Source organism: Paenibacillus sp. TCA20 (assembly GCF_000732325.1).
Taxonomy (GTDB): Bacteria; Bacillota; Bacilli; order Paenibacillales; family Paenibacillaceae; genus Paenibacillus; species Paenibacillus urinalis.
In genome coordinates this window covers 288358-332879 of sequence record NZ_BBIW01000006.1, presented here as the reverse complement: position 1 = coordinate 332879, position 44522 = coordinate 288358, and the positions used below count along the sequence as shown (strand labels likewise).

Genomic DNA, 44522 nt, shown 5'->3' with positions numbered 1-44522 from the left:
CCTTTCGCTATCGAAGCGGAACAGCCAGCTAACACGAATTTCATAAAAAAAGGTCCGACATCTGCTTCTGCAGTATCGGACCTATTTCATAATCCCCCCCACATCAGTTAATAAGAAGTGTGGGGGATGCTCTTAACGGAGGTTGGCTGATAAGCGAAGAGAGCGAAGGGGTACAGAGAGAAGCGCCAGCGCTCGTATTTGGTTTGGAGAGATAACCTTAGATAATCCAATCAGAGCTCTCCAAACCAAGAACGATCGAACGTACCTTTCGCTATCGAAGCGGCGCAGCAGCCAACCTCCTGCTTTTTCCCAACTAACTCAATATCCCCGATACTTCTTAATAAACTGAACCGCCTTCTTAATATCTTCCTCCGGTGTACTGCCAACCTCGCGCTCAATCGTCAGATAGCCTTTATAGCCAATCTCCTGTAAAGCGGCAAAGTAAGCATCAAAATCCACCTGACCTTCACCAAGAGGCACTTCTAAAAAGGCCGCTCCCGAGGAGGCCATCTCCGCAATCTTCTCATGCGTCATCCCTTCATAGCCGAGGTAGCCATATACTTCCTTAGGATCAATAGGTCGGGTCTGCCTGCCGTCCTTCACATGCGTATGAACGATGTAATCCTTGAGCAGCTTTACACCTTCGACGGGATCATCGCCAGTCACCATGACCATATTGGCAGGATCGAAGTTGACCGACACTCCGTTTGTACTGAGAGAATCAAGGAAGCTCTTCAGATGGGCGGCGCGTTCAGGGCCGGTCTCGATTGCAAAATAGGCATTCATGCTCTTCGCATAGACGCCAAGCTCTTCACAGGCTTCCTGCATTGTGCTGTAAATAGAGCTGTTTACATCATCAGGGACGATGCCAATATGTGTGGTAACCACATCGGTGCCCAGCTCCACAGCGAGGTCTAGAATGCGCTTCGAGCGTTCGATCTTCTCACGGTTTGCTGCCGCATCCTGAAAGCCATGTCCGCCTAAATCCCCGCATAGTGCCGAGATTTCAAGCTCTAAGTCAGCAATATAGCTGCGCAGCTGCTTACGGTCTGTGCTTGTTAAGTTCTCAGGAGCCATTTCTCCAGAGACCGCATAGATTTGCACACCCTCTGCACCAACCTCTTTGGCCTTTACGAGACCACCCTTGAGTCCTGCTTGGAAACTATCCGATATGACGCCGATCTTATTTGTAAAAGACATACAGTACCTCCTTATCTACCTTCGTTCTAAAATTAAGTTTAGGGTTGGGGATTCAGTCCGCTAGATTTCAGACTTCGTCCCATATTCTTCTTACGTTGGCGAGTCCTGCTCTCGAACCCAATTCGCAGTCTTCCAATCCTTCGAATTCGAGGCTCAGATAGCCGTCATAACCAGAGGATTTGATCATCTTGATAATATCACGCATCGGAAGATCTCCTTGACCGGCGACTGCACCGCGTAAATATTGGCCTGCTGTAGAGGTGAAGAAGCCTTCCCCTGGATACTGCCCTGCCGGACGGACATAGAAGTCCTTGATATGCACAATGGAAGCATAAGGGAGGTTGTTCTTCACAGCAGCAATGGGCTGCTCGTCGGCACACAGGAAGTTTCCGATGTCCAGTGTTGTTTTGAAATTAGGCAGCCCTACAGCATGAATCAGCGCCTGTACACGGTCGCTTTGCTGGATGAAGAACCCATGATTCTCCACACTCGTCGTGATTCCATATGAAGCTGCATATTCTGCAATACGGCGGCAAGCATTCGCCAGCTGCTCCAAATGAGCATTGAAATTAGCGATGGATACATCCGGGGATGAGGCGACATCATGACGCATTAATTTGACGCCAAGCCGGTGTGCGATATCTACCTCTCGCTGCACTCTGGCGATCTCCTGTTCATAAGCATCCTGGTCATTCAGCAGAAAATTAGCACCGATCGCATAGTTAGATATTTCGAGTCCACGGGCAGCGGCTTTGGATACGATGGTATCAATCAGCTCAGGCTGCTCTGTGAGATTATAGCCGAGCGGAACAATCTCCACATGTTCTCCGCCATGATCCGCAGTGAAGTCAATGACATCTTCGACCGTCATTTTACCGCTGTTCAGTGCCTGATACAGGCTGTAAGTGCTGAGTCCGAGCTTCATAAGTACACTTCCTTCCCTGTGCTGGCAGATTCGTAAATGCCGCGAAGGATCTTCATAATCTCTACGCCGTCCTCAACTGGGCTGATCGGCTGCTTGCCCGTCTGTACACACTCTACAAAATGGTCAATCTCGCTCTGGAACGCTTTCTCAAACTGGAAGCCCTTGCTGTCGGTCTGAGGCTTGATGTTTATAATCGTATCGTTTTTCTCTGTAACAATGACGACTTCCGGATCGATTTCGAATCCACCCTTGTCACCATAGAGCTTAACAACACCTTCATTTTCTTTGGCATGCAGTGTGAAGCTCACATCTACAAGCAATGTAGCACCATTTTCAAACCGAATCAGTGCATTGGCCAAATCCTCGACATCATTACTCTCCGCACTGTAGTCTGCTGCTTTATAAGAGGATAGATTTTTGATATTGGATCGGTTGCCTAATTTGCGGTAGGTGTTGCCGCTGACGGATTTTACTTTGGGTCTGCCCATCATGTACCAGCAGAGATCAATGACATGGACGCCGATATCAATCAGCGGACCTCCGCCGGAGCGTCTTGAATCTGCGAACCAGCCGCCCGGATTACCGAGTCTGCGGATATAGGAAGCTTTGGCATAATAAATCTCACCGAATTCTCCGTTGTCTGCAAAAGCTCTAAGCATCTGCGCATTCGGATCGTATCTGCGGACAAATCCGACTTGAAGTATTTTGCCGGATTCTTTAACCGCCTGCTGGATCTTTAGAGCTTCTTCCACCGTCCGGCAGAGGGGCTTCTCCACGAGGACATGCTTGCCAGCCTTGAGAGCGGCGATGCTGATCTCGGCATGAGTATCATTCCAGGTACAGATGCTGACAGCATCGATCTCCTCATTGGCCAGCAGCTCGTTATAATCGCTGTAGGCGTGTGGAGCTCCGTATTCTTCGGCTGTTTTTTGTGCTCTGTCCAGATTCATATCACAGACCGCGAGAAGTGTTACATTCGGATTATTTTTATAAGGAGTTAAGTGATATTGAGAGATGCTGCCTGCGCCAATGACGCCAACTTTTAGTGTACTCATATGTAATTTCGTGCTCCCTTCAAGCTCTGTAATAGGATATACTGGATAGAAAGAACCGATCTTCACTGCAGACATTCTAAACGCTGAAATGCTAAGAAGTATGCGCTGTCAGCTTCATGGCTCAATCTATTCATGATTCACAACTATTGTATTTTGGGACCTATGAGAAAGCCATGCAGACGGATGCTGATTATTTGAACAATTGTGCGGTCAATGGAGGGGTGACATGCTTAGAAACGCTGCGTTGCGGGAACCTATGGACATGCCGGATCCACACTTTCCGATCAAGCTTCATCATTGTGAGTACAGAGAGAAGGGGCAGACGCTGTTCCCTCCACATTTTCACGAGCATATGGAGATTTTGTATTTTGTACACGGCGAAGCGGAAATCGAATGCAATTCGCAGGTCACTCATGCCAAGGCTGGAGACTTAATTATTCTGAACAGCAACGATCTGCACTATGGGATCAACTTGTCCGGTGATCTGCTGTATAATGCCCTCATTGCTGATTTTTCGTTGCTGCAGAGTCCATCGCCGGATGCGGTGGAGACCAAATTCATTACGCCGATGACACAGAATAATGTGATGTTCAGGAATCATATTACAGATGATGAGGAGCTGCGAGGTGCGTTTGAGCTGATCAAACACGAGTTCCGCAATAGAGAGCTGGGATATGAGCTTGCCATTAAATCCAGCATGTACCGTATGCTGACGATCCTGTTCCGTAAATATGTTGCTGAATATATGCCGCTGTCGGTGTTTAACAGCCGTACCAAGAATCTGACGCGATTTGCTCCGGTCTTCAAATACATAGAGGAGCATTATTTGGAGGAGCTGTCGGTAGAGCAGCTGGCCCGGATGGCCAATTTGTCGCGGTTTCATTTCAGCCGATTGTTTAGCGAGCTCACGAACAAGACAGTAACCGATTATATTAATCAATTCCGAATCAACAAATCGGAGTATCTGCTCCGTAACACGGAAATGACGATCTCGGAGGTCGCTCTTGCAGCCGGATATAATGATATTTCTTACTTCAGCAGAACGTTTAAGAAGTATAAGCACGTACCGCCCTCCAGCATTCGAGGTCAATAAAAACGAATAAACACTACGAATAGACTTAATATAGTTCGTAAATAACTGTGAACAAATCATGATTTTATTGACATGTCGTGTTAAATTCTTTAGAATACGAAATGCGCATCAGGTTAAAAACATAGATATGTATCCTAATATTTTGGTTTAAAGCTTATAAAATAGAGCTGTTAGATCCTAATGACGAATATAGGAGCGACATTTTAACAATCCTATAAGAGTAGATTAGGATTTTTTGTTTTTAGCACCGTATGCACAACTATGAAGGCTGGAGGCAGGCTATTCCATGGAAAGATGGTTCAAATTAAAAGAAAGAGGCACTAGTGTCTCAACCGAGATTATAGCCGGAATTACGACATTCTTTACGATGGTCTATATCGTGGTCGTCAATCCAGGTATTCTGAGCAGCACAGGAATGGATTTTAACGGTGTGTTTATTGCGACAGTCCTTGCAAGTATTGTGGCCACACTGATTATGGGATTATGGGCTAACTATCCAATTGTTATGGCGCCTGCCATGGGATTAAATGCATTCTTTGCATACAGTGTTGTAGCTGGCAGCGGCGTTTCGTGGCAAATTGCACTGGGTGCGGTATTTGTTGCAGGTATACTATTCATTATTCTATCACTAACTTCATTCCGCTACATGCTGCTTAATGCAATTCCAGAAAGTCTAAAGCATGCGATTACGGCAGGGATTGGCTTGTTTATTACAACGGTTGGACTGCAAAATGCAGGCATCATCGCAGCTTCCGAGTCTACGCTGATTACAATAGGGAATCTGTCCGAGCCTATGGCGTATCTGACAATCATCGGCCTGCTGATTACCGTTGTACTGATGGCTTACAACGTAAAAGGTTATCTATTCATCGGTATGGTGATTACCGCGATTATTGCCTGGATCATGGGACTATTCCAAATGCCGGAATCCATCGTGTCCCTGCCGCAGGGCTTCACGACTACTGCATTCCAGCTGGACATTGCTGGTGTATTCTCAAACGGTTTATATACGGTCATATTTACATTCCTGCTGATTACCCTGTTTGATACAACGGGCACAATGCTCGGTGTTGCTGAACAGGCAGGGCTGATGAAGGATGGGAAATTCCCGCGGTCCCGCGGTGCGCTGTTGGCTGATGCAGTCGGAACGACTTCGGGCGCATTGTTCGGAACAAGCCCGACATCGGCTTATATTGAGTCAAGCACAGGGGTTGCTGCCGGAGGAAGAACAGGACTCACGGCTGTAGTCGTATCCGTTCTGCTTGCATTAACCTTGTTCTTCTCACCTATTATTAGTGTAATCTCAGGTATCCCGGCTATTACATCGCCAGCGCTGATTATCGTCGGTTACTTTATGATCAACATTATTAGTAAGATCAAGTGGAATGATCTTGAGGAGGCCTTCCCGGCATTTCTTATTATCATTCTTACTCCGCTGACACATAGTATTGCAACAGGAATCGGGGTAGGGTTTATCTTCTATCCGGTACTCAAGCTGCTGCGCGGAAAAGGCAAGGATGTTCATCCGATATTCTACATCTTCGCGGTATTGTTCTTCATCCAGCTTGTCTTCCTGGATCATTAATCAATATAGAGATTTTAATAATTAGGAGAGCGCGTGTAATCAGGCTGCTCTCTTTTTTTAATGCTGAGGCAGATTCCTATAATATCTAATTTTTATATGAGTATAGAAAGAATTTACAGGGTATTCTTGGATGGTAAATTATGATAAGTTATTACCGAAAGCGCTTTCAGTATAGTCGAGCACGTTCTGCTGCGCTTGTATCATGACCTAAATTACATAAGGAGAGATGCAAATGGTATTGCACAAAAAGCGTTCGAAGAGCTTACTCGCACTTGCAATGGTTCCAGCACTTGTCATTTCTTTATTCACATCTGTTGCCTTTGCGGACAAGCAGCAGGAAGCAGAGCCAGTGGCCAAAAATAAACTACAGGCTTATGTAGATGACATGCAGCCCGGATGGAATCTGGGGAACTCCCTGGATGCCGTCGGAGCGGATGAAACAGCCTGGGGCAATCCGAAAATTACGAAAGAGCTGATTGAGGAAATTGCAGACCAAGGATATAAGAGTATTCGTATCCCAGTGACCTGGGACAGCCATATCGGTGAAGCTCCGAACTACACCATTGAGCCTGCTTATCTGGAGCGGGTTGAACAAGTTGTAGATTGGGCTTTGGATGAAGATCTGTATGTCATGGTTAACGTCCATCATGATTCCTGGTTATGGATCAGCCACATGGAGACGAAGCATGACGAAGTCCTTGCTCGGTACAACGCGATCTGGACCCAAGTAGCAGACCACTTCAAAGATCATTCCAACAAATTGATGTTTGAAAGCGTTAACGAGCCGCGCTTCTCCGACGGTGGAACGACAGATGAAGAGAAGATGTTCGATATGCTGAAAGAACTGAATTTGTCCTTCCACAGCATTCTGCGTGAATCCGGCGGCAAGAATGCAGAACGACCGCTTGTTCTATCAACCTTAGAGGCTTCGCCTACACAGGAGAGAATGGATGAGCTGTATGCCACAATTACAGAGCTGAATGATCCTAATATTATCGCAACCGTTCATTATTATGGATTTTGGCCGTTTAGTGTGAACATTGCGGGTTATACCCATTTTGAAAAGGATACGAAGAACGATATTATCCAAACCTTTGATAATGTCCACAATACGTTTGTTGCCAAAGGAATTCCGGTCATTCTTGGTGAGTATGGACTTCTTGGCTTTGACCAAAGCACGGCTGTAATCGAGCAGGGTGAGAAGCTGAAATTCTTCGAGTTCCTGACGCATTATCTGAATGAAAAAGATGTAACTCACATGCTATGGGATAACGGCCAGCATATGAATAGAACAACCTACGAATGGTCTGATCTCGACTTCTTCAATATGATGAAGGAAAGCTGGAAGGGACGGTCGGCAACGGCTGAGACTGACCTGATCTTTGTCGAAAAAGATGCGGATGTGAAGGATGCAAACATCCAGCTGGAGCTGAACGGCAATAAGCTGACGAAGCTGAGTGTGGACGGCAAGAATTTGAAGAAATTTAAAGACTATGTGGTAAGTGAGGATGTTCTTACGATCAAAGCAAGCAAGCTTGAAGAACTGACCGCTTCCGGTGAGTATGGTGTGAACAGCGTCATTACAGCTGAATTCAACAAAGGCGCAGACTGGAAATTCAGAGTCATTACGAACAGTACACCTGTGCTGCAGGATGCGGAAGGAACGACAGAGTTCTTCGCTATTCCGGTATCCTTTAACGGAGATCTGCTGGCAACGATGGAAGCGAAATATACGGATGGCACCGTAGCTGGTCCACAGAATTGGACCTCCTTCAAGGAATTCGAGTATACCTTCTCTCCTTCCTATGATAAGGGCGAAATCGTGTTGAAGCCTAACTTCTTCAATGAGACGAAGGATGGTGAGGTGGTTCTTACCTTCCATTTCTGGAGCGGAGAAGTGATCACTTATACGATTACGAAGAATGGCACAAGTGTAACAGGATCGGCTTCCTAAGATCATGAATTGAACATAAGGCCCTGGCATTCGCTTGCCGGGGCCTTATGTTTGTATGATATATGAGATGAGAAATATCCGTAGTCCTTGTCTTGCGTATTGAAGATGAACATTATAAATCTGCGCCTAAGCGGACTAGCGCTTTATCAGCGGCGGGCAACATTTCGTGTATAGGCTTCCGGCGTTTGACCGACAATGGCCTTAAAGTCTTTAATAAAATGGGACTGGTCGTGGTATCCAAGCGCAAGGCTCAGCTCAAGTGTATTCACCGTTTGTCCATGATCGAGCGCTTCCGCTGCATTTTGAAGCCGGTACAGTTTGATTACATTCTTCGGACTAATGCCTACATATTGTTTAAACATGCGCTGCAGTGTTCGTTTGTTCATATTAAACTGTTCGCATACATGATCCACTCTCGTAATTTCATGATGAAGCCGAATATATTCTGTCATTTGCTCTGTCAGATCGGTAAGCTTGTCTTCCGGGGGCAATAGGGACAATAGGGCATCATTCATACGGGAAATAAGCTCTAAGTGGTCAGACGCTGTGTTGAGAAACGTCGATTCCAGCTCTTCGCGGGGCACATTGAATATCTCATCTGCCGGAAGTGGATGATCGATCAGCCTGGATATAGACTGCCCATACCAAGGGAAGAATCCGCCTGGCTTAAATTTGATCCCGAAGACACGTCCTGTGGCACTCAGCTGATAGCTATATTTACGGGTTGCAGGCCCATAGAAAAAAGTGCGTCCTGATTCGATGACCAAATTGACACAAGGATTCGGAATGACCTCCTGAATATGGGTCTTGTCTTCAGCCAGCTCCCATTCCACAACCCAATAGTGCTTGATAAAATGCTGAAGCTCCCTACTGGGCAAAAAGCGTTCCAAGCGAAAATGCTCCTCGCCTTTCTCCAGGTTCATGATACCCATGCTAGGTTTCTGTGAGAACAAAAAGCTCATTTCAGCTTCGCTCCTGTCTGTCGCTTTTTTACAATACGCCTTCATGCTCAAGCTGTAATATCAAGTTATCAGAAGATCGAATGTTGATCTTGTCTTATTTTAACAAATTTTGGACAAAGTGAAGAAGGATATTGTCAAATACTTCGCTGTTCACGAGAAAGAGAGGGACTTAAATGGAAGCACTTCGCTATGAGCTGTATATTGGAGCATCACCCGAGAAGATATGGGACACGCTGTTCAAACCGGAAGGAACAAGGCAGATATTCTTTGGTTCGATCTTTGACTCTTCCTTCAAGGTAGGCGAGGGGTATCGATATGTCGGCCCTGGGAATGAAGGAGATGAAACGGTACACGTGTATGGTGAGGTACTGGCCTGTGAACCTGGCAAGTTGTTCAGCTGCACAGAGCATCCTGGACCAAGCTATGCGGAGAATCATGCGGAGCTCACGACTCGAATGACGTATACTCTTGAGATTGTAGGCGGCTGTACGAAGCTGACATTTGTGAATGATGAGTGGAGTGAAGGGCATCCCTCCTATGAACGAACGAAATCGACCTGGCCGATGGTTCTAAGCAATGTGAAAAGTGTAGCTGAGACAGGGAAGGCGCTGGACTTTGGTTTTTGAGGCGCTGTTTCTAAGTTCTGAGCAGAAATAGCGGCAAGGCGCTGTTCTCAGGTTCTGAACAATAATAGCGGCAAGGCGCTGTTTTCAAGTTATGAACGAGAATAGCGGCATGCAGCATCTCTATGAATGACTTGGAGATGCACATGCCGCTTTTTTTTATACAGCTTACTATTTCATTAGCTTATCAAACAATCGGATCACCTTGGAAGAGAACTCCTCCAGATTCATGACCGATTTATTCCGGCGATGATACCATTTTTTCACGGCATCAATGACCCAGAGCGGAACCTTGATTTCGTTAAACCGGGGATAAACATTATAGTAGGCCCATACTAAGTGATCCCAGCGCTGGTCGTCACCCTCCTTCACATATTCGGAGACATCGAGCACTTTGCCGCGTCCGTTCTGATTAACCACGTTCTTCAGATGGATATCCCGAGGGTTAAGGCCTACGCTTCTTACATACCTGCGAGCCTCTTCTACATCAAGGATAACCTGTTCCGGTACTGGAATTCCGAGGGTTATGCAGTCCTGAAGCGTAGGGCCATCTTCAAAGCTGAGTACCAGGTAATTCACACCGTCCCCATAACAAGCTGCAAAATACGGAGAACCCTTCAGCTTCGCATAAACTTCTTTTTCTATATTCTTCTTGTCTAAGGCCTGCTGTGAATAAATCTTGAAGGCATATTGAGGTAATTCCGGCATTATAAATACGGCGGCATCGGTACCAACACCGATGCATTCTAATCCATCTGTATTTCCTTCAATGCTGACCAGATCATTCTCCGCATTACCTATAATTTCGACCTGTCCAAGTAGGGAGTCGGCCTTGAGCCAATCCTTCCTTACTTCTTCCTGCTCAAATTCAGTACTCATGTCTGTTTGCCCCTTTAACGTGAACAACCCTGCCTTGTCTTCCATTATATGCAGGAGTGGCTTCTCATTGCTTTGTTCTTAGTACGCTCCATAATATGAAATGTTTCGTTAGATTCTGCGGGTTATGATAGAATACAATACAATAAAGCGATGATAGATTGCAAAGAAAGGCGTCTGATGGATCATGATAACAATGTATCCCCCGTGGTCCTATTCAGGATCACGAGCAGGTATGTTTAATGAATGCCTTCGTAAATATTATTACCATTATTACGGTTCACATAACGGTTGGAAGCCGGAGTCCGCAGATCCGGACCAGGTTCAAACCTACCGGCTGAAGCAGCTCAGCAGCCTGTATTTGATATTCGGGAACCTTGCACATCAAATGTGTGAATCGGTCATACGAAGCTGGGAGCGTAACAGAACAGTGCCGGAGGTACCCTTCTTACAGCAACGAATGCGAGACCTGTTGAACAAGGCCTATGTGGAATCCAAAGATATGAATGGATGGCATCTGAACCCCAAGTACCATACCATGCTGTCTGAAATGTACTATGACGAAGATGCCAAGCTTCAGAACCGAATTACCTCGATCAAAGCACGGATGGAGACCGTGGCTGGGAAGCTGTACGAGAGCAGGACGTGGAAGGAGATTCAGTCTGGCATTGCTCATATAATGGAGGTCGAGAAATGGGACCATATGATTCTGCACGATACGAAAGTATACGTGAAGATGGACGTGCTGTATCGCAATGAGAAAGGCCATATCGTTATCGTTGATTGGAAAACAGGGAAGGAAGACAATTTTACAGAGCAGCTATACTTATATGCTGCCTATGTTCACGAGCATTATAATATACCGTACGAGCATATTGAGCTGAGAGTAGAGTATCTGCTAACCGGAATTAGTGAGAGCTATCAGGCATCTCAGGCTGAAATTGATGAGGTCATCGCCAAGGTAGGCAGAGAGATCGAGGAGATGAAATCCTGTCTTGCCGATGATTACTACAACCGGCCGAAGGAAATCGGATATTTTACGCCAATGCCTTCGGAAAGAGTGTGCGGAGAATGCAACTTCAGAGAGATATGCAGCTACAGAGCAATATAAAATAACACGATAAGATTTAATTCTTATCGTGTTATTATTTTATATAGCGAAATAAGATTACTTAGAGATTAATATACAAGAGTATGTTATTATATTTTGAGGTTTGTTATTGTGGTATATTCCTTGGTTAATATGAATAATTAACTATTTTGTTATGATGTTGTTATGATGAATTGAGAGATGAGCTGCTAGTAAGAAGGATCGAGGAGGAAGGATGTATGGAGAAGAGCTTGGACTTGCAAGTCTGGCTGGAAGAGGTTGAATTCGAGCTTAAGAACAATATATTGGGCTTCTGGAAAGCACGGACGGTCGACGATACCCATGGCGGTTTTATCGGGGCGATGAATGCGGACGGTGAGATTGAACATGGAGCGGATAAATCGCTTGTTCTTAATGCGCGAATACTATGGACATTTGCTGCCGGTTACCGAAAATATGGGCAGGACGATGATCTTCATATGGCCGAGCGTGCGCTCGAACAGCTGAAGACCCATTTTGCAGATAAAGAATATGGCGGCTTCTACTGGATGATTCATCCGGACGGGACACCCTCAGAGGATAAGAAGCAGGTATATGGGCAGGCTTTTGTCATCTATGCACTCGCTGAATACATTCGGGCTACGGGCAATCGCGAACCGCTGCAGCTGGCAGAAGAGATCTACCGCCTGCTCGAACGTTATGCCTATGATCCGGTACATACAGGGTATGTGGAAGCCTTATCAAGAGAGTGGGGCGAGACAGACGATCTCAGCCTCAGCGGCAAGGATCTGAATGAACGCAAATCCATGAACACGCATCTGCATGTGCTCGAGGCTTATACGAATCTATACCGGATATGGAAGCCGGAGGGGCTGCGCCTGAAGCTTAAGGAGCTGATCGAAGTCCATTTGAATCTAATACTGGATGCGGAGTCAGGTCACTTCAAGCTGTTCTTTGATGATGAGTGGAATTCACAGTCTGCCGACGTCTCCTATGGACATGATATCGAAGGAAGCTGGCTGCTGTGGGAAGCGGCAGAAGTACTCGGAGACCGGGAGCTGCTGGACAAGGTTCGAGCTGCTGCGATCCAGATGGCTGTGGCGACGCTTGCGGAAGGTACGGACACAGATGGCGCCATATATAATGAGCTTCATGCAGACGGCAGACTGGATGACAGCAAGGACTGGTGGCCGCAGGCAGAAGCAATGGTCGGATATCTTAATGCCTATCAGATCAGTGATGAAATGCAGTACTTGTATGCCGCTCAGAACAGCTGGAGCTTTATTCGGGATTATATTGTTGATCGTACAGGCGGGGAATGGCACTGGCAGGTATTCCGTAGTGGTGAGCCTAACCGCAGACAGCAGAAGGTTGGGGCATGGAAATGTCCGTATCATAACAGCCGGGCTTGTCTGGAAGCGATCGAGCGTTTGGAATCGATTGTTAGATCACGCGCTGTAGTTTAGTGTTCTTTGCATAACAAATAAGCATAACAAATTAGGTGAAAACAGATCTTGGCGATAGCTAAAGATCTGTTTTTTTATGATGCTGTTGTATGGACAAGCCCTCCGCATAGGAAAGACTCTGATTATGATGCTCTCGATACTGCTTAGGCGACATGCCGACAACTCTAGTGAACAGAATAGAGAAATAATTGGGATTCTCGTAGCCGGTAATCTTGGCAATCTCCCATATTTTCATCTCGGACTGAACGAGGAGCCGGGTTGCTTCGCCCATGCGTCTCTGGATCATGTAATTAATTGGTGAAGTACCATAGGTGTTCTTGAAGATATGAGCAAGATAGTAGGAACTGATATTAAACTCGTCAGCAATCTGTTTGAGATTCAGAGCCTGTGTATAGTTCCCGTCGATATATTCCTTGATCTCGGTTGCGAGCTTGTTTTTGGTCAAGCTTTGAGCGGAATTTTGCAGTTTGAGCATGCGGTGTACAAGCACCAGAATGGAGCTCAGTATATGCCCTGCGATTTGTTCATATCCTTCCTCCTGCATGGAGGATTCCTCGAACAGCAGCTCCATGAGCGTCACCATCTCGCTCGAGTATTTGTTAGCACGAATCAGAGGATGGGCGTGGGGCGGAACAATATATTCGCGAGCAGAAGAGAAGCCGCAGTAGCAGATAAACACCGGATGCTCCTTGGAGGATTTCTCGGCGTGCAGAATGCCTTTGTTGTAAATAAGCACATCCCCTTTGGCCGCGTGATAGCTCGTTTCCCCTATAATAAAATCCCCTTCGCCTTCCTTAATAACGAGAATTTCAAACAGATCATCATGCTTGTGGCTTGGGAACTGCCAGTCTGGATTATTGCTTATGCTCCCGGCATATAACAGCTGCTCAGCAGGCGGAACAGTGTTCTTGTTCACCTTGATCCCTTCCTTCTGTGTCGATTGAATCATGGTTCACATCGTAAAGCCAAGTGAAACCTTCTGTCAAATAAAAGAACAAGATATATAACAAGGAAATAAAACCCAGCAACATGTTTAATTGTAGACTCCCTCTAATATCCGTATGCTGATAAAGGCGGATTTCAAACCATACACCGCACTATGAAATTATATAAAGATAGAGGGAGAGAAACATGTCTTACTCCAAGGAAAAAGGACTCGTCTTTTCTTTTACACTAATGGCATTTATCCTCGGTACGACGGAATATGTTATTGTTGGTCTGCTGTCAGATATTGCCCGTGATTTTGGCGTTACGCTCACGGCGGCGGGAATATTAGTATCTGGATTTGCCATGGCCTATGCTGTGGGTACACCAATTGTACTGAGCATCTTCGGTCGTTTCCCCAAGCGGATGCTGATATTAACCGGGATTACACTCATCATCCTGTTGAACATACTTAGCGCATTATCCGGTTCATTTGCATTCCTGATGGGAACAAGAATAGTCACAGCGATTCTGTGCGGTTTGTCCCTATCGCTGGCCATATCGGTAGCAAGTGATTATGTGGCCCCTGAGCGCCGGGGGCGTGCAATCTCTTACATTTTAGGCGGCTTTACCATTGCTAATGTGTTTGGGGTTCCGATCGGCACCTTCGTAGGACAGTTTTTTGATTGGCCTGCTACATTTATTCTTGTCAGCATTTTGGGCGTAGCAGCGCTGTTGTTAAACGCGGTGTATATTCCAAGAGGTATTCCTGTTGTGAAGGTATCCGCCAAAGAACAGTTTGTTCTGCTTGGGAATCCGCGGATCATCCTTGCTTTTCTGATTCCAGCCTGCGGGACGGCAGCTATATTTGTAGTATATACGTATATTGAACCGATTATGGGCGAGGTCATGGGTCTTCCAAAGGCTTGGTTCAGTGTTATTCTGTTCATATATGGACTCGTTACCATCGTAAGTAATTATATTGGGGGCCGAGTCGCGACGGGAGATTACATGGGTAAGCTGAGGATCGTCTTTATGGTTCAGGCGGCACTTTTTGTTCTGTTCGGATTGCTTGCCTCGGTGCCTGTTGCCGGGCTGCTGAGCCTGATTATGATTGCACTGGTCTCTTATGTACTGAATGCATCTACACAGCTGTATCTTATTGATCTCGCTCGCCGATACGTGCCTCGGGCAAAAGATTTTGCGACTTCTCTGATGCCGGTTGCGAATAATACCGGGATCGCAGTAGGCTCCTTTATTGGGGGGCTGGTTGTGCAGAGCAGCGGACTTGCCGCTCTTCCGTGGCTGGCGCTTGCATTCACGGTTGCCGCCTTTGTTATTACAGCATTCTCTTATCAGCTCGACCGGAAGCAAAAGGCAGAAGTGCAGGATGAGCTTGCACCGATTCATACCTGATATTTGAACAAAAGCAAAAGCAGCGCCTGCCTACTCTTGAACTTGAGTAGGCAGGCGCTGTTTTCTTTTTTATATGAATAGAAGTTTAGGTGTTATCAATCATCGCCTTCGAAGGATCTGGGCTGCAGACGAGTTAGTTGGTTACTGCGGTTCTTAATGCTTCGTCTGCTGAGACGAAGGGATACCCGAGATCTCTCGCGACGGCCTCATACGTAACCTGGCCTTTAAATACATTCAGACCTGTAAGAATGGCCTTATCCAGCTTCATCGCTTGGAGAGCACCAAGATTAGCCAGCTTCAGCGCATATGGCAAGGTTGCATTTGTGAGTGCCAGTGTAGAAGTACGCGGCACCGCACCCGGCATATTGGCTACCGCATAATGCACAACGCCATGCTTCACATAAGTTGGATTGTCATGAGTTGTGATATGATCGATCGTCTCTACAATTCCGCCCTGGTCAATGGCAACATCCACGATAACCGAGCCGGGGCTCATATTCTTCACCATGTCTTCGGTTACGAGACGAGGAGCCTTAGCGCCAGGAATCAGCACAGCGCAGATCAACAGATCAGAAGATGCGACCGCTTCTGCAATATTTGCAGGTGTGGATACCAGGGTATGAATGCTGCTGCCGAAGATGTCGTCCAGCTCGCGGAGACGATTCACGCTAAGGTCGATGATCGTCACATCTGCACCAAGACCTGCTGCGATTTTGGCTGCATTCGTACCCACAATTCCTCCACCGATGATCGTAACCTTACCGCGGCTTACACCCGGAACTCCGGATAGCAGAATCCCTTTGCCGCCTTTGTTCTTCTCCAGCAGCTGAGCACCGATCTGAGCAGCCATTCGGCCAGCGACTTCACTCATAGGCGTCAGCAAAGGCAGGGCTCCGTTCACCGTGATCGTCTCGTAAGCGATCGCAATCACTCCGCTGTCCACGAGAGCTTTGGTAAGCTCAGGCTCGGCCGCAAGGTGAAGATACGTAAACAGAATAAGACCATTTCGGAAATATCCGTATTCACTGGACAGTGGCTCTTTGACCTTCATCACCATATCTGCTTTATTCCATACTGAGGCAACATCCGTCAGCTCAGCTCCAGCTGCAGCATATTCAGCGTCGGTAAAATTGCTGCCATTGCCGGCACCGGATTCCACGTATACCTGATGCCCCTTGCGTACAAATTCTGCCGCTCCTGCGGGTGTAAGGGCTACCCGGTTTTCATTGTTTTTAATTTCCTTTGGTACACCAATGATCATGCGAATCACCTCGTCGTTAGAGTAGGATATGAATGTCAACCGTGCTGATAGATTCAAGTTTTTATATAATTCAATGTCAGCTATACTACAATTCTATGTTGGATAATACCAAAATGCATCTTACTTTCTGTCTATAAATCATGTAATTCGCATAACAATATGTCATAATAGTCAAGTGTCATGGTTGTAGTTATGAATGTTAATGTAAGTATATTTCACATGGTGGTGAGTTTTCTGAAAAAATCACAATCTCTTACCATAAAAGAGGTCATGAACCGACCGATCTTCAAAAGAGCCCATATTGCTGCCGGAGAAAAAGGTCTCCATCGTCAGGTAGGCTGGGTTCATGTGCTGGAAATAACCAAGATTTCACCTTACTTGAGCAGAGGCGATCTCATCTTGTCTACTGGACTCTGGCTCAAATTTGAGCAGGAGCGGAAGGAGTATCTTCTTCAGCTCATCCAGAGTGAGGCTGCAGGTCTGTGTGTTGAATTCGGAACAAGCATTGATCATATCCCTGCGGATATTCTTGAGCTAGCGGATGAGCATGGATTTCCGATTATCGTATTTGACAAGCCTGTCCGTTTTGTAGAAATTACGCAGGATATTCACTCTTATCTTATTAACCGTCAGCATCAGCTCCTAAAGGATCTGGAGAATTATTCCCGCAAAATTCAGCAGCTGACGCTCCAAAGTACCGATGTATCCAGCATTCTCCGTCTGCTCCATGAATATTCATCCCAGCAGGTTGCGTATATCTCTACCCTTGAACATAACCAGTTCTATCCCAGTATAGAACCAGAAGTCGCAGCCGCAATTTCAGAGCTGTACGCCCATGAAGTAGAGCATCGAAGCCTGGGGAGTCAGGAATCAAACATTCATGCTGCACTCGATGAGGACACAACGATATTGTTCCAGCCTGTCGTTATTTTTGGGCAGGTATTCTCGGGGGTGGGCATTGTAACGAGAGAACAGCCGACGGAAGCAGCACCTCTTCTTCTGGATTACACGGTAAAAGCCGTAGCCACGCTACTGCTGCGGACTCAGTTTCTGGAGGAGAAAATGCTCCGTAATCAGAACGGTATTCTGCAGGATCTGCTCAGCAACCGGATTCATAATGAGGAGCAGGCACAGACGAGCATGGGGCTGCGTCTGCTGGTGAAGGGTCAATACCTGTTCATCGGCGGTGTGATGGAAATTGAGCATCGCTCCAAGAACGTTGCGGAGGAGCGAAAGGAAGCGGGGCATCAAGATATTATGGTGCTGCTCCGTTCACTGCTGAAGAAAAATAATGTACCTCATCTTGTGATGATGAAAATGAACCAAATTCATGTGCTCTGTGCCAAAGAGTCCATTACGAAGGATACGGAGCGTAATCTAATGCTTACACTCCAGACGATCACAGCGGATATCAGCCGTTTTGCTACCCATCAGCTTGAAGGTGTGATGATTCATGCCGGTTTTGGCAAAGCAAGAAGCAAGATGATTGAATCCTCGCGAAGCTTTGAGGAGGCTTATCAAGTCATTGAGGTCAGTAGAAGTGTGCCTCAGATGAACCCGTGTTTATTTTATGACAGATTGGGAGTCTATCAATTGCTAAAGGCTGCGCCGAACGAGTTTCTGAAGTCCTTCGTACAGGACCACTTAGGAGCATTGATTCAATATGATGAGAAGCACGAGCTTCAGCTTCTGTCGACGCTACAGGCCTATATGAATGCCTTCGGCTCCAAGCTGGAGACCGCTAAATCTCTATATATTCATAGACAAACCTTGTATAACAGACTGGATAAGCTGGAGGAGATTCTGGGAGAGGACTGGCTGCAGCCACACCGCCGAACGTCAATCGAAATGGCACTGCTCGCCCATGATATGCTTCAGCACAGCCGCTAGGGAAGCGGAGCGTACAATTTTTTTTCGTGTCAAAAAGAGCTTATATGATGGAGGAACCAACATGCTGCATATTGTGAATGGTGATATTGTCGCAGATAAATTGAAACAGTCTGGAATACAAGGCGAAATTCTGGTGTGGCGCGAAATCTACTCGTGCGGACCCTTGTTTGAGCATATGGAGGATGAGGTGAATTCCTCTCTGCGGGCAGAAGCCCTGGAACGCCTCCTTGGTATTCCAGCAGGAGAGTATATGGCCCAGTGTCGAAGTCAGGAGCTTGTGCTGAAGAGGCTCGCTGCATTTGATGAGGTGGTGCTGTGGTTCGAGCATGATTTGTTCGATCAGACGATACTTGCGTATCTGCTCCACTGGTTTCAACAGAATGACACGGTCCGTGTTAAGCTGAATCTGCTCAGCATTGGATCTTATCCTGGAATTCCATTGTTTCGAGGACTGGGACAATTATCTCCACCTGAGCTCCAAGCTTTATCCGGGACATGGCACCTGCTGAGCCGTGATGAGCTTGAGCTGGGAAGCGCGTGGTGGAGGGCGTATATCTCGTCCAACCCGAGTGAGTTAGCGCAGTTGCTGGAGAAGACCGAAGAAGAGACTTCGATTCTTCCATTTGCCAAAAAAGCCTTTACTGCTCATTTATCTAGACTTCCTTCGTTTCAAAATGGGCTTGGCTGTGTTGAGCAAGAAGTACTCAATACCTTAAAGAACGGCGGGAGAAGACCGCATTCGCTGTTCAGGGAGGTCGGAGATCGACTGCATCTTCTTGGCATGGGCGATCTTGAATTTTGGTCGATTCTGAGACGAATGGCTGCTGGTTCCGCTCCTGTGCTGCAATTGGCAGGAAGTGATCGCTTCCCGGATTATCAGTTCATCCCTGCAGGTTTTAAGGAGGCTGTACTCACCATAACAGAGCAAGGCGAGAAGGTGCTGGGCGGGAGCGTTCATTATATGCCGGACTCAACTGAAGAGGTATGGTATGGAGGGATTCCTCTGCATGGGGGGGTCAAGTGGGGCTGGAATCGAGTAACGGAGTCACTTGTGAAGCTGAAATAACGCGAATATGCAGATTGATGCCGAGCTGATACATCTCCAAATGAAGTATTACTGAACGAAAGCGGTCTGGAGCGCATTGCTCTGATCCAAATCTCGTCCTGATCCAAATCTTGTCCTGATCGCTCGAATAAATAAAAAAATACTCTCTCGAAAATCATAAGACCCGATACACAAGTCAGCTGTGAATCGGGTCTTACTACTATCGTTTCGATGAAGTTTACAGACTTCAAAATAGCGGCTCTACCGCATCATTAGAATGCCCAGTTGCCCTGCTTGAAGACTGCCTCTTCCTTGCCATCCTTCGTAATTCCGATAATGTCGAGCTCACCGGAACCGATCATGAAGTCGGTATGTGCCGCACTTGTGTTCAGACCGCGTTCACGCAGCTCCTCTGGAGAGAGCTCCGTACCGCCTTCAACACAGGCCGAGTAAGCACTGCCGATCGCCAAGTGACAGCTGGCATTCTCATCAAATAGTGTTTTGTAGAACAAAATGTTGGAGTCCGAAATGGGTGAATGATGCGGAACCAATGCCACTTCTCCAAGATAGTGGGAGCCTTCGTCCATTCCGACAAGGCCTTTCAGGGTTTCTTCACCTTTCTCAGCTGTAACCTTGGTTACGCGTCCGTTCTCAAACGTGAAAGTGAAGTTATCAATAATATTTCCGCTGTAGCTGAGCGGCTTCGTGCTGGACACAGTGCCGTTTACGCCTGTACGGAAAGGAGCGGAATATACCTCTTCGGTTGGCAGGTTCGGTACAAACCATACGCCTTTTGCATTCTCTTTGTTGCCGCCAAGCCATACATGGTTCTCAGGCAGATCGAGCTTAAGATCGGTTCCTGGACCAATGAAATGAAGCTGCTTGTACTGCTTGTCGTTCAGATAGCTTGATTTTTCTTTTAGAGTAGCAACATGCTTCTCCCAGGCAGCAACCGGATCCGGCTGATCGGCACGAACCATTTGGAAGATCGCGTCCCACAGCTTCGCCACAGCCTCTTCCTCCGGCACATCAGGGAACACCTTGGTTGCCCATCCTGCAGAAGGAGCTGCTCCGAGTGTCCAGCTTACCTTGAAGGATTGCGTCAGCTGGCGGAAACGGGTAAGGGCATTGCTTGCTGTCTTGTTAGCGTTAATGATTTTTTGTGATGACACACCTGCTAACAGATCTGGATCATCCGATTTGATCGTAATAAAGGCAGCCCCATTCTCGGCCTGCTCGATCCGTTCTGCTGCAGCATGCGTAGGAACATCCAGGAACGACTCCTCAGATCCCATGTCATATTGAATTCGGGATACGGCATCATCTGACCAGTTGACTTTGACTTTATACGCACCGGCTTCGTACGATTTTTGGACAATGGCACGAGCAAGCTCAGGAAAATCAATCGAAATATTGAGCACGACGGTTTGTCCTTGTTGTACATTGACACCGACCTTAACGAGCAGCTCGGCATAGTTATTGAGTTTGGTTTGAAAGTCCATATTGAAATATCCTCCTTATTCCTGCCTGGTAAAAATGGTTCTCTTCTAGTGTACTGCTAATTCTCTCGAAATCAAAATAAAGATGCTTGTAGAGCCATGTACGCCCTAATTTGATATGATGAATCAAAGTAATGAGAAGGAAATTGATTTCGTGTCAGGAGGCTGTATTTGTGTATGAGTAACCAACCAGCACGTGAATTCCGAATTGATCTTAATTGCGATCTGGGGGAGGGATATGGAGTGTATCCTTCATCCTCTGATGCCCAGATCATGAAATACATAACGAGCGCAAACATTGCCTGCGGCTATCATGCGGGGGACCCAGGGAAGATGAGAGAGGCTGTTCAACTGGCATTAGCTCATGGAGTTGCAATTGGGGCGCACCCAGGTCTGCCGGATCTCATCGGCTTTGGCAGAAGAGAAATGGCAGTGACGCCTCAGGAGGTATACGAGCTGACCTTGTACCAGATCGGTGCGCTGACTGCGATTGCTAAGGCAGAAGGTGCCGTACTGTCTCATGTGAAGCCTCATGGAGCGCTGTACAATATGGCCGCTGAGCGGGAACCGATCGCAAGAGCCATTGCGGAAGCGGTGTATCGTGTGGATTCGAGTCTGATTCTGTTCGGGCTGGCAGGAAGCCATTCCATTCATACCGCAGAGGAAGTCGGTATCAGAACAGCGAGTGAGGTCTTTGCTGACCGTACCTATGAAGCGGGGGGGACGTTGACCCCGAGGCATATTAAGGGAGCAGTCATTCACGATTCTTCCACTTGTGTGCGGCAGGCACTGCGGATGATACAATCCGGGGAAGTCATTTCACGGGAAGGAACCCCCATTAAGATCAAGGCTGACACATTATGTATTCATGGCGACACACCGGAGGCAATCGAGCATGCTTTGCAATTAAGGGAGGCTTTTGACATACAGGGAATCAAGGTCCGAAGAATGGGGGAGCGGTAAATGAACCAGTATCCGGCCCGGCTAACAGAGCCAAAAATGGTCTCGATGGGTGATTCAGCAATCCTTATTGCATTTGATCAAAGAATTGATCCCGTTATTCACGAGCAAGTGCGTACATGCTTGATCCAGCTGGAGGCGCAGCCTTTTCCCGGCATGCTTGAATGTGTACCTGCATTTTCTAGCATTACCGTTCATTACGACCCTATCGTCGTAATGCGTGACACAAGTGGGGCATTTAAGTCTGAGCCTCTATATGACGAGGGGTTCGGCCCAAGTGGGAAGTATATTTCCCCATCACAGCGGGTTAGGAGCTATGTTAAGGCTCTGCTCGGCAAGTCTGCTCCACTTCAGCGTGAAGAGCCAAGATTGATTACGATTCCCGTATGGTATGGAGGAGAAGCGGGCCCAGACTTGGAGCAGGTCTCACGTCATACAGGACTATCTGCTGAAGAAGTGATCCGAGAGCATACAGCTCCGGAGTATACGGTATATATGATCGGCTTCTCACCAGGCTTTCCTTATCTCGGCGGGATGAATTCGAGTATTACTGTACCAAGAAGAGTCACACCTCGCTTGCAGATCCCGGCAGGAAGCGTCGGTATTGGGGGCGGGCAGACAGGTGTGTACTCACAGTCTACGCCTGGCGGATGGCAGATTATCGGCAGGACGCCGCTGTCCTTGTTTAATCCGATGGAGAAGGAACCCTCCTTGCTTCAAGCCGGAGATCGGGTGAAATTTCGGGCCATAACGGAGAAGGAGTACGGTGAATCCATGAACGGTAATTTTCCATTTATTCAAGGAGGCGGTGAAGGGTGAGTATTCGTGTGATAAAGCCCGGGATGCTGACGACAGTACAGGACTTGGGCAGATGGGGATTTCAAAAATACGGTGTTCCTGTGTCAGGTGCCATGGACAAGGATGCGGCCAGAATCGCGAATATGCTCGTGGGTAATGAAGAGACAGACGCAGTGCTGGAGGTGACTTTATCCGGAGCTGAATTCAGAATGGAGCACTCGGGTCTGATTGCCATTTGCGGAGGGGACCTTAAACCGGTCATGGACGGTGAGGCCTTGCCGTTGTGGAGGCCGCTTTTTATAAACGAAGGAAGCAGGATCAAATTCAGAGGCCCCGATTATTCTAGCAAGAGAGGGTGCAGGGCCTACATTGCCGCTGCCGGGGGGATGGATGTTCCTGTTCTTATGGGAAGTCGGAGTACTTATGTAAGAGGTGAGCTGGGCGGTTATTCGGGCAGGATGCTGCAGTCAGGAGATACGATCTCCATTCATAAACCTGGAGTACGCAGTCGTTTGCTTGAGCAGATAATAGCTGATATAGGAGAGGAGCATAGCGGGTATGTTACAACATCTTGGTTCGCCGATCCGTCTCTTATTTATTCCCGAGTCAATGTCATCAGGGTCGTGGAAGGATATCATTATACATGGATGTCAGCGCGTAGTCAGAACAGATTTGAACAACAGAAATATGTAATTGAACCAAGCTCAGATCGGATGGGATACCGGCTTCGAGGCACGGAGGGCCCCTTGGAACTTCAAGGTGAACTCGAACTCCTCTCGGAGGGGGTAAGTGAAGGGACCATTCAGCTGCCGCCAGTGGGAGAACCTATTGTGCTGCTGGCTGACCGGCAGACCACGGGAGGATATCCGCGAATAGCGCAGGTCGCAAGTGTAGATCTCGGACTCCTTGCCCAGCTTCCTCCAGGAGCTCATCTGTCCTTTCGCCTCATCCGTGTGCAGGAAGCGGAGACCCTTCTGATTATGAAGGAGATCCAAATGAATCAGCTTAGAAATGCCATCCAATTAAAGATGCTCCTCGGTCACTAGACGGTTCCTTTTGTGTACATAGCTTATGATCATTCTCAGTACGGGAGGAACTGCAAAAAAAATAAACAGCAGACGGAACAACTGATAGACAGCAACGATGGACAGATCTGCACCGATCTCATGCGCCATAATACTCATTTGATCCATTCCTCCAGGGGCCAGGCTGAGCAGCGCAGTTGGAAGACTGACAGAACTAAACACAGACAATAAGAAGCTAAGTATTGCCGCGCCAGTGACAAGCAGCAGACTCGAAGTAATGGAAAGGGACAGAATTTTAAATCTCTGCGTAAACTGACCGGGCTTGAGCAGCAAACCAAGATATGCACCAATAAGCACTTGAGCTCCGTTAATAGCCGCAGGAGGCAGAATAGGGCCAATTAGACCCGTCATTTGCAGCAATGCGGTTCCGATCATGGGGCCGAGCAGCGGCGCAGTTGGGAATTTTAATTGCTTGGCTCCCCAAGCACACACAATACAGACCACAGCATACAGTCCATAGTTCAAAATAATACTTTGACCGCTGCCCATTATCGCAGCAGCTCCTTCACTGAGACCAGCACCATCTGAACCTGAATGCTCATGAGTCTGACCAATAATAGGGCTGAAGAGCAGGGCGGGAACGGATATGATGATGGTAAATAAACGAATGACCTGCATAACGGTAACGATCGTGACATTAACCCCTTTGGTTTCTTCCGCAAGGGTAACGACCTGGCTTAAGCCGCCAGGGATGCTGCCCATCAGCATCGTCAAGAAATCGGTTCGCGTCAGTCGGGACAAAATAACGGCCATGCCAGCACACAACAGGAGTAACAGCACCGTCATAAGGAGCATCGTCGGCAGATGCCTGGTAATTTCCTTAATCGCAGAGAGAGTGAAGGACAAGCCCATCGTATAGGCAACGATGATCATTCCTGTATTTCGCAGGGAGGCGTTCCACTCAAACTGGGCTGCCCATTTACTAGAGCCGATCAGTACAAATACCATTGGACCCAGCAGCCAGGAGAGCGGAATGTGAAGCAGAGCAAAAACCCAGCCGCCGAGTAGAGCAGTGAGCAGTGTTAGGCACAGGCGTGCCGTTTTATGCTTACGTAATATGCCTTGCATAGCGAAGATCATCCTATTCTATATTGGATTCATGGAGCGTAGGTCGTTCTTATATGTACATGATCCTGTTAAGCATACTACTCCTTGCTTACATTATGAAAGTTATTAATAAATTTAATCAGAGATTTATGTTAGCTGCAGATCATAATTAATTAAGACTCAATACCATTTTATTCAGGCGTTCAGATACAAGCTGACAATGATGCTAGCGTCAAAACAATGAGTTCATTGAGTTTAGATCATGTATTTTTAAAAAACAAAAAGGATGAAGAACTTACAAATTCTTCATCCTTTTTGTTTAGTGTCTGTTATTGTTTTTGAAAAGGAGGTAAATCATGAATAAAATATATTTTATGTTATTTATTGTATTTATCTTATCTGCTTGTAGTAATAGTGAAGTATCACCAGTGACGAAGCACTAATTCAAGATTTACAGACCGAGAATCAACAACTAATAGAAGAGCTTGACGCTTCTAAAATGGCTCCTTCTGAGAAACATATGAATGTGATTAGAGGAACACTGAATGCGTCTTTTAAGATTATTGGTGCGATGAATAACAAAGATTATGTAACCCTAGAATCCCTTTCTGTTCCTACAATGGAGTTCGACGAGCAGGAAGAAACTTATACACTAAAAGACGATGACCACAAGCAGGATGTTTCGATGTTGTCCTCTATTGAAATAGGCAATTTAGAATACCGGGGATATCATCAAACGAATGAAAATGAAGTCGAAGTATTTCTCGCTAATGTTTACCATGAAGGACACGTGGCTATATATATGCATTTTGAATTAGTTGATGGACAATGGTTATATAAAGGACATTATACGAATTAATAGTATAGAGTCCGATGAAGACTAGACATACATGGCCCCGTCCAAGAATGAGCGGACGAACATTCGCTTATAGAGCCCCCCAGGCCAGCCCGCAAGTTTCTTTTCACTTAAAGAGCCCCCAAGGCCAGCCACAGCCATCTTTCCACTTCCAGATTAAGCCCCAGCGAGCTCTCCAAGCCAAAGAGTCCGATGAAATAAAACCATCGGACACCTAACAGGCCCATCCCCCAAGAGAAGAATAGGGAAGGGTACTAACCAGCCAGCTGGCCCCCAGGCTCAGTAAGCGAAATGATTCGGTAGAAGCGACAGCGTTCGTATTTGGATTGGAAAGAATACCGCTTAGAATAATTCAAAGCTTTTCAATCCAAGAACGATCGTACGAACATTCGCTTATAGAGCCCCCCAGGCCAGCCGGCAAGTATCTTTTCACTTATAGAGCCGCCACACTAATCTTTCCGCTTTTCGCATTTATCTTTTACCCTCACCTGCCCATATTCTTCAACACCAGCATTAAATTGCCCGGCTTCTCCGCAAGCCGCCTCGTATAATACGGGTACCACATCGTCCCATAGGGTACATAGCATCTTACCCGATAACCTTCGGCCGCCAGCCGTTCTTGTTCCTGCATTCTCAGCCCGTAGAGCATCTGAAATTCAAATCGTTCCTTGGAAATGCTATGCTCCGCTGCGTATCTCTTCGTAAATTGAATGATCCGATCATCATGCGAAGCAATTGCCGTATAAACGTCCTGATCCAGATGCAGCTGAATGATACGCTCAAACTGGCTGCGTACATCCTTTGCATTTTGATAAGCGATGGCAGCAGGTTCTTTGTAGGCGCCCTTAACCAGGCGAAGTGGAATATGGTGCTCAATACAATGCTGTACATCCGCTTCCGTCCGAAACAGATAGGCCTGGATTACAGTACCGACATTGGTGAGCCCCTCGCGATGAAGTCTCTCAACGATTTGAAGAGTCGCTTCAGTGTAAGGCGAATCCTCCATATCAATCCTGACAAAATTACGATGATACTTAGCCTCGCGAGCGACAGCCCGAATATTCTGGTAGCATGCTTCCGGATCCAGCGCGAGCCCCATCTGGGTTGGTTTCAAAGAAACGTTGGATTGAACCTTGCTCTTCGATATCCCTTCGATGAGACGAATGTACTCATCCCGGTAGCCTGTTGCCTGTTCCAGCTGCTGAATGCCCTCGCCAAGATGATCCAGAGTAGCCATGATTCCAATTTCATTTAGTTTCCGCACTTCCGTAAGAGCACCATCCAAGTGTTCACTGGCAATAAATCGTCTCGCGAGCGATCTTCCGTATTTTATCGTAAGCCGTTCAATACGTGGATTGCCGGCAATCGTAAGTAGCGTTTTTCGATACAGCTCGTTCGTAGTTATCATGGGCGATATCTCCCTTCTCTCCTAATCATATGTATGGGGAGAAGAGGGCTTAAATAACAATCCAATACGGAAAATAAGCCGTATTCTCGTAAGTGAGAACACGACTTATTTAAACTTGTCGTCCAGTTCGTCGTTCGAAAGGAAGACGGGGTATAGCTGTGGATTAATTCATATGCAGGAAACGTTCTCCGGCAATGCCGGGTGTCGTCATTTGTTCTGGATGAAGAATTTCATCCAGTTCCTCCAGGGTCAGCAGTCCGCGTTCCAGAATAATGGCCGTGATGGTGGAGCCTGTACGCAGAGCTTCCTTAATGACACCGGCCGCTACATCATATCCGAGATGTGGATTCAGTGCGGTAATCATGCTGAAGCTTTGATCGAGCACTTCTTTGATTCGTTTGCGATTGGCCTCTAAATCCTTCACCAGGAAGTCATGGAAGGCACTCATGCCATTATTCATGATTTTCAGAGATTGAAGCAGATTAAAGGCGATGACCGGTCCCATGACATTCAGCTCGAATTGACCCGCTTCACAGGCCAGCGCAATGGTATGATCGTTACCGATGATCTGGAACGAGATCTGGTTCATCACTTCGGCCATGACCGGGTTTACCTTGCCTGGCATAATGGAGGAGCCTGGTTGTCTCGGCGGCAGGAGCAGCTCGGAGAATCCCGCTCTTGGTCCTGAAGCCATCATACGAATATCATTGCAGATCTTGGACATGTTCACGGCACAGACCTTGAGAGCTGCCGAGAGTTCAAGATAACTGTCTGTATTTTGGGTAGCATCCACCAGATCCTCCGCTGTATAGAGGGGGAGTCCGGTGATTTGTGCCAGGTGGCTGGTTACCTTTTCGATATATTCAACTTTGGCGTTTAGTCCTGTACCAACAGCGGTCGCTCCAAGATTAATAGAGAGTAGACGTTTGGTTGCATGATCGAGCCGTTCGATATCACGAGTGAGTACTCTCGCATAAGCGCCAAATTCTTGTCCGAGCTTAATCGGAACCGCATCCTGCAAATGGGTGCGCCCGACTTTAACGACATCGTCGAATTCTTTCTCTTTACGTTTAAAGCCCTCTGCAAGCTCCTTCATCGTACCCAGCAGATGCTCGCTAAGGCGATAAGCTGCAATACGGAGAGCTGTTGGAATGGCATCATTGGTCGATTGGGACATATTTACATGATTGTTAGGATTGCAATGGAAGTAGTCGCCTTTATTTTGATTAAGCAGCTCGAGACCGCGATTTGCGAGAACTTCATTCATATTCATATTGATCGAGGTGCCGGCGCCGCCTTGAATGGAATCGACGATGAAATGATCAAGGTGCTGGCCTTTCATGACTTCTTCAGCAGCGGTAATGATGGCACTGCCGATCGGCTGAGGAAGCATTTTTAAATCCATGTTGGCCGCAGCAGCAGCTTTTTTGACAGCAGCTAATGCAGTGATCAATTCCTTTTCAATAGGAACTCCTGTGATCGGGAAATTCTCGACGGCGCGCATCGTTTGGATACCGTAATAGGCATTCTCAGGGATGGCTTTTTCGCCGATAAAATCTTTTTCAGTTCTAATTAATCCTGACACTTTTATTCCCTCCAATAGGAAACGGTTATGATGTGCTTGCCGGGGTGTACATCACTGGATTGCAAACAAGCACTACTAGTATACCTCAAAGTATCCAAGATTTTCACAAAAAAGCAGATAGGGTCGACTTTGTTCCTATTATTATATGCAGTGCGCAGTGAATTGGACAGGACTAGGCGTTCACACTCAATGAATATAAGATGTCCACAGAGGAGAGAGACAGAGATGTTTGGAAAAAAGGCACATCAACCATATAACTGGTTAATATGCCTTGGTGCATTGGCTGCGTATAACTCTTAACTATTTTAAGATTGTTGGGTATTCAGCGGTTTCAGCATCTTCTCAATCACACCGCGACTTTCTTCAAGGAAAGGCGGAAGGGCTAGAGATTCTCCCAGATGGAGAATATCCTCATCCGTATCAAAGCCCGGACCATCCGTAGCCAGCTCGAACAGGATGCGGTTACCTTCACGGAAGTACAGGGATCTGAAATAGAATCGATCCACAAATCCGGAATTCGGAAAGCCATAGCTGTTGATACGAGGGATCCACGCCTTCAATTGATCTTCATTCTCTACACGCAGAGCTACATGGTGTACACTTCCGCGTCCGGGACGTTCAACCGGCAGATCCGTTCTTTCTTCAATATGAATTTCCGTACCGCTGCCGCCTTCCCCAACCTCGTATACCTCAATATCCGGTTGACCAGGCACATTAGAAGGATAACTTCCTTTGTGACGGAAGCCCAGCACTTCGATCAGTACAGCTGCTGTATGCTCGCCTTGTTCTACGGTCAGCTGCACGGGTCCGAGTCCTACAATGGCATGCTCCTGAGGAATGACACTCTTCTCCCAAGGTACTCCGCCGGCGACCCCTTCATTATGCTCATCGGAGACAAGAATGAGGCGCTGCTGTTCAAAATCACGAAAAGCCAGTGTCTTGCGTCCAGCGCGTTCCGTAATCTCATCATGATCGACCTCGAGTTCCTCAAAACGCTGCTTCCAATAAGCAAGGGAGGCATCGCTGGGCACCCGGAGAGAGGTGGCCGAAATACTGTTCGTCCCTGTGCGTGTTTGTCCCGCATTTGGCATTTCGAAGAAGGTCAGCTCGGTACCGGGATTTCCTTTTTCATCGCCGTAGAATAGATGATACATCGAATTGTCGTCTTGATTCACCGTTTTTTTGATGAGACGCAGACCTAGGGTCTTGGTGTAAAACTCGAAATTTTCTGGTGCCTTGGCTGTAAGCGCAGATACATGATGGATTCCTTTGATTGCAGCGAGTTCCGTCATAATAAGATAACCTCCCCATAATTTACATTGTAATTTATAAAAAATCCGCCAGAATACACGCAGATGAGCAGTTAGTCTTGCAGCTTCTTGAGCAGCTTAAGCAGCTCCTTACGCTCGTCTTTACTTAGTTTGCTGAATTGGGATGCTTGGAATTGCTCTTGTGCTGGCACAACCTCTTCATATAATGCTCTGCCTTGATCGGTAAGAGATACATATTTGGTCTTCCAGTCTGTTTCCCGTTGAATCAGACCTAAATCCTCCATCTTACTCAATAGCTGAGTAATATTGCCCTTAGTAACAAGCAGCTTGTTCGCCAGCTCCTGCTGTGACATCCGCTCCTCAGTGCCCACCTGAACAAGGACGTCGAATTGAGCTGTTGATAAATTCCAGGCCTTCAAATGCTGATTATTTTCCCGGATGTTATGGTTATAGATGCGGGACAGCCGGAACCATAGCAGCAGACCGAGCCGTTCCTCCGGTTTGGACAGGTGAGGAGGAGTGAAGTTTGCTTCATTCATCCAAGTTCCTCCTTCAATAGAAATTTGAGTTTAGAACTAAACTTATTGAGTTCAGTTTATAATTAAACTGATAATATGTCAACTGTCTTTTTTTCATGTTTAATTCTATGAGTTTCTTCTATATGATGGCTTTCCATCCTCATGGAGATCCATTATGATCAAATTAACTTTATTCTCGAAAGGAAGAGGAGAGATCCTTGCATACCATTGTTGCTGACCTATCCATCTTCAATCCTTATAATGCACCGAGGTTTGAATTCATGTCTCTTGCTCATGCAGGAGCAGTAGCTGTCATTATTGTTCTTCTGCTCGCGATGTTTATGTATCGACAGAAGCTGAGGAACTCCGTATCGGCTAGAAAAATACTGCGCTGCATACTGCTGTCACTACTGATTCTATCGCAGCTCATGCTTGAAGTATGGTATCAGATCTATGATCTATGGGATCCGGCTTACACGCTGCCGCTGGAGCTATGCAGCATTACGCTTCTTCTGTCATGTGTTATGCTGGTGACCCGAAATCGCGTGCTGTACATGCTTGTGTTCTATGCTGGAATCTGCGGTGCGCTGGCTGCATTACTAACGCCTGATTTGGTATATACCTTCCCTCATTTTCGCTTTATACAATTCTTCATCGCGCACGGCTCTATTATTGCTGCCGCCTTATATATGACCTGGATTGAGCAGGTGAGACTCACGATAACCTCGGTTCCGCTCTCTATGCTGCTGCTTAATCTTATTGCTGGCATCGTGTGGTGCTTCAATCAAGTATTCGGGGCGAATTATATGTTCCTGTCCCACAAGCCGGAGTCACCTTCTATATTAGATATGCTCGGACCTTATCCTTACTATATTCTTGTCGAAGAATGGGTCGCATTCGTGTTATTTACCATGATGTATATCCTCTTCTTCTATCTGCCCTCACGTGCCTCAAGCAAGACGGTAAGCAAGGATCATGTATCACTCTAGCCTGCAATTCTTACAGCAAAAAAACCTCCATATTCGCTGCGATATTGCAGCAGGTATGGAGGTTCTTCTATACGTCTTGTCTTATTATCCGCGGAGCAGGGATTCTGCTCCATCGATATAGACTTCGGTGCCGGATATATGGGAGGCTTCATCTGAGGCCAGGAACAAGACCAGAGAAGCGACTTGGTCAGGCTTGCCTGACTTACCGGCCAGCGGCTGATCTCCTTCAGGAAATTCGACCGGAATTTGAACCTGATCCAGATCCTCAGAGCGCTCCGTCTTGGAATCAATATTCGTGTCGATCGCGCCGGGATGAACAGAATTGACCCTGATTTTATATCTGGCAAGCTCCAGTGCCGCCATTTTCATAAATGCAGCTTGACCGGCCTTTGTCGATGCATAAGCAGAGAAGCCAATATTCGAGAATACGCGGTTTCCATTGATGGAGCTGTTAATAATGATGCTTCCGCCATTCTCCTTCATGTGAGGTATCGCGTATTTAACCGTGGCGAACGTACCTCTCATATTAATGCACATCGTTTGATCCCAATCTTCGATTTCCATCGTTTCAATCGGCGCCATTTTTCCGTTTACACCGGCGTTGGCGAAGACAACATCAATTCGACCTGCCCGTTCTGCAACGGTGTTAATCGCATTCTCCACCATCTCGGGCTTCGCGATGTCGCATTCAATGACTTCAGCCCTTCCGCCGTTCTGCTCAATCCTACTTTTGGTTTCTTCTGCTCTTTCGACGGTTCGATCAAGCATAAATACGTGCGCACCTTCCTCTGCCAATCGAAGGGCAGCGGCTTGCCCTATGCCGGAACCTCCCCCGGTCACAATGGCAATCTTATTCTCAAATCGAAGATTCGGCATAACGATTCCTCCCTAATCCATAGTCTATTATTCGTGAAGCTTTCTAACGTAGAAATACCCCCGGCAGCGGTAGGTTGAATCATAGGGAAGAGGGGGAGTGCAACATTTTGCAAAATCCCCAAGCACAGAGCCTGTCTTCACAGGTCAGTGCTTGGGGATTCCGCATTTTATTTATATTTGTGCCAATCGAGGTTACTGTTCTCTAGAAGATATTCAAAGTTGTTGTCGAGTTTTTTTTGCTCTGCCTTTTTCTTCTCTTCTGCCAACCGGCGAGCTTCTTCCTGTCGCTGCTGATTGGCTGCCTTAATTTCCTTAGCCTGCGCCTTGAGCTTGCCAAGCACTTCATCGCTCAGCATGTCCTTCAGCGTCGCTGCTCCGGATTCTTCACGGCTCGAAGTACGGTTAGTCGACTGCCGGGACGGCGTGTTTCTTTTTTTGACCATGATGATCCCTCCGTTTCATCGTAGCAAAATTATAACAGGTACACAGGGTGGATTGGAAGTATAAGTAGCAGGAAAGTGGAATAGAAATAAATTAATGATAGCGCTTTCTAAAAATTGGTGTAATATAAAGTAGAGGAAGAAAATAAGCGAACTAGAGTATATAGCTCATTTTGAACACCGATACTACGACTAATTAAACAGTGAAGGGGTCGTTGCTATTGGAACTAAACACGCAGCTATTGAAAGGGTTAATGTGGGGCATCCTGCTCAGTGTACCGCTCTGGATTTCGATCATGGGATGGATTAGCTTAATATGGTGATGATACGGGATAAATGGTGTACGTAATAAAGACCGGACAAACGAAGGAGTCCGGTCTTTTTGCTGTTTTTCTATTGAATTTTCTCCGGTTCTGGATATTCAACACCCAGTGTGTCAACAGTAACCTTGGTCATCACGGGCGGATCAGTCGGACGGTCGTTCTGATCTCTTTCAAGATTGGCTATTTCATCAACAACGTCCATGCCTTCAGTCACTTTAGCAAAGGCAGCATAAGTATTGTCTAGATGCTCTGAATCGGCTTGTACGATAAAAAATTGGGACCCAGCCGAATCAAGGTCATTGGATCGTGCCATGGATACGACACCGCGAACATGCAGCAGATGATTCTTCACCCCGTTGCTGGTAAACTCGCCCTTAATGCTGTAACCAGGACCGCCGGTCCCTGTTCCTTCTGGATCGCCGCCCTGTATCATAAAGTTCGGGATAACCCGGTGAAAGATCGTTCCATCATAAAAGCCGCTGTTGGCAAGGGATATGAAATTGTTCACCGTATTTGGCGCAACTTCAGGGTAGAGTTCCATTACGATCTGCTTGCCATTGGACAGCTCAATGGTAGCAACCGGATGAGACTTCTCAGGGTCAGGAACACCAATCCCTCCAAACTCAAGCTCGTCATTCTCTGCAGTATCCTTTCCACACCCTGCCAGAATAACGACAAGCGTAGTCAGGAGCAAGAGGAATTTGAAGCCTTTGGATCTGAACAACATGCTGTTTCCTCCTTGATATAGTTTGAATATGTTCTCATCATACCTTTTTTTAATCCATTTAGAAACGCTCATCGGAATAGACACGAAAATGTCATAGCTGTAGAAGAGGAGAGGAGTGTGACGGAACAAAAAAACAAGCTGCTGCAAATGAAGACACCGCAACAGCTTGTTCATTATCTTATTTTTTATTCATTTCTCCGGACTTCCGCCGGCGCCATTGATCAGATCTGTACCATGCATGGCATCCGGGTCTGGAGCAGCCGGATCCACCGGGCTGTTTGCATCGATATCATCTGCATCAGGTACGGAAGTAAGGTCGGGCTCGGTGGATCGGATCAGCACATCCTGCCGTTCCATGAAATCCTCGTCCGCTGCAAATTCAATGGAAGAGGCGCTGCGCACATCCTGCATCGGTTCCTTTTGAGCCGTTTCGGCATCAAGCGGTGTCGTGTCTTCATCAAGACTTACGGTTTGCTCTGTATACGTATTTACATAATCCAAATCATCTTCAGGTACGGTATTCAGCGGATCCGGCTCCTGCATGGATTTATAACGGTCATAGGCAAAATCGGCTTCGTTAGTATGTGGTCTATTATTCATGTGATATCTCTCCTTAGTCTTATCATCTTCATGCAATGCATAGCAGTTCATAGTTACGGATAGCGTGTCCATCTAGAACATGGGGAATACAAATTTAACGAGAAAGTATAGGAATCCGAAAAATAGGATGATATAAGCTGCGTATTTGATAAATGTAGATGCGACTAAGCTGGAATCAGATTTCTTCTGAACATCCTTGTGCTCGACTTCCACATTTCGATGTGTGTTATTCAGTTTTTTTTATCCTCCTTCATGAATTTGAGAGGTCTGATCAACGTACTTGACTATTTCTTAAACCGAGCTTTCGCTCCCGAATCAATTGAATACAATGAATATAGTTTCGTAAAATCCATGTTAGCTATAAAATATAGAGAGTCATTAGGAATGGGGGAAGACAGGTGATGGAATGGTGTACATTCTCGAATATGATCGGATCAATCAAGATCGGTCAAAAAGCATCTACACCTGGATACTCACGGACGGTCATTCGTAAACCTGACGGCCTCTACTGGTCTTCTGGCTTATGGAACGGCAGGATTGTGGAGATCAAGGACTACCTATTCTCAGATATATGGACCATCTACGAGGATGAGGAGAGTCTGGTCTGGCTTGAATACCGGGAGGAAGCAGAACAGAGGGAACTAGAAATGATCAAGAATCAGTATGAAGCAGAGCGCGAGAGACTTCGGGATGAGCGAGAGAATAGTATTGTAGATATCAATAAAGTGTGGAAAAATAAGGATGTATATTAATTTTATCGAGTCTTGAGGTGTTCTAATGAAGATCGGGCCCAGAGTATCGGCGGCTATCATCTTGTGTTTACTAGGGGTACTCTTCATCCTGCCGCAAGCAGTCTTGCACGCACAGGAGAAGGATATACAGAAATTGTCGCGGGACATGCTCTGGTTTAATGACAGTGTCAACCTCAGCTATGAGGAGCTGATGGAGGGGAATTATAAGTGGACAGCGATTGATGACAGCTATTTTGCTGATGAGATGGATCCATCTACGGTTCATGCCGCATGGACCAGAATCAAGCTGCCAGCCGATCTAGATGAGAGATCGGGACTTCTGCTTGAATATATTTATGGACAGCAAATTGATATCTATATAGACGGAGAACGTGTAATAGGACAATCCAATAATTATCCGTTTGATCGGAATCATATTCTGTTGTCTCTCGATCAAGAGGATGCAGGCAAAGTCGTGTACATCTGGACACACAGCAGTGATAGAACAGTAGGCTTGAGCGAGGACGCATGGACAGGGTCTTATATAGACTTAAGCGGCATGTATCTTAGAGATGGTTTATCGTCGGTCCTGATAGGTGGTATCCTGCTTCTGCTTGCCGTCCTTATTGAGGTAACCTGTTTATTTATGACCCGGGTGAATACAAGACAGTGGTCCTCAATGATGGGGGTCATTATCTGCTTCGGGCTGGCTGTCTTGCTGTATTCGCCGACTTTATATACGTTGTACCCTGATTACAGCGAGATTCTGGTTACAGGCTTCGAAGCGGCTTTGATTCTGCTGCTGCCGCTCTTGGCCTATTGTTTTGAACAGATGATCGGACCTGGACCAGGCGGATTAATCAATAAACTGTGGAAATCGATGCTGGTATACATCGCATTCTGCATGCTGGTTAGAGTCGTCAATGCATTAACGGGGGATGTCATCTATGCGTTTTATGAATTCCTGACCCGGCCTGTGTTCGGCGTTGTATTTATTGTAGAGCTTATTCTGCTGACCTATTTTGCCATCCTGGAGGCACTTAAGGGGAACCGTAAAGCCTATTTGCTATCATGCGGTTCTGGAATATTTACAGTCGCTGCCGTTGTCGAATGGATTCTATATTACACCTTGAATTGGTATGACTTCTGGATGATCAAGTGGGGGATGCTTGCATTTACCGTCACTCTAGTGATCATCAAGACCAATCCCTTGTGGGGTAAGCATGAGCAAGTAGAGCTGTATACGAAAGAGCTTGAAGTATTTAATAATGAGCTGCAGCGCTCGGAAAAGATCAAGATTATAAGTGAATTAGCGGCTTCTGTCGCACATGAGGTGCGTAATCCCCTTCAGGTAACCCGCGGATTTCTGCAGCTGATGAGCAAGCAGGAGAATTTGAGGAATCGAAGATATGTCAGCATCGCGATTGAGGAGCTCGATCGGGCATCCGAGATTATTAATGATTTTCTGACCTTTGCCAAGCCGGAATTTGATCAGATCAGGCTTATTAATCTGGCGGAAGAATTCAATCACATCGAAGGTGTGCTGATTCCGATGGCCAATCTGGAGGGCTGTGTCATTACGATGGATGTACCTGAGAACCTGTGGGTTCGGGGAAACACCTCCAAGTTTAAGCAAGCATTTATTAATATTCTCAAGAACAGCATAGAGGCAATTCAGGGCAGCGGCGAGGTTAGAGTCAAGGCTTATTCGAGAGGCAAGGAAATTTTTATTCATGTACAGGATACCGGAATAGGGATGAATGAGCAGGAGCTCATGAGACTCGGTGAACCTTATTTCTCTAATAAAACGAAGGGTACGGGGCTCGGCATGATGGTGACATTCCGGATTATTGAGGCTATGGATGGAAGTATAGAATATAGCAGCGAGAAGGGGATTGGAACGGAGGCTGTTATTCGTTTTCCTTCGGGTACTTGAGCTTGTAATTCAGGTTGTTCATGTGCAATGGATAAAAAAGGGTGTGTTCGTCCACACTAACGAAGTGCAGACAATTTATTGCAGCTAGAAAGGTGGACAAACACATGAACAAATATATTTCGCGCATCGCTTCTGCGGCTCTTCTGATTTCGATTATGACAGGGTATGCAGGAGGGGCCGAAGCACAGGAAGCAAAGACCCCGGATCCGGTATTTACCGAGTTTGAGGTAGATGCAAATTGCGGTCAAGGACATCACCTCTATTTCATGGATGAGACAGCCAAGATTCTGAATATGGATCTGAAGGAACTGGCATCCCAAATGGAACAAGGGAAGACGATTGTAAGCATTGCGCAGTCGAAGGGAATGACAGACAAGCAGCTCGAGAAGAAGCTTATTCCTGCTATCGATAAGCGGGTGGATGCCGCGGTCAAAGAAGGCTGCCTCACGAAAGAACAAGGCACCACGATGAAATCAAATATTCACGCCCGGCTCGCCAAAGTGATCAACACTCCGCTCAGTGAGCTTCGCGGGCGGCATGCACATCATGGCAAAGGACATCGTTTAAATCGCGAGGAAATTGCCAAGTTTCTCGGTCTGACGCCGGATCAGCTTAACCAAGAGCTTCGGCAAGGAAAGTCACTGGCTGAAATCGCCAAATCAAAAGGTGTATCCGAGAAACAGCTGGTGGATAAATTGAAGGAAGAGTTAACACCTGATCTGGAGAAGTTTATCCATCGGAAGATCAAGATCGATGGGGCGCCGGGAAAAGAAGCCCTTAAGCATGATCATAGCTAAAGTCTGAATAAAAAATCCCCTTCAAGCAGGAATGTCATACATTGACAGACGAAGCTTGAAGGGGATGTTTAATTACTAGGGAAATCTGCATGTGCAGATTAAGAATAACAGGAAAATGATGCATTTTTCTTAACTCAGAGCACAGCACCTTCTGCCGGGACCGTCTTGTCCTTGTCTCTCGCGGTCTTGTTCTTAGGTCTGCGCGCAAGTCCTACCAGATATCTTGATCCAGGCAGCTTGGACAAGCCAAAGCTGATGAGCAGCGATACGATGACGGTAAGCAGGAATGTGATGATCGTTACCGGCAAATGATATCCAGACAGCTCCATTGGTCTAGTGAAGAATGCGATGCCGTAAATGACCATGGCATGGACAAGATAACCGCCGTATGAATATCTTCCGATCCATGTAAACAGCTTGCGGAAACGGCTCTGCGGCGAGATGACAAGCATGAATCCATACAGCAGGAACATCTGTGTCAAAATCAAAGCAAAGGTCTGAGGCTTCAAATAGGTAGATATGTTCAGGTTCATCACATCAGAAGAGCCGCGAAGCACATCATAAGCGAGCAGTGTGAATAAGGCGATGGACAGGAACGCAGTCCAGGGCATAATTTTGAGTATCCATTTGCGAAATTTTTCGAGCATGAAGGCAACCAGTGCACCAAGAATAAAATAAAAGAAATACATAATAAAAGAATAAGATCTGTACCCTAGCAGTGTTTGGGTTATCCCGCCTGCTTCTGCTGCCCAAGCGCCCATCTCGTAATAAGACAGGTATAACAGATAAGCATAGGCAGCGCCAGTGAGTACGATAATAGTAACAACCGTACGGTTCTGCCGCGTCGGATCGAGAGGAGTCAGTCTGCTCTTCAGAAACAGAGCGGCTTTCCGGAACAGCGGAAACAGCAGATAGAACTGGAATACCATGATGACGAACCACAGCTGATAACCGGCTTGAGGAACAAACCATTCACTAACAAGGCTTGTCCAGGTGTCAGCACTCAGCCAGTTGGTGCCAGCCGTCAGTCTTACACTCAGCCAGTATAGAACTGTCCATAACAGGAACGGGACATAAATATCTCCGAATCTTTTGCGGATAAAGCTTGAATAGTGCAGCTTCTTCTCATAGTTATAGAACAGAAGTACGGCGGACAGGAACACGAATGTCGGTGTACCGAACCTTGTCAAATGATACACAATCATAAGCATGGTGGAATCTGGCGCAAGTATATCCGCCCGGTATATATATTCCGCGAGGCTGTGCTGCATCACAATCGCGAGGAACGCGAGTCCCCGTAGAGGTGTCAGCTCCTCGATTCTAGGTTTTTTCAATAGTAGATAACCTCCTAATAGTTGTTTCTCATGACAAGTAGGCAGGCACTTGGAGTCATTATTGTAACGAATCAACATTAAGAATAGATGAAATAACAAATAACATGAGCAAGTATACTACAACTTGGGACTGTGTGTGCTTGTAATTATTGTCTGTATATATTATCGTTCATGAAGAATCGTCAATTCCAGAGATATAGAGTATAGGAATGGAGGAGAACCAATAGTGAACCATCATGAAGAGAGTAAGAACCTGTTCCAGAGCCGAAAGTCTCACCGTAAATTTGACAAGAGCAAGCCTATTCCGCAGGCGACCCTTGAGAATATATTAACAGATGCACTGCGTGCACCATCCTGGGCGAATACCCAGCCTTGGGAGGTATTTATTGCTACAGGCGGCACCTTAGAAGCGGTCAGAGAGGCCTATTTAGCTGCGTTTGATCGTTCAGAGCCATACAATACGGATGTTCCTGTTCCGAAGGAATGGCCTGAATATATGCAGGAGCGCAGCATCCGTAACAGCATACATATGTTTGAGTGTATGGGGATCGATCGTGAGGATGAGAAGGCAAGAGAGCTGAATCGACGCAATAACATTTCGTTCTTTGATGGAACAGCCCTGGTTATTATTTGTCAGGAGCGATCGCTTACGGATTGGTCGACCATGGATCTGGGCACCTTCGCCGGATATCTTGTGCTGGCCGCTGAGCATCATCATGTGCAGAGTGTTCCCGCCTTTAATTCGATTGCTTATCCCCAAATACTTAGAGAGAAGCTGTCGATTCCGGATCATCTGATTATCCGCTCTGGTGTTGTTCTTGGCTATGCTGTCGAAGACAGTCCCTATAATGAGCATACATCAGATAGAGAAGCGCTTCACCAAATGGTCCATTTCTTAAACTAGACTCGTAAACTAGACTCGTGCATATGTATTGTAGCGACAGACTCTCAGCGATGGGGGTCTGTTGTCATGAAGTTCACAGTCTTGACAGCTCGATTTATAATGATTAATGAAAGCGGTTAAATGCTGGCATTGGAACAGACCGAGGAGGCGTAGCTATATTGAAAAAGATGATGCTGATCTATGCGCTTTTAATATTCGCTTTTTTGGTTTATATATTTCAATATATGACAGAGGACGTGGACAATAGAGGAGCTGCGGGTGAAGGTCTGAGAGGAGATATCTCGGAGCGTTATGTGATGGTCACCTTCCAATCTGGCTCTGAGTACTGGAAGAGCGTGCTTAAGGGCTTTGAGGATGCGGCTGACGCTTTGAACGTGTCCATTGAATATAGAGGAGCAACGGAGTACGACCTGCAGGAGCAGATTATGGTACTGGACCAGGTGATTGCGAAGAAACCAGCAGGCATCGCCATCTCTGCGATTGACACGAATGGACTCGATGGTGTTATCGACCGCGCGATTGAGGAGAACATCCCGGTCGTGCTGTTTGACTCAGGTGCACCGAACAGCAAAGCTTACTCCTTCCTGGCAACGAATAATTACAACGCTGGGGCAACCGCAGCAGCTCAGATGGCGAAGCTGGCAGGAAGAGAGGGACAGGTAGCGATCGTTACTGTACCTGGACAGCACAATCATACAGAGCGGATTCAAGGATTCAAGGATACGCTGGAGAGCACCTATCCGATGATGAAAGTAGTCGATACGGTTAATGGAAAAGGAAATGCAGAGGATGCGGAACAAGTGACTGCGGCACTGCTTGAGAAGTATCCGGATCTTGCTGGAGTATTCGTCACCGAAGCAGCAAGTGGTGTCGGTGTCGCTGAAGCGGTTCAGCAGTATGGGGGTCCGGTTCCAATTGTGAGCTTTGATACGAACAAAGCCACACTTGATTTGATCAAGGAAGGTGCTATTGCGGCAAGCATTGCACAGGGAACATGGAATATGGGGTACTGGTCCTTACAATATTTGTTCCATCTTCACCATGATCTGACGATTCCGGCGCCTTCTGCGACAGACGATGTGTCACCGGTTCCAGTCCAGGTCGATACAGGAATTAATGTGGTTACCAAACAGAATGTGGAGCAGTATTATGCGAAATAATGAGCGCAGATCTGGAAGGTTATGGAAACGACTTAAGTTCAGTCAAATGCCGCTGCGTTATCAGCTCTCCATTCTTTTTCTATTAATTGGTATCGTGCCTGCACTGGGTCTTGGATTAATCGTCAATTGGACCGTGGATCGAATTGTGGAAAGGCAGGTCGAAGACAATACACTACAGCTGATTGGTAAAGTGAATCAGTCGCTCGACAAGTCCATTGAAAATCTGCAGAACATTACCTATCTCACCGAATTTGATGAGGATGTTCAGCAGTTTATTGATGGTACTCCCGAGGTAAGAGAGCGGGTGAAGAGCTCAGGAAGTGTTCAAGTTTTTTTACAGGGGTTTACAACACTTCATCCCGATATTGCAGGGATCTTAATCATTAATAATGAAGGGGAATATATAAGCAACGAAATGTATGCTGTAGATGATACAGATCTCACACAAGAGAGCTGGTATCAGGCTGCCGTGGATCAGAAAGGGATCTTTACGGTCATCGGGCATCCTGGAGAGCGGAGAGTAACTACCCATGTGAACTATACGCCGGATGAAGTCGTGTCTGTATCCAGAGCTTTGGTTGATCCGGAGACTCGGGAAACGCGAGGCGTTATTTTGATCGACCTGAAGCTGTTCTCGATCTCAGGCATTGCAAGGGATGTCACGTTAGGTAAAGATGGATATTTAATGATTCAGGATCAGGATGGGAATAAAATCTTCGCACCGGATCAGTCCATTATTACTCAGTTGGAGAGCTCCTGGTTTGAAGATGCCTCCTATGGAACCTTTACAAAACAAGTGGGAGATCAGAACTTTCAGTTTCAATACCAGACCTCTTCTTACACCGGCTGGCGTACGATCGGGGTGTTCAATACAGGTGATTCAGCAATTGCTGTTAGAGAAATTCATTTTTATGTGATTTGCTATTTGTTTATTGTTTGCATGTTTGGACTAACGGCGGCTTATGTCCTGTCACAATCCATCTCAAGGCCGATTCATCACTTGATGAGCTTGATGCAGAAGGCCGAAAAAGGCGACATGACGCTGCGTAATCTCGGTAACCGTGGAGATGAGGTCGGAATGCTCGGTGTCAGCTTTAACCGGATGCTGCAGGAGATCAAGAAGCTGATGGCTATGAACCGGAGAAAAGAAAAACAGAAGCAGGCAGCTGAGCTGCGCAGTCTTACCGCTCACATCAAGCCGCACTTTTTGTATAACACACTGGATACCATCCACTGGATGGCACGCAAGCAGGGGGCGGAAGATGTATCCGAAATGGTGAAATCGTTATCCCGATTGTTTAGAATCGGGCTCAGTAAGGGCAGCAGCATGATTCCGGTGTCCGAAGAGATAGATCATATCACCAGCTATTTGCAGATTCAGAAGACCCGTTATCGGGACCGACTGAACTGCCAGATCGAGCTGCAGGAGGAGGTCAGAAGATTCTATGTTGTCAAGCTGATCATGCAGCCGATCGTTGAGAATGCGATCTATCATGGCATCAAGGCCAGGCGCGGTGCAGGCAACATTCGAATTCAGGTGGAACAGCAAACCGACTATCTTCTGATGACGATCACAGATAATGGGGCGGGCATGGATGAGGAGCGGCTTCAGCAGCTGAGGGAGAAGCTTGCCAATCCATTGATCACCATAGATAAGCAGCATGAAGAGAAGGAGTCACCGAAGAGCTATGGCCTGTTAAATGTGCAGGCCCGAATTCAGCTCGCATTCGGAACAGATTACGGCGTGCAGCTGGACAGCACGCTGGGGGAAGGCACAACGGTCACGATTAAGCATCCTTTGTTGACCGAGCCTCAAGTCATGGCTGACCACGAACAGGAGGAGGAGCTATGAATAAACCATATCAAGTATTGATTGCGGATGATGAACCTATCATTCGTGAAGGCATCAGCGAGTCGGTAGACTGGGCTTCTCTTGGCATGGAAGTCATCGGACTCGCCGAAGACGGAGCGGAAGCACTGGAGCTTGTACTAGAACGGGGAGCTGATCTTGTGCTCGTCGATATGAATATGCCGATTATGAATGGCATTTCATTCATTCAGGCACTTCGAGAGCAGAAGCAGGAATGCAGATGCATTATCATTACAGGGTATGATGAATTCAGCTATGCGCAGCAAGCGATTCGGCTGGGTGTGGAGGAATATATATTGAAGCCGGTTGAAACGGATGAGCTGATGAGTGTGCTGCAGCGAATTAAGGCTTCACTCGATGAGGAGCAGCTGGAGAAGGAGAAACAGGCATCTGCCAGGGAGCATCTCCGCAAGAGAAGGGAGGTACTGCGAGAGCAGCTGGGACAGGAATGGGTACAAGGCAGACTGAACGAAGAGGAGCTTGGGATGCAGCTCAGTCTGCTCTCTCTTCCTGCAGCTTCTCCCGCAAGTTGTCTCGTGATCCGCTGGCCAGAGGTAAGCATGCCGAATACGATCTTGAAGGAAGGCGATCGCCAGCTGTATCTGTATGCGGTCAAGAACATTGTTGAAGAGCTGATTGGCACCTCGGAAGCACTTGTGTTCAGAAATGGATCTGATCTGATCGTAGGGATCAGCTGGAGCAGGCTCACACCAGAGCTGCTCATGAAGATCGAGGAGGCGGCCAAGGAGAATCTGGGTGTCACTCTACACACCGCTGCTGAGGATGTTGGAGTGGAGATGGAGCTTCTAGAGGCATACAACCTGTGCAAGGAATGCATCTATCAGGAGGCTTCGCTATCTCCGCTTGTACGAAGAGCCCGGCAATATTTGCAGGAGCATTATCACAACCACGCTTTGACACTGGAGCTGGTGGCTTCCGAGCTGGGAGTTTCACCCGTATATTTGAGCCGCATGCTGAAGAAGGAGCTCGGGGAGTCATTTATTGCCCTGCTGACCGGAATTCGGATTCACAAAGCGATACAGCTGCTGAATAGCAGCAGTCTTGCCATGCACGAGATTGCCGATCATATCGGATATGAGAGTCAGCACTACTTCAGCACTGCATTCAAGAAGGTCATCGGCATTTCCCCGAACAAATATCGTAAGGGCGAAGCCTTTGTTTAGAGAATTAATAGAGCATCCAAGGAAGATATGCTCTTCATTTTGAAAAAAACGCCGCAAGGCGTTTTTTTTTGTTGCCACGGAACTCCTATCGGGATATTGCCAAGAAAGGTTTGATTTTTATAAAAACGGTTGCAAATGTGCAAAGACGATTCAAGAAGCGTTGAGATATCATTATAGAAGAAACAAGGGATCAATGGATATGAAAGCGCTAACTATAAAAGCTTTAATCCAGGCACAATCGTACAAGCGAAAGGGTGGA

Annotated in this window: 40 protein-coding genes; 22 read left to right on the top strand and 18 right to left on the bottom strand. The window is 46.8% G+C overall.

The window, feature by feature from the left end; translation table 11 throughout:
- Positions 1-318: 318 nt before the first annotated feature.
- The 3 genes from TCA2_RS14410 to TCA2_RS14400 all read right to left on the bottom strand — a co-directional run bounded on the left by TCA2_RS14410 (position 319) and on the right by TCA2_RS14400 (position 3180).
- Entirely contained in the window at positions 319-1200 is an 882-nt protein-coding gene (locus TCA2_RS14410; protein WP_047912284.1) for a sugar phosphate isomerase/epimerase, read from the bottom strand.
- Between the two features lie 67 nt (positions 1201-1267).
- The gene (locus TCA2_RS14405; RefSeq protein ID WP_047912283.1) at positions 1268-2125 is read right to left on the bottom strand and encodes a sugar phosphate isomerase/epimerase; all 858 of its coding nucleotides are present in this window, start codon (positions 2123-2125) and stop codon (positions 1268-1270) included.
- Positions 2122-3180, bottom strand: coding sequence for a Gfo/Idh/MocA family protein (locus tag TCA2_RS14400; protein WP_047912327.1), 1059 nt, complete (start codon positions 3178-3180; stop codon positions 2122-2124). Before TCA2_RS14400 ends, TCA2_RS14405 begins: the two co-directional genes overlap by 4 nt.
- Before the next feature lie 226 nt (positions 3181-3406).
- Between TCA2_RS14400 and TCA2_RS14395 the strand changes: the two genes are divergently transcribed.
- The 3 genes from TCA2_RS14395 to TCA2_RS14385 all read left to right on the top strand — a co-directional run bounded on the left by TCA2_RS14395 (position 3407) and on the right by TCA2_RS14385 (position 7812).
- Positions 3407-4273, top strand: coding sequence for an AraC family transcriptional regulator (locus tag TCA2_RS14395; protein ID WP_047912282.1), 867 nt, complete (start codon positions 3407-3409; stop codon positions 4271-4273).
- A 286-nt stretch (positions 4274-4559) separates the two neighbouring features.
- Positions 4560-5858 (top strand): NCS2 family permease, encoded by a 1299-nt coding sequence (locus TCA2_RS14390; protein WP_047912281.1) that lies wholly within the window; start codon positions 4560-4562, stop codon positions 5856-5858.
- 232 nt (positions 5859-6090) lie between these two features.
- The gene (locus TCA2_RS14385; protein WP_047912280.1) at positions 6091-7812 is read left to right on the top strand and encodes a cellulase family glycosylhydrolase; all 1722 of its coding nucleotides are present in this window, start codon (positions 6091-6093) and stop codon (positions 7810-7812) included.
- Between the two features lie 146 nt (positions 7813-7958).
- On the opposite strand, the gene TCA2_RS14380 is transcribed toward TCA2_RS14385, so the two are convergent.
- Positions 7959-8774 carry a helix-turn-helix domain-containing protein gene (locus tag TCA2_RS14380; protein ID WP_047912279.1) on the bottom strand — a complete coding sequence of 272 codons (816 nt, stop codon included), beginning with the start codon at positions 8772-8774 and terminating at the stop codon, positions 7959-7961.
- Positions 8775-8947: 173 nt separating this feature from the next.
- On the opposite strand from TCA2_RS14380, the gene TCA2_RS14375 reads away from it, so the two are divergent.
- Complete coding sequence (locus tag TCA2_RS14375) at positions 8948-9400, top strand: SRPBCC domain-containing protein (protein WP_047912278.1); 453 nt, start codon at positions 8948-8950, stop codon at positions 9398-9400.
- Between the two features lie 168 nt (positions 9401-9568).
- Here TCA2_RS14375 and TCA2_RS14370 read toward each other — a convergent pair whose 3' ends face one another.
- Positions 9569-10276, bottom strand: coding sequence for a serine/threonine protein kinase (locus TCA2_RS14370; protein ID WP_047912277.1), 708 nt, complete (start codon positions 10274-10276; stop codon positions 9569-9571).
- A 184-nt stretch (positions 10277-10460) separates the two neighbouring features.
- Between TCA2_RS14370 and TCA2_RS14365 the strand changes: the two genes are divergently transcribed.
- The gene (locus tag TCA2_RS14365; protein ID WP_274520936.1) at positions 10461-11384 is read left to right on the top strand and encodes a PD-(D/E)XK nuclease family protein; all 924 of its coding nucleotides are present in this window, start codon (positions 10461-10463) and stop codon (positions 11382-11384) included.
- A 218-nt stretch (positions 11385-11602) separates the two neighbouring features.
- Positions 11603-12829 (top strand): AGE family epimerase/isomerase, encoded by a 1227-nt coding sequence (locus TCA2_RS14360; RefSeq protein ID WP_047912276.1) that lies wholly within the window; start codon positions 11603-11605, stop codon positions 12827-12829.
- Between the two features lie 58 nt (positions 12830-12887).
- On the opposite strand, the gene TCA2_RS14355 is transcribed toward TCA2_RS14360, so the two are convergent.
- The gene (locus TCA2_RS14355) at positions 12888-13745 is read right to left on the bottom strand and encodes an AraC family transcriptional regulator (RefSeq protein ID WP_193746052.1); all 858 of its coding nucleotides are present in this window, start codon (positions 13743-13745) and stop codon (positions 12888-12890) included.
- Positions 13746-13960: 215 nt separating this feature from the next.
- Here TCA2_RS14355 and TCA2_RS14350 point away from each other — a divergent pair, with 215 nt between their 5' ends.
- Entirely contained in the window at positions 13961-15169 is a 1209-nt protein-coding gene (locus TCA2_RS14350; RefSeq protein WP_047912275.1) for an MFS transporter, read from the top strand.
- A 133-nt stretch (positions 15170-15302) separates the two neighbouring features.
- Here TCA2_RS14350 and ald read toward each other — a convergent pair whose 3' ends face one another.
- Positions 15303-16430, bottom strand: coding sequence for an alanine dehydrogenase (gene ald / locus TCA2_RS14345; RefSeq protein WP_047912274.1), 1128 nt, complete (start codon positions 16428-16430; stop codon positions 15303-15305).
- Positions 16431-16700: 270 nt separating this feature from the next.
- Here ald and TCA2_RS14340 point away from each other — a divergent pair, with 270 nt between their 5' ends.
- Both TCA2_RS14340 and TCA2_RS14335 read left to right on the top strand, forming a co-directional pair.
- Complete coding sequence (locus TCA2_RS14340) at positions 16701-18320, top strand: PucR family transcriptional regulator (protein WP_238546394.1); 1620 nt, start codon at positions 16701-16703, stop codon at positions 18318-18320.
- Between the two features lie 61 nt (positions 18321-18381).
- Positions 18382-19386 (top strand): DUF1835 domain-containing protein, encoded by a 1005-nt coding sequence (locus TCA2_RS14335; RefSeq protein WP_047912273.1) that lies wholly within the window; start codon positions 18382-18384, stop codon positions 19384-19386.
- 251 nt (positions 19387-19637) lie between these two features.
- On the opposite strand, the gene TCA2_RS14330 is transcribed toward TCA2_RS14335, so the two are convergent.
- A complete protein-coding gene (locus TCA2_RS14330) occupies positions 19638-20867 on the bottom strand; it encodes an aminopeptidase (RefSeq protein ID WP_047912272.1) in 1230 nt (409 codons plus the stop codon).
- Positions 20868-21041: 174 nt separating this feature from the next.
- Here TCA2_RS14330 and TCA2_RS14325 point away from each other — a divergent pair, with 174 nt between their 5' ends.
- From TCA2_RS14325 to TCA2_RS14315, 3 genes are read left to right on the top strand one after another with little or no spacing between them, the layout of a single operon-like run.
- Positions 21042-21827 (top strand): LamB/YcsF family protein, encoded by a 786-nt coding sequence (locus TCA2_RS14325; protein ID WP_047912271.1) that lies wholly within the window; start codon positions 21042-21044, stop codon positions 21825-21827.
- Positions 21828-22643 (top strand): 5-oxoprolinase subunit PxpB, encoded by an 816-nt coding sequence (gene pxpB / locus TCA2_RS14320; RefSeq protein ID WP_047912270.1) that lies wholly within the window; start codon positions 21828-21830, stop codon positions 22641-22643.
- Complete coding sequence (locus tag TCA2_RS14315) at positions 22640-23668, top strand: biotin-dependent carboxyltransferase family protein (RefSeq protein WP_047912269.1); 1029 nt, start codon at positions 22640-22642, stop codon at positions 23666-23668. The genes pxpB and TCA2_RS14315 overlap by 4 nt, the downstream gene beginning before the upstream one ends.
- Here TCA2_RS14315 and TCA2_RS14310 read toward each other — a convergent pair.
- The gene (locus tag TCA2_RS14310; RefSeq protein WP_047912268.1) at positions 23645-24775 is read right to left on the bottom strand and encodes an AbrB family transcriptional regulator; all 1131 of its coding nucleotides are present in this window, start codon (positions 24773-24775) and stop codon (positions 23645-23647) included. The genes TCA2_RS14315 and TCA2_RS14310 overlap by 24 nt on opposite strands.
- A gap of 335 nt (positions 24776-25110) precedes the next feature.
- Between TCA2_RS14310 and TCA2_RS28035 the strand changes: the two genes are divergently transcribed.
- Positions 25111-25197 (top strand): lipoprotein, encoded by an 87-nt coding sequence (locus tag TCA2_RS28035; RefSeq protein ID WP_193746053.1) that lies wholly within the window; start codon positions 25111-25113, stop codon positions 25195-25197.
- Between the two features lie 77 nt (positions 25198-25274).
- Positions 25275-25613, top strand: a complete 339-nt coding sequence (locus tag TCA2_RS14305; protein ID WP_152557751.1) for a hypothetical protein — start codon at positions 25275-25277, stop codon at positions 25611-25613.
- 481 nt (positions 25614-26094) lie between these two features.
- On the opposite strand, the gene TCA2_RS14300 is transcribed toward TCA2_RS14305, so the two are convergent.
- The 4 genes from TCA2_RS14300 to TCA2_RS14285 all read right to left on the bottom strand — a co-directional run bounded on the left by TCA2_RS14300 (position 26095) and on the right by TCA2_RS14285 (position 30413).
- Positions 26095-27018: a proline dehydrogenase family protein gene (locus TCA2_RS14300; RefSeq protein WP_047912266.1), complete on the bottom strand. Its 924-nt coding sequence runs from the start codon at positions 27016-27018 to the stop codon at positions 26095-26097.
- Between the two features lie 163 nt (positions 27019-27181).
- Positions 27182-28609, bottom strand: coding sequence for an aspartate ammonia-lyase (locus TCA2_RS14295; RefSeq protein WP_370510357.1), 1428 nt, complete (start codon positions 28607-28609; stop codon positions 27182-27184).
- Positions 28610-28908: 299 nt separating this feature from the next.
- The gene (locus TCA2_RS14290; RefSeq protein ID WP_047912265.1) at positions 28909-29895 is read right to left on the bottom strand and encodes a ring-cleaving dioxygenase; all 987 of its coding nucleotides are present in this window, start codon (positions 29893-29895) and stop codon (positions 28909-28911) included.
- 71 nt (positions 29896-29966) lie between these two features.
- A complete protein-coding gene (locus TCA2_RS14285) occupies positions 29967-30413 on the bottom strand; it encodes a MarR family winged helix-turn-helix transcriptional regulator (protein ID WP_047912264.1) in 447 nt (148 codons plus the stop codon).
- Positions 30414-30610: 197 nt separating this feature from the next.
- On the opposite strand from TCA2_RS14285, the gene TCA2_RS14280 reads away from it, so the two are divergent.
- Positions 30611-31381, top strand: a complete 771-nt coding sequence (locus tag TCA2_RS14280; RefSeq protein ID WP_238546393.1) for a TIGR02206 family membrane protein — start codon at positions 30611-30613, stop codon at positions 31379-31381.
- A gap of 84 nt (positions 31382-31465) precedes the next feature.
- Here TCA2_RS14280 and TCA2_RS14275 read toward each other — a convergent pair whose 3' ends face one another.
- The 4 genes from TCA2_RS14275 to TCA2_RS14260 all read right to left on the bottom strand — a co-directional run bounded on the left by TCA2_RS14275 (position 31466) and on the right by TCA2_RS14260 (position 34347).
- Positions 31466-32257: an SDR family NAD(P)-dependent oxidoreductase gene (locus TCA2_RS14275; RefSeq protein WP_047912263.1), complete on the bottom strand. Its 792-nt coding sequence runs from the start codon at positions 32255-32257 to the stop codon at positions 31466-31468.
- A gap of 167 nt (positions 32258-32424) precedes the next feature.
- Positions 32425-32700 (bottom strand): YqkE family protein, encoded by a 276-nt coding sequence (locus TCA2_RS14270; RefSeq protein ID WP_047912262.1) that lies wholly within the window; start codon positions 32698-32700, stop codon positions 32425-32427.
- A gap of 390 nt (positions 32701-33090) precedes the next feature.
- The gene (locus TCA2_RS14265) at positions 33091-33747 is read right to left on the bottom strand and encodes a peptidylprolyl isomerase (protein ID WP_047912261.1); all 657 of its coding nucleotides are present in this window, start codon (positions 33745-33747) and stop codon (positions 33091-33093) included.
- Between the two features lie 189 nt (positions 33748-33936).
- Positions 33937-34347 (bottom strand): hypothetical protein, encoded by a 411-nt coding sequence (locus TCA2_RS14260; RefSeq protein ID WP_047912260.1) that lies wholly within the window; start codon positions 34345-34347, stop codon positions 33937-33939.
- 398 nt (positions 34348-34745) lie between these two features.
- Between TCA2_RS14260 and TCA2_RS14255 the strand changes: the two genes are divergently transcribed.
- From TCA2_RS14255 to TCA2_RS14245, 3 genes are all read left to right on the top strand, one after another.
- Positions 34746-35099, top strand: a complete 354-nt coding sequence (locus tag TCA2_RS14255; RefSeq protein WP_238546392.1) for a hypothetical protein — start codon at positions 34746-34748, stop codon at positions 35097-35099.
- 25 nt (positions 35100-35124) lie between these two features.
- Positions 35125-37014, top strand: a complete 1890-nt coding sequence (locus TCA2_RS14250) for a HAMP domain-containing sensor histidine kinase (RefSeq protein WP_047912259.1) — start codon at positions 35125-35127, stop codon at positions 37012-37014.
- Between the two features lie 104 nt (positions 37015-37118).
- Positions 37119-37811: a hypothetical protein gene (locus TCA2_RS14245; RefSeq protein WP_052512004.1), complete on the top strand. Its 693-nt coding sequence runs from the start codon at positions 37119-37121 to the stop codon at positions 37809-37811.
- A 134-nt stretch (positions 37812-37945) separates the two neighbouring features.
- On the opposite strand, the gene TCA2_RS14240 is transcribed toward TCA2_RS14245, so the two are convergent.
- Positions 37946-39145, bottom strand: coding sequence for an acyltransferase (locus TCA2_RS14240; protein WP_047912258.1), 1200 nt, complete (start codon positions 39143-39145; stop codon positions 37946-37948).
- Positions 39146-39371: 226 nt separating this feature from the next.
- On the opposite strand from TCA2_RS14240, the gene TCA2_RS14235 reads away from it, so the two are divergent.
- The 4 genes from TCA2_RS14235 to TCA2_RS14220 all read left to right on the top strand — a co-directional run bounded on the left by TCA2_RS14235 (position 39372) and on the right by TCA2_RS14220 (position 44263).
- Positions 39372-40049 carry a nitroreductase gene (locus tag TCA2_RS14235; protein WP_047912257.1) on the top strand — a complete coding sequence of 226 codons (678 nt, stop codon included), beginning with the start codon at positions 39372-39374 and terminating at the stop codon, positions 40047-40049.
- 158 nt (positions 40050-40207) lie between these two features.
- On the top strand, positions 40208-41209 hold the full coding sequence (locus TCA2_RS14230; protein ID WP_047912256.1) for a substrate-binding domain-containing protein: 1002 nt from the start codon (positions 40208-40210) through the stop codon (positions 41207-41209).
- Positions 41199-43061, top strand: coding sequence for a sensor histidine kinase (locus tag TCA2_RS14225; protein WP_047912255.1), 1863 nt, complete (start codon positions 41199-41201; stop codon positions 43059-43061). Before TCA2_RS14230 ends, TCA2_RS14225 begins: the two co-directional genes overlap by 11 nt.
- The gene (locus TCA2_RS14220; protein WP_047912254.1) at positions 43058-44263 is read left to right on the top strand and encodes a response regulator; all 1206 of its coding nucleotides are present in this window, start codon (positions 43058-43060) and stop codon (positions 44261-44263) included. Before TCA2_RS14225 ends, TCA2_RS14220 begins: the two co-directional genes overlap by 4 nt.
- The last annotated feature ends 259 nt before the right edge of the window (positions 44264-44522 follow it).

What these genes read in the sequence shown, in the direction of transcription:
- TCA2_RS14400 (WP_047912327.1), bottom strand. Translation starts at nt 3,180, where the DNA reads ATGAGTACACTAAAAGTTGGCGTCATTGGCGCAGGCAGCATCTCTCAA.
- TCA2_RS14365 (WP_274520936.1), top strand. Translation starts at nt 10,461, where the DNA reads ATGATAACAATGTATCCCCCGTGGTCCTATTCAGGATCACGAGCAGGT.
- TCA2_RS14330 (WP_047912272.1), bottom strand. Translation starts at nt 20,867, where the DNA reads ATGGACTTTCAAACCAAACTCAATAACTATGCCGAGCTGCTCGTTAAG.
- TCA2_RS14350 (WP_047912275.1), top strand. Translation starts at nt 13,961, where the DNA reads ATGTCTTACTCCAAGGAAAAAGGACTCGTCTTTTCTTTTACACTAATG.
- TCA2_RS14290 (WP_047912265.1), bottom strand. Translation starts at nt 29,895, where the DNA reads ATGACGGAACTCGCTGCAATCAAAGGAATCCATCATGTATCTGCGCTT.
- TCA2_RS28035 (WP_193746053.1), top strand. Translation starts at nt 25,111, where the DNA reads ATGAATAAAATATATTTTATGTTATTTATTGTATTTATCTTATCTGCT.
- pxpB (WP_047912270.1), top strand. Translation starts at nt 21,828, where the DNA reads ATGAACCAGTATCCGGCCCGGCTAACAGAGCCAAAAATGGTCTCGATG.
- TCA2_RS14225 (WP_047912255.1), top strand. Translation starts at nt 41,199, where the DNA reads ATGCGAAATAATGAGCGCAGATCTGGAAGGTTATGGAAACGACTTAAG.
- TCA2_RS14245 (WP_052512004.1), top strand. Translation starts at nt 37,119, where the DNA reads ATGAACAAATATATTTCGCGCATCGCTTCTGCGGCTCTTCTGATTTCG.
- TCA2_RS14335 (WP_047912273.1), top strand. Translation starts at nt 18,382, where the DNA reads ATGCTGCATATTGTGAATGGTGATATTGTCGCAGATAAATTGAAACAG.
- TCA2_RS14370 (WP_047912277.1), bottom strand. Translation starts at nt 10,276, where the DNA reads ATGAGTACTGAATTTGAGCAGGAAGAAGTAAGGAAGGATTGGCTCAAG.
- TCA2_RS14375 (WP_047912278.1), top strand. Translation starts at nt 8,948, where the DNA reads ATGGAAGCACTTCGCTATGAGCTGTATATTGGAGCATCACCCGAGAAG.
- TCA2_RS14395 (WP_047912282.1), top strand. Translation starts at nt 3,407, where the DNA reads ATGCTTAGAAACGCTGCGTTGCGGGAACCTATGGACATGCCGGATCCA.
- TCA2_RS14270 (WP_047912262.1), bottom strand. Translation starts at nt 32,700, where the DNA reads ATGGTCAAAAAAAGAAACACGCCGTCCCGGCAGTCGACTAACCGTACT.
- TCA2_RS14310 (WP_047912268.1), bottom strand. Translation starts at nt 24,775, where the DNA reads ATGCAAGGCATATTACGTAAGCATAAAACGGCACGCCTGTGCCTAACA.
- TCA2_RS14285 (WP_047912264.1), bottom strand. Translation starts at nt 30,413, where the DNA reads ATGAATGAAGCAAACTTCACTCCTCCTCACCTGTCCAAACCGGAGGAA.
- TCA2_RS14405 (WP_047912283.1), bottom strand. Translation starts at nt 2,125, where the DNA reads ATGAAGCTCGGACTCAGCACTTACAGCCTGTATCAGGCACTGAACAGC.
- TCA2_RS14385 (WP_047912280.1), top strand. Translation starts at nt 6,091, where the DNA reads ATGGTATTGCACAAAAAGCGTTCGAAGAGCTTACTCGCACTTGCAATG.
- TCA2_RS14220 (WP_047912254.1), top strand. Translation starts at nt 43,058, where the DNA reads ATGAATAAACCATATCAAGTATTGATTGCGGATGATGAACCTATCATT.
- TCA2_RS14340 (WP_238546394.1), top strand. Translation starts at nt 16,701, where the DNA reads ATGAACCGACCGATCTTCAAAAGAGCCCATATTGCTGCCGGAGAAAAA.
- TCA2_RS14250 (WP_047912259.1), top strand. Translation starts at nt 35,125, where the DNA reads ATGAAGATCGGGCCCAGAGTATCGGCGGCTATCATCTTGTGTTTACTA.
- TCA2_RS14380 (WP_047912279.1), bottom strand. Translation starts at nt 8,774, where the DNA reads ATGAGCTTTTTGTTCTCACAGAAACCTAGCATGGGTATCATGAACCTG.
- TCA2_RS14410 (WP_047912284.1), bottom strand. Translation starts at nt 1,200, where the DNA reads ATGTCTTTTACAAATAAGATCGGCGTCATATCGGATAGTTTCCAAGCA.
- TCA2_RS14265 (WP_047912261.1), bottom strand. Translation starts at nt 33,747, where the DNA reads ATGTTGTTCAGATCCAAAGGCTTCAAATTCCTCTTGCTCCTGACTACG.
- TCA2_RS14300 (WP_047912266.1), bottom strand. Translation starts at nt 27,018, where the DNA reads ATGATAACTACGAACGAGCTGTATCGAAAAACGCTACTTACGATTGCC.
- TCA2_RS14325 (WP_047912271.1), top strand. Translation starts at nt 21,042, where the DNA reads ATGAGTAACCAACCAGCACGTGAATTCCGAATTGATCTTAATTGCGAT.
- TCA2_RS14275 (WP_047912263.1), bottom strand. Translation starts at nt 32,257, where the DNA reads ATGCCGAATCTTCGATTTGAGAATAAGATTGCCATTGTGACCGGGGGA.
- ald (WP_047912274.1), bottom strand. Translation starts at nt 16,430, where the DNA reads ATGATCATTGGTGTACCAAAGGAAATTAAAAACAATGAAAACCGGGTA.
- TCA2_RS14260 (WP_047912260.1), bottom strand. Translation starts at nt 34,347, where the DNA reads ATGAATAATAGACCACATACTAACGAAGCCGATTTTGCCTATGACCGT.
- TCA2_RS14305 (WP_152557751.1), top strand. Translation starts at nt 25,275, where the DNA reads ATGAATGTGATTAGAGGAACACTGAATGCGTCTTTTAAGATTATTGGT.
- TCA2_RS14360 (WP_047912276.1), top strand. Translation starts at nt 11,603, where the DNA reads ATGGAGAAGAGCTTGGACTTGCAAGTCTGGCTGGAAGAGGTTGAATTC.
- TCA2_RS14390 (WP_047912281.1), top strand. Translation starts at nt 4,560, where the DNA reads ATGGAAAGATGGTTCAAATTAAAAGAAAGAGGCACTAGTGTCTCAACC.